This window comes from Streptomyces sp. 351MFTsu5.1, from assembly GCF_000383655.1.
Lineage (GTDB): Bacteria > Actinomycetota > Actinomycetes > Streptomycetales > Streptomycetaceae > Streptomyces > Streptomyces griseorubiginosus.
On sequence record NZ_KB911781.1, the window covers coordinates 340,067 to 397,598 of the forward strand.

At 70.4% G+C, this 57,532-nt stretch carries 50 protein-coding genes (2 of these 50 cut by a window edge); 21 read left to right on the top strand and 29 right to left on the bottom strand.

The features are described from left to right. From H295_RS0118360 to H295_RS0118395, 8 genes are all read right to left on the bottom strand, one after another. A protein-coding gene (locus tag H295_RS0118360) for a peptide ABC transporter substrate-binding protein (RefSeq protein WP_028809491.1) crosses the window boundary here: on the bottom strand, positions 1 to 312 show its 5' portion. Its footprint begins 1,329 nt before the window's first position; only the first 312 of its 1,641 coding nucleotides appear in the window; its start codon is at positions 310 to 312; the stop codon falls past the left edge of the window. 631 nt (positions 313 to 943) lie between these two features. Then, positions 944 to 2,080 carry an ABC transporter ATP-binding protein gene (locus H295_RS0118365; RefSeq protein ID WP_020136796.1) on the bottom strand — a complete coding sequence of 379 codons (1,137 nt, stop codon included), beginning with the start codon at positions 2,078 to 2,080 and terminating at the stop codon, positions 944 to 946. 13 nt (positions 2,081 to 2,093) lie between these two features. After that, positions 2,094 to 3,155: an ABC transporter ATP-binding protein gene (locus H295_RS0118370; RefSeq protein WP_020136797.1), complete on the bottom strand. Its 1,062-nt coding sequence runs from the start codon at positions 3,153 to 3,155 to the stop codon at positions 2,094 to 2,096. A 15-nt stretch (positions 3,156 to 3,170) separates the two neighbouring features. Then, the gene (locus H295_RS0118375; protein WP_020136798.1) at positions 3,171 to 4,148 is read right to left on the bottom strand and encodes an ABC transporter permease; all 978 of its coding nucleotides are present in this window, start codon (positions 4,146 to 4,148) and stop codon (positions 3,171 to 3,173) included. A gap of 98 nt (positions 4,149 to 4,246) precedes the next feature. Continuing rightward, positions 4,247 to 6,040 (bottom strand): ABC transporter substrate-binding protein, encoded by a 1,794-nt coding sequence (locus H295_RS0118380; protein WP_020136799.1) that lies wholly within the window; start codon positions 6,038 to 6,040, stop codon positions 4,247 to 4,249. A 99-nt stretch (positions 6,041 to 6,139) separates the two neighbouring features. Next, positions 6,140 to 7,159, bottom strand: coding sequence for an ABC transporter permease (locus tag H295_RS0118385; RefSeq protein WP_020136800.1), 1,020 nt, complete (start codon positions 7,157 to 7,159; stop codon positions 6,140 to 6,142). Positions 7,160 to 7,546: 387 nt separating this feature from the next. Next, positions 7,547 to 9,454, bottom strand: a complete 1,908-nt coding sequence (typA, locus tag H295_RS0118390) for a translational GTPase TypA (protein WP_020136801.1) — start codon at positions 9,452 to 9,454, stop codon at positions 7,547 to 7,549. Between the two features lie 126 nt (positions 9,455 to 9,580). Then, positions 9,581 to 11,836, bottom strand: coding sequence for an ABC transporter family substrate-binding protein (locus H295_RS0118395; protein WP_020136802.1), 2,256 nt, complete (start codon positions 11,834 to 11,836; stop codon positions 9,581 to 9,583). Positions 11,837 to 12,134: 298 nt separating this feature from the next. Between H295_RS0118395 and H295_RS0118400 the strand changes: the two genes are divergently transcribed. The 4 genes from H295_RS0118400 to H295_RS0118415 are packed head-to-tail and all read left to right on the top strand — an operon-like array spanning position 12,135 to position 15,995. Beyond that, positions 12,135 to 12,425, top strand: coding sequence for a hypothetical protein (locus tag H295_RS0118400; protein WP_020136803.1), 291 nt, complete (start codon positions 12,135 to 12,137; stop codon positions 12,423 to 12,425). 17 nt (positions 12,426 to 12,442) lie between these two features. After that, positions 12,443 to 13,279 carry a hypothetical protein gene (locus H295_RS0118405; RefSeq protein WP_028809492.1) on the top strand — a complete coding sequence of 279 codons (837 nt, stop codon included), beginning with the start codon at positions 12,443 to 12,445 and terminating at the stop codon, positions 13,277 to 13,279. A 17-nt stretch (positions 13,280 to 13,296) separates the two neighbouring features. Next, on the top strand, positions 13,297 to 15,231 hold the full coding sequence (locus tag H295_RS0118410) for a fumarate reductase/succinate dehydrogenase flavoprotein subunit (protein ID WP_020136805.1): 1,935 nt from the start codon (positions 13,297 to 13,299) through the stop codon (positions 15,229 to 15,231). Beyond that, positions 15,228 to 15,995, top strand: coding sequence for a succinate dehydrogenase/fumarate reductase iron-sulfur subunit (locus H295_RS0118415; RefSeq protein WP_020136806.1), 768 nt, complete (start codon positions 15,228 to 15,230; stop codon positions 15,993 to 15,995). Before H295_RS0118410 ends, H295_RS0118415 begins: the two co-directional genes overlap by 4 nt. Here the strand turns inward: H295_RS0118415 and H295_RS0118420 are convergent. Continuing rightward, positions 15,979 to 16,299, bottom strand: coding sequence for a hypothetical protein (locus tag H295_RS0118420; RefSeq protein ID WP_020136807.1), 321 nt, complete (start codon positions 16,297 to 16,299; stop codon positions 15,979 to 15,981). The genes H295_RS0118415 and H295_RS0118420 overlap by 17 nt on opposite strands. A gap of 105 nt (positions 16,300 to 16,404) precedes the next feature. Between H295_RS0118420 and H295_RS43335 the strand changes: the two genes are divergently transcribed. Next, entirely contained in the window at positions 16,405 to 17,802 is a 1,398-nt protein-coding gene (locus H295_RS43335) for a hypothetical protein (RefSeq protein WP_043217622.1), read from the top strand. On the opposite strand, the gene H295_RS0118430 is transcribed toward H295_RS43335, so the two are convergent. The 6 genes from H295_RS0118430 to H295_RS0118455 all read right to left on the bottom strand — a co-directional run bounded on the left by H295_RS0118430 (position 17,799) and on the right by H295_RS0118455 (position 24,405). Then, entirely contained in the window at positions 17,799 to 20,420 is a 2,622-nt protein-coding gene (locus H295_RS0118430) for a SpoIIE family protein phosphatase (protein ID WP_020136809.1), read from the bottom strand. The two genes, H295_RS43335 and H295_RS0118430, sit on opposite strands and share 4 nt — an antisense overlap. A gap of 264 nt (positions 20,421 to 20,684) precedes the next feature. After that, positions 20,685 to 21,089, bottom strand: coding sequence for an ATP-binding protein (locus tag H295_RS0118435; protein ID WP_020136810.1), 405 nt, complete (start codon positions 21,087 to 21,089; stop codon positions 20,685 to 20,687). A 96-nt stretch (positions 21,090 to 21,185) separates the two neighbouring features. Beyond that, the gene (locus H295_RS0118440) at positions 21,186 to 21,674 is read right to left on the bottom strand and encodes a (deoxy)nucleoside triphosphate pyrophosphohydrolase (protein WP_020136811.1); all 489 of its coding nucleotides are present in this window, start codon (positions 21,672 to 21,674) and stop codon (positions 21,186 to 21,188) included. A 24-nt stretch (positions 21,675 to 21,698) separates the two neighbouring features. Further along, entirely contained in the window at positions 21,699 to 21,890 is a 192-nt protein-coding gene (locus tag H295_RS0118445; protein WP_020136812.1) for an SPOR domain-containing protein, read from the bottom strand. A gap of 325 nt (positions 21,891 to 22,215) precedes the next feature. Continuing rightward, positions 22,216 to 22,968, bottom strand: a complete 753-nt coding sequence (locus H295_RS0118450) for a GntR family transcriptional regulator (RefSeq protein WP_020136813.1) — start codon at positions 22,966 to 22,968, stop codon at positions 22,216 to 22,218. 147 nt (positions 22,969 to 23,115) lie between these two features. After that, entirely contained in the window at positions 23,116 to 24,405 is a 1,290-nt protein-coding gene (locus H295_RS0118455; protein ID WP_028809493.1) for a DUF4190 domain-containing protein, read from the bottom strand. Positions 24,406 to 24,489: 84 nt separating this feature from the next. On the opposite strand from H295_RS0118455, the gene H295_RS0118460 reads away from it, so the two are divergent. Further along, positions 24,490 to 25,716 carry a serpin family protein gene (locus H295_RS0118460; RefSeq protein ID WP_028809494.1) on the top strand — a complete coding sequence of 409 codons (1,227 nt, stop codon included), beginning with the start codon at positions 24,490 to 24,492 and terminating at the stop codon, positions 25,714 to 25,716. A gap of 57 nt (positions 25,717 to 25,773) precedes the next feature. On the opposite strand, the gene H295_RS0118465 is transcribed toward H295_RS0118460, so the two are convergent. Next, positions 25,774 to 27,969: a DEAD/DEAH box helicase gene (locus H295_RS0118465; RefSeq protein WP_020136816.1), complete on the bottom strand. Its 2,196-nt coding sequence runs from the start codon at positions 27,967 to 27,969 to the stop codon at positions 25,774 to 25,776. Between the two features lie 71 nt (positions 27,970 to 28,040). Beyond that, positions 28,041 to 29,129 (bottom strand): redox-regulated ATPase YchF, encoded by a 1,089-nt coding sequence (gene ychF / locus H295_RS0118470; protein WP_020136817.1) that lies wholly within the window; start codon positions 29,127 to 29,129, stop codon positions 28,041 to 28,043. A 178-nt stretch (positions 29,130 to 29,307) separates the two neighbouring features. Here ychF and H295_RS0118475 point away from each other — a divergent pair, with 178 nt between their 5' ends. Next, a complete protein-coding gene (locus tag H295_RS0118475) occupies positions 29,308 to 29,826 on the top strand; it encodes a DUF6542 domain-containing protein (RefSeq protein ID WP_199788598.1) in 519 nt (172 codons plus the stop codon). A 49-nt stretch (positions 29,827 to 29,875) separates the two neighbouring features. Here H295_RS0118475 and ppgK read toward each other — a convergent pair whose 3' ends face one another. Together ppgK and H295_RS0118485 are read right to left on the bottom strand one after the other, a co-directional pair. Then, positions 29,876 to 30,619 (bottom strand): polyphosphate--glucose phosphotransferase, encoded by a 744-nt coding sequence (gene ppgK, locus H295_RS0118480; RefSeq protein WP_020136819.1) that lies wholly within the window; start codon positions 30,617 to 30,619, stop codon positions 29,876 to 29,878. A gap of 29 nt (positions 30,620 to 30,648) precedes the next feature. Further along, positions 30,649 to 31,695 carry a 4-hydroxy-3-methylbut-2-enyl diphosphate reductase gene (locus H295_RS0118485; protein WP_028809496.1) on the bottom strand — a complete coding sequence of 349 codons (1,047 nt, stop codon included), beginning with the start codon at positions 31,693 to 31,695 and terminating at the stop codon, positions 30,649 to 30,651. A gap of 106 nt (positions 31,696 to 31,801) precedes the next feature. Between H295_RS0118485 and H295_RS0118490 the strand changes: the two genes are divergently transcribed. The 4 genes from H295_RS0118490 to H295_RS0118505 all read left to right on the top strand — a co-directional run bounded on the left by H295_RS0118490 (position 31,802) and on the right by H295_RS0118505 (position 35,489). Continuing rightward, positions 31,802 to 33,190: an APC family permease gene (locus tag H295_RS0118490; RefSeq protein ID WP_020136821.1), complete on the top strand. Its 1,389-nt coding sequence runs from the start codon at positions 31,802 to 31,804 to the stop codon at positions 33,188 to 33,190. A gap of 102 nt (positions 33,191 to 33,292) precedes the next feature. Next, positions 33,293 to 34,501 (top strand): exodeoxyribonuclease VII large subunit, encoded by a 1,209-nt coding sequence (gene xseA / locus H295_RS0118495; RefSeq protein ID WP_028809497.1) that lies wholly within the window; start codon positions 33,293 to 33,295, stop codon positions 34,499 to 34,501. Positions 34,502 to 34,510: 9 nt separating this feature from the next. Further along, positions 34,511 to 34,744: an exodeoxyribonuclease VII small subunit gene (locus H295_RS0118500; RefSeq protein WP_020136823.1), complete on the top strand. Its 234-nt coding sequence runs from the start codon at positions 34,511 to 34,513 to the stop codon at positions 34,742 to 34,744. Positions 34,745 to 34,898: 154 nt separating this feature from the next. Further along, entirely contained in the window at positions 34,899 to 35,489 is a 591-nt protein-coding gene (locus H295_RS0118505; RefSeq protein WP_020136824.1) for a malonic semialdehyde reductase, read from the top strand. Between the two features lie 90 nt (positions 35,490 to 35,579). On the opposite strand, the gene H295_RS0118510 is transcribed toward H295_RS0118505, so the two are convergent. Beyond that, entirely contained in the window at positions 35,580 to 36,101 is a 522-nt protein-coding gene (locus H295_RS0118510) for a DUF4245 domain-containing protein (protein ID WP_020136825.1), read from the bottom strand. Positions 36,102 to 36,228: 127 nt separating this feature from the next. On the opposite strand from H295_RS0118510, the gene glpX reads away from it, so the two are divergent. Further along, positions 36,229 to 37,263, top strand: coding sequence for a class II fructose-bisphosphatase (gene glpX / locus H295_RS0118515; protein WP_020136826.1), 1,035 nt, complete (start codon positions 36,229 to 36,231; stop codon positions 37,261 to 37,263). Between the two features lie 179 nt (positions 37,264 to 37,442). Here glpX and H295_RS0118520 read toward each other — a convergent pair whose 3' ends face one another. After that, positions 37,443 to 37,817 carry a WhiB family transcriptional regulator gene (locus tag H295_RS0118520; RefSeq protein ID WP_078616681.1) on the bottom strand — a complete coding sequence of 125 codons (375 nt, stop codon included), beginning with the start codon at positions 37,815 to 37,817 and terminating at the stop codon, positions 37,443 to 37,445. Positions 37,818 to 37,991: 174 nt separating this feature from the next. Next, positions 37,992 to 38,696 carry a DUF1707 SHOCT-like domain-containing protein gene (locus tag H295_RS0118525; protein ID WP_020136828.1) on the bottom strand — a complete coding sequence of 235 codons (705 nt, stop codon included), beginning with the start codon at positions 38,694 to 38,696 and terminating at the stop codon, positions 37,992 to 37,994. Between the two features lie 166 nt (positions 38,697 to 38,862). Between H295_RS0118525 and H295_RS0118530 the strand changes: the two genes are divergently transcribed. From H295_RS0118530 to H295_RS0118545, 4 genes are all read left to right on the top strand, one after another. Continuing rightward, complete coding sequence (locus H295_RS0118530; RefSeq protein WP_020136829.1) at positions 38,863 to 40,527, top strand: fumarate hydratase; 1,665 nt, start codon at positions 38,863 to 38,865, stop codon at positions 40,525 to 40,527. A 468-nt stretch (positions 40,528 to 40,995) separates the two neighbouring features. After that, a complete protein-coding gene (locus H295_RS0118535) occupies positions 40,996 to 42,387 on the top strand; it encodes a class II fumarate hydratase (protein ID WP_020136830.1) in 1,392 nt (463 codons plus the stop codon). A gap of 72 nt (positions 42,388 to 42,459) precedes the next feature. Further along, positions 42,460 to 43,152, top strand: coding sequence for a DUF402 domain-containing protein (locus H295_RS0118540; RefSeq protein WP_199788599.1), 693 nt, complete (start codon positions 42,460 to 42,462; stop codon positions 43,150 to 43,152). A gap of 292 nt (positions 43,153 to 43,444) precedes the next feature. Beyond that, positions 43,445 to 45,574: a SpoIIE family protein phosphatase gene (locus tag H295_RS0118545; RefSeq protein ID WP_020136832.1), complete on the top strand. Its 2,130-nt coding sequence runs from the start codon at positions 43,445 to 43,447 to the stop codon at positions 45,572 to 45,574. 68 nt (positions 45,575 to 45,642) lie between these two features. Here H295_RS0118545 and H295_RS0118550 read toward each other — a convergent pair whose 3' ends face one another. Then, complete coding sequence (locus H295_RS0118550) at positions 45,643 to 47,997, bottom strand: transglycosylase domain-containing protein (protein WP_028809498.1); 2,355 nt, start codon at positions 47,995 to 47,997, stop codon at positions 45,643 to 45,645. A gap of 238 nt (positions 47,998 to 48,235) precedes the next feature. Between H295_RS0118550 and H295_RS0118555 the strand changes: the two genes are divergently transcribed. From H295_RS0118555 to H295_RS0118575, 5 genes are all read left to right on the top strand, one after another. Beyond that, a complete protein-coding gene (locus H295_RS0118555) occupies positions 48,236 to 49,153 on the top strand; it encodes an SPFH domain-containing protein (RefSeq protein ID WP_020136835.1) in 918 nt (305 codons plus the stop codon). Then, a complete protein-coding gene (locus H295_RS0118560; protein WP_199788604.1) occupies positions 49,099 to 49,395 on the top strand; it encodes a hypothetical protein in 297 nt (98 codons plus the stop codon). Before H295_RS0118555 ends, H295_RS0118560 begins: the two co-directional genes overlap by 55 nt. 117 nt (positions 49,396 to 49,512) lie before the next feature. Then, complete coding sequence (locus tag H295_RS0118565; protein WP_020136837.1) at positions 49,513 to 50,037, top strand: PadR family transcriptional regulator; 525 nt, start codon at positions 49,513 to 49,515, stop codon at positions 50,035 to 50,037. Then, entirely contained in the window at positions 50,034 to 50,720 is a 687-nt protein-coding gene (locus H295_RS0118570; protein ID WP_020136838.1) for an ABC transporter ATP-binding protein, read from the top strand. Before H295_RS0118565 ends, H295_RS0118570 begins: the two co-directional genes overlap by 4 nt. Continuing rightward, on the top strand, positions 50,717 to 53,071 hold the full coding sequence (locus tag H295_RS0118575) for an ABC transporter permease (RefSeq protein WP_020136839.1): 2,355 nt from the start codon (positions 50,717 to 50,719) through the stop codon (positions 53,069 to 53,071). Before H295_RS0118570 ends, H295_RS0118575 begins: the two co-directional genes overlap by 4 nt. A gap of 23 nt (positions 53,072 to 53,094) precedes the next feature. On the opposite strand, the gene H295_RS0118580 is transcribed toward H295_RS0118575, so the two are convergent. The 6 genes from H295_RS0118580 to H295_RS0118605 all read right to left on the bottom strand — a co-directional run. Next, entirely contained in the window at positions 53,095 to 53,523 is a 429-nt protein-coding gene (locus H295_RS0118580) for a hypothetical protein (RefSeq protein WP_028809499.1), read from the bottom strand. Positions 53,524 to 53,527: 4 nt separating this feature from the next. Next, the gene (locus tag H295_RS0118585) at positions 53,528 to 53,926 is read right to left on the bottom strand and encodes a roadblock/LC7 domain-containing protein (RefSeq protein ID WP_020136841.1); all 399 of its coding nucleotides are present in this window, start codon (positions 53,924 to 53,926) and stop codon (positions 53,528 to 53,530) included. Between the two features lie 42 nt (positions 53,927 to 53,968). Beyond that, positions 53,969 to 54,787 (bottom strand): MarR family transcriptional regulator, encoded by an 819-nt coding sequence (locus H295_RS0118590; RefSeq protein WP_234021632.1) that lies wholly within the window; start codon positions 54,785 to 54,787, stop codon positions 53,969 to 53,971. 155 nt (positions 54,788 to 54,942) lie between these two features. After that, a complete protein-coding gene (locus tag H295_RS0118595) occupies positions 54,943 to 56,355 on the bottom strand; it encodes an AI-2E family transporter (RefSeq protein WP_043217603.1) in 1,413 nt (470 codons plus the stop codon). A gap of 133 nt (positions 56,356 to 56,488) precedes the next feature. Further along, a complete protein-coding gene (locus tag H295_RS0118600) occupies positions 56,489 to 57,145 on the bottom strand; it encodes a transglycosylase SLT domain-containing protein (protein WP_028809500.1) in 657 nt (218 codons plus the stop codon). A gap of 9 nt (positions 57,146 to 57,154) precedes the next feature. Continuing rightward, positions 57,155 to 57,532 carry the 3' portion of a transglycosylase SLT domain-containing protein gene (locus H295_RS0118605; protein WP_028809501.1) on the bottom strand. Its footprint extends 309 nt past the window's final position, so 378 of the gene's 687 nt are visible here — the last part of the coding sequence; its start codon lies off the right edge, out of view; it ends in the stop codon at positions 57,155 to 57,157.

Genomic DNA, 57,532 nt, shown 5'->3' on the forward strand with positions numbered 1-57,532 from the left:
CTTGACGGTGATGGTGAAGTTCTGCGAGTCGCTCGTGTCGATCTTCTCGGCGAGCATGTCCTCGGCCTTGCCCGTCTCCGGGTTGTACTTCTTCAGGCTGCGGAAGATCATGTCGAGGACCTTGCCGCCCTGCACCTCGTTGGTGTTGGCCGGCTCCAGCGGGTTCTGCGGGTCGCCCCAGGAGGAGCTGAGCACCGCGCCGCCGTCACTGCTGCCGCTGCCGCCGCCGCTGTCCCCGCCCCCACAGGCCGTCGCCGCGAGCGCTACCACCGCCGCGCATGCGGCCCATTTGGCGTGCGTGCCTCCACGCATGGAGTGCCTCCTCAAGATGATCCGTTACCGGCCAATATCGGATCATGAACGACATTTCGCACGCCTGAGTAGGCCTTTGGGGGTGGGGCGGCGGATCCGGGACCGCGGGGAGAGGGAGGAGACGGTGCGTCAGAGGGCCGGTATCACCCGGGCACTGGGGATGTTGGCGCCTACGCGGGGCGTGCACGGCATGGCTGGGTGCCGCCGGGGCAACGCGTCGAGCGGACCAGGCAGGGGGCGCGAGGTCGGCGTACCGGGATGCCCGAACACCACGCGGCGACCGGCCCGATCACGCCCAGGCCGAGATCCGAACGGTCGGGCTGCCAGGCGGGGTGGCGCCACAAGTCGGGGCGGCCCGCGCACTGCCTCCACCCGCTCAGTCCGGGACGCCTATCAGAGCCTCGCCACTCGCCACGACGCCTGCCGTGCCTCACCCGCACTGCCCCGCGCCCGTCGGCAGCCCCGGCCGGAACGCCCGTCGGCCCAAGCACCGCCCAGCCACCGTGACCGTCCCCTCCCCCGCCGCCCCGATCGGCACAGCCCACCAGCTCATCGCACACGCCGACGGCCGGGGACGGAGGTGGTGTCTCCGTCCCCGGCCGTGGGGTCGTACCGGGATGTCCCGGCCGCGTCAGTCCTTCGTCTGCACCGCGTCGGACTCCGCCGCGTCCTCCAGGGCGATCAGCGCCGGGTCCATCACGACGTCCTCGTCACGGGCCTCGGTCGTCGGGTCCTCCGGGAAGTGGCAGGCCGTGAGGTGGCCGGCCTTGTTGCCGGAGATCTGGACCAGCGGCGGCTCGTCCGTGGCGCACTTGTCCTGCGCCTTCCAGCACCGCGTGCGGAAGCGGCAGCCGGACGGCGGCAGGATCGGCGAGGGCACGTCACCGGAGAGCCGGATCCGCTCCCGGCTCGCACCCGTGCCGTCGATGTCGACCTCCGGCACCGCGGACAGCAGGGCGTGCGTGTACGGGTGCCGCGGACCGTTGTAGATCGACTCCCGGTCGCCGACCTCGACCACCTTGCCGAGGTACATGACCGCGACGCGCTGCGAGAAGTGCCGTACGACGGCCAGGTCGTGGGCGATGAACAGGAACGCGATGCCCAGCTCGTCCTGGACCTTCTTCAGCAGGTTGACGACCTGCGCCTGGATCGACACGTCCAGCGCGGAGACCGGCTCGTCCGCCACGATCAGCTTCGGCTGGAGGGCCAGCGCGCGGGCCACGCCGATGCGCTGGCGCTGACCGCCGGAGAACTCGTGCGGGAAGCGGTTGTAGTGCTCGGGGTTGAGGCCGACCAGCTCGAGGAGCTCGCGGACCTTCTTCTCCTGGCCGCCCTCCGGCTCGATCCCGTTGACCTCCATCGGCGACTTGATGATCGAGCCGACGGTCTGCCGCGGGTTCAGCGAGGAGTACGGGTCCTGGAAGATCATCTGGATCTCGGACCGCACCGGCGCCAGCTGGCGGCGCGAGGCGTGCGTGATGTCCTGACCGGCGTACGTGATCTTGCCGGCGGTGGGCTCCAGGAGCCGGGTGATCAGCCGGCCCGTCGTCGACTTGCCGCAGCCGGACTCGCCGACCAGGCCGACGCTCTCGCCGGCGCCGACCGTCAGGTCGACCCCGTCGACGGCCTGCACGGCGCCGACCTTGCGTTTGATGGGGAAGCCGCCGTAGATCGGGAAGTGCTTCGTCAGGCCCTCGACCTTGAGGAGTGGCTCGGTCGAGGTGCCGGCGGAACCCTGCTGGGCGGGGAGGGTGAGGTTGTCGCTCATGTCTCGGATCTCCCTAGCGCAGCCGGGGCTGGATCTTGTCGATGAAGATGGTCTGCTTCTGCTCGGCCGTCAGGTGGCACGCGGAGGCGCGCCCCTCGCCCAGCGGCGGACGGGAGTCGGTGCACAGCGTGCCCGGCACCTCGTCCGTGAAGGCGCACCGCGGGTGGAACGGGCAGCCGGAGGGCGGGTTGAGCAGCGAGGGCGGCGAGCCGGGGATCGGCTCCAGCGCCTCGTTGATGTCGCCGTCCAGGCGGGGCATCGAACTCAGCAGGCCCCAGGTGTAGGGGTGCTTGGGCGCGCCCAGGACCTCCCGGACGGAACCCCGCTCGACGGCCCGGCCGGCGTACATCACCAGCAGGTCGTCGGCCATGTTGGAGATGACGCCGAGGTCGTGCGTGATGAAGATGATCGCGGAGCCGAACTCCTGCTGGAGGTCCTTGAGCAGGTCCAGGATCTGCGCCTGCACGGTGACGTCCAGCGCGGTGGTCGGCTCGTCGGCGATCAGCAGCTCGGGGTCGCACATCAGCGCCATGGCGATCATCGCGCGCTGGCGCATACCGCCGGAGAACTGGTGCGGGTAGTCGTCGAAGCGCGCCTTGGGCTGCGGGATGCCGACCTTCTCCAGCAGCTGGATGGCCCGGTCCTTGGCTTCCTTCTTGGAGGCGCCGCGGTGCTTCATGAACGGCTCGGACAGCTGGCGGCCCACCGTGTAGAACGGCGACAGCGCGGTCAGCGGGTCCTGGAAGATCATCGCCATCTTGTTGCCGCGGAGCTGCTCCAGCTCCCGCTCGTTGGCGGTGACGAGTTCCTTGCCGTCGAGGACGATCTCGCCGTCGACGGTGCTGGTGCGGGGGTTGTGCAGGCCCAGGATCGTCAGGTTGGTGACGGACTTCCCGGAGCCGGACTCGCCGACGATGCCCAGGGTCTTGCCGCGCTCGACGTCGAAGGAGAGGCCGTCGACCGCCTTGACGATGCCGTCCTCGGTGGAGAACTGCACCTTCAGATCACGCACCGAGAGGAAGCTCTCCGGACCGGTCGGGGCCGGCGCGTCCTCGGTCTTGGTCAGTGTGGTCACGGTGGTTCGTTCTTCCTAGGAGAGCCGGACGCGCGGGTCGATGTAGGCGTACGCGATGTCGGTGAGGATGTTGACGATCAGGATGAAGAAGGCACCGAACAGCATGACGCCCATGGTGAGCGGCAGGTCCTTGTGGACCGCGCCGTCCACGGCGAGACGGCCGATCCCCTGGAGCGAGAAGGTCAGCTCCGTGACCACGGCGCCGCCGAGCATCGAGCTGATGTCGATGCCGAGGACGGTGACGATCGGGATCATCGAGCCGCGCCAGGCGTAGCGGAAGAACACGTACTTGTTCGACATGCCCTTGGCGCGCGCGGTGCGGACGTGCTCCTCGGCGAGCTGCTCGATCATCGAGGAGCGGGCCATACGCGTGTACTGGGCGGTGAAGATGGTGGACATCACCAGCACCGGCAGCAGCAGGCCGGTGAACCACTTCCACGGGTCGTCGGTGATCGGGTGGTAGGCCGGGTTGTCCATCCAGCCCGTGCTGTAGACGAAGATCAGCAGGACGATCGGGCCGAGCACGTAGATCTGGAACGAGCTGAGCACCATGGAGACACTGGTGGCGACCTTGTCGACCATGGTGCCGCGCCGGTAGGCGGCGATCATGCCGGCGCCGATGCCGACGATGACGAAGACGACCGCACCGCCGACAGTGAGCGTGAGGGTCGTCGGGAAGCGGTCCATGATCGTGGACCAGACCATGTCGCCCGAGTAGAACGACTGGCCGAGGCAGGGCGCGCTGCAGTGTCCGGTCGGGAAGTCACGGCCCATGACGATGCCGGACATGAAGTCCCAGAACTGCTGGTGGATCGGCAGGTTGAGGCCGAGCGCCTGACGGATGTCCTCGAGTCTCGCGGGCGAGCAGTCCTTGCCACAGGCCAGTGAGGCGTAGTCGGAGGGCGCTGCGACGAACAGGAAGAACGTGGCGGCGCCGATGAGGATCAAGGTGACGAGGGCACCGACTGTGCGCCGGATGATGAACTGAAACATGGCGGGAGGGCTGCTCTCTGCGGAGACGGTGGGAGTTTTCACGGAGGTGCGGGGGTGCGCTCCGCCTGGTGCGCACCCCCGCGTTCAGCCGTAGAGAGTTACGACTTCACGTAGAGGCGGGTGATGTCGATGAGGCTGGACACCGAGCCGTAGCGGGCACCGCCGATGTTCGAACCGGAGAGCTGGAACTGCTTGGTGTACCAGAGCGGGGCGGCCGGGAGGACCTTCTCCAGCAGGTAGTGCTGGGCTTCCTTCCAGGTCGCGGCAGCGGCGGTCGGGTCCTGGGTCAGAGCCTTCTTGATCAGCTCGTCGACCTTCGGGTCCTTGACGTGCGAGTAGTTCGAGGAACCGTCGGCGACCTGGGTGCCGTCGTAGATGGGCGTGATCACCGTGGCCGCGGACGGCCAGTCCTGGCCCCAACCCGTGATGTACAGGTCGTACGGGTTGTTGAGCTTGCCGATCTGCTCGTAGTAGCTCGCGGAGTCGACCTCCTTGGACACCACGTTGAAGCCGACCTTGGTCAGGGCGTCCTCGATGGCGACCTTGCGCTTCTGGCCGGCCTCGCTGTTGGAGTAGGCGAAGACGACCTTCTTCTCGGCGGCCGGGACACCCTTGAGGATCTCCTTGGCCTTCGCGATGTTGCCCTGCGGCATCTTCAGACGGCCGTACGGGTCGTAGGTCGCCTCGTAGCCCGGCAGGGTCGGGGCGAAGTAGTTCGGCGCCACGTCGCCGCCGTAGGCACCGCCCTCACCGGCGATGAGCGACTTGGAGTTGACCGCGTAGGTGATGGCCTGGCGGACCTTGAGGTCCTTGACGCGGTCCAGGTTGAAGGTCAGCTGCATGACGTAGGGCTGGTAGCCCTTGACCGTGCGCTTGCTGACGGCCGCGTTGCCGATGACGTCCTGGATCTGCGTGGCCTCGACGCCGCCGGTGAGCTGGATGGCGTTCTTGTCCTCGCCCTGGTCGGCGATCAGACGCTTGGTCTGGGTCGACTCGGTGATGCCGAACTGGAAGTCGAAGCCGTTCGCGTACTGGTGACGGACCGAGTCGGTCTTCGCGTCCCAGTTGGTGTTCTTCGCGAGGACGAGTTCCTTGCCGACCTTGTTGGAGACGATCTTGTACGGGCCCGTGGCGACCGGGGCCTTGTCGTACTTCTCCTTGGTGTCGCCCTTGGCCGGGACGACGGCGTAGCCGGCCATGGCCAGGGTCTGCGGCAGGTCCGGGCGCGCGGTGTCGAAGTGGAAGACCACCGTCTTGTCGTCCGGGGTGGCCAGCACGCTGTCCGGCAGGTGCTTGCCGTCGAAGCCGCCGTTCGGCAGGGCCTTGCGGTAGTCCGCGCCGCTCAGCCAGGTCTGCAGGTAGGTCGGGCCGTCGAAGATGAACTTCGCGTACTGGCGCTCGACGGTGTGACGGATGTCGGCGGACGTGATGGCGTTGCCGTTCTGGTCCTTGACGCCGTCCTTCAGCGTGAAGGTCCAGGTCTTACCGCCGTCCGAGGCCTTGCCGGAGTCGGTGGCGAGGTCGCCGACGACCGAGACGTTGCCCTTGTCGTCCTCCTTGAACTGCGTCAGACGACGGAAGAGCAGGTTCGCGACCTGGCCCGCGTCGGAGACGTAGATCTGGCCCGGGTCCAGGTGCGAGAGGCCCGCCTCCTGGTACACGTTGATCGTGCCGCCGGGCTTGGCGCCCGGAACCTCGGCAGCCGGACCCGTCGAGCCCGCGGCGTCGGCGTAGGTGACCGCCTTCGACTGGACGGAGGCCTCCTTCTGGTCCTTCTTCGAGTCGGCGCCGGAGCCACCGCCATCGTTCTTGGAGCAGGCCGTGAGAGCCAGGGAACCGGCCGCGAGGGCGACGACGATTGCACGCGCTCTGCGCGAGCTGATGGGCTTCATGAGGCGATTACCTACCTGTCGGTTGTTATCCATGAGTACTGCCTGACGCGGCTGGTAGGCCGACGCGGGGGCGGCAGTCACCCCCCACCAATGGACGAGTTACCGCCCGGACTTGGGGTCGAAAGCGTCCCGGACCGAGTCTCCGAGGAGGTTGAAGGCCAGAACGAAGATCACCAGCGCCAGGCCGGGGAAGAAGAGGAACGCCGGGTCCTGCTCGGTGTAGTTGGCAGCGGCGGCGAACAGTCGTCCCCAGTCCGGAGTCGGCTCGACGAACCCGACACCGGCGAACGAGAGGAAGGCGATGGTGAGGATGGTGCTGGGCAGCTGGAACGTGAACTGCACCAGGATCGGCGTCACCACGTTCGGCAGGATCTCCTTGCGGACGATCCGCCACGGGGAGGCGCCGGAGACCTTGGCGGCCTCGACGAACTCCCGCTCACGCAGGGACAGCACGGTCGAGCGGACCAGACGCGCCATACCCATCCAGCCCAGCAGCCACAGCACGATCAGCATCGCCAGTGCGCGGAAGTACGTGGGGGTTGCCTCCCGCGGGTCGACGAAGAACGCGGTGACCACGGGCATGAAGGCGATGAAGAACAGCTGCTGGGGGAAGGACAGGAAGAAGTCGGTGACCCGGCCGATCCAGTAGTCCGTGCGGCCGCCGAAGTAGCCGCCGATGAGGCCGATGATGACACCGGTGGCCATCAGCAGGACCGTCACACCGAGAGCCATGAAGAGCGACGTCCGCATGCCGTACACGAGCATGGCGAACAGGTCACGGCCGTACTGCGGCTCCACACCGAACCAGTGCGAGCCCGAGACGCCGCCGAAGTAGCCGAGCGGCAGACCGAACTGGTCCAGGATCGGCTTGTCGGCGTAGGTCGGGTCCTGGCCGTACAGCGTGTACGGGTCGGTCCCGCTGAGCTTGGTCAGCAGGGGCGCGGCCAGCGAGACCACGAAGTACAAAATCACTACCACGGCGCAGACGACACCGGTACGGTCACGCTTGAAGCGCTGCCACATCAACTGGCCGGGAGAACGACCCTCGAGCTTCTGCTCGGCCTTGACAGGCTCGGCGTTCGACTCGAGCTCGGGGTCCAAGGCGACTGGACTGGTCATGTGTGTACTTCCCCCGGGGGGTTGGAGAGTTGAGCGCAGCACAGATACCGGCAGGTTCTGTGGTTTGGGGGAACTTTCGCCAAAGTGTTCAACGCGCGTCAAGGGCGGAAGGCATAGGGATCTCCCTACCGGCCATATTTTGAGGAAAAATTGCAAAGATTGACACCTGGTCGCGCTTGACACGTGAACCGACAGACCGTCAAAACGGACATATCGCAATGGATTTCTGTTCACATGTCCGAAACACGATGGGCGGCTTACCGATTACCGGACGGTATCGCACAGGTCACGGACAGGCCTCTTACCTGCGTTCCGGCACCCGTTCCGACGGCACGCCGAAGGCCCGGTTCCCCGTCACTCGGAGAACCGGGCTCAGCTGTGTTCGGATCAGCCGTGCTTGGCGCGGCTCGCGGCGCGGGCGCGCTCGCGGGCGTCCAGGTTGACCTTGCGGATACGGACCGCCTCCGGGGTCACCTCGACGCACTCGTCGTCGCGGCAGAACTCCAGGGACTGCTCCAGGGAGAGCTTGCGCGGCGGGACGATCGCCTCGAACGAGTCGGCCGAGGAGGACCGCATGTTCGTGAGCTTCTTCTCCTTGGTGATGTTCACGTCCATGTCGTCGGAGCGCGAGTTCTCACCGACGATCATGCCCTCGTACACCTCGGTGCCGGGCTCCGTGAACAGCACACCGCGCTCCTGGAGGTTCGTCATCGCGAAGGCGGTGACGGCGCCGGCGCGGTCGGCGACCAGGGAGCCGTTGTTGCGGGTCTGGAGCGTGCCGAACCAGGGCTCGAAGCCCTCGTGGATGGAGTGCCCGATGCCGGTGCCGCGGGTCTGCGTCAGGAACTCGGTCCGGAAGCCGATGAGACCGCGGGACGGCACCACGAACTCCATGCGCACCCAGCCGGAGCCGTGGTTCGACATGTTGTCCATGCGGCCCTTGCGGACGCCCATGAGCTGCGTGACCGCGCCCATGTGCTCCTCGGGCACGTCGATCGTCATGCGCTCGACGGGCTCGTAGACCTTGCCGTCGACGTCCTTGGTGACGACCTGGGGCTTGCCGATGGTCAGCTCGAAGCCCTCGCGGCGCATCTGCTCGACCAGGATGGCGAGCGCGAGCTCACCACGGCCCTGGACCTCCCAGGCATCGGGACGCTCGGTGTCGAGGACACGCAGCGAGACGTTACCGATCAGCTCGCGGTCGAGGCGGTCCTTGACCTGACGGGCGGTCACCTTGCGGTCCTTGACGGCCGCCTTGTTGTCGGCGCCCTTGCCGGTGCCGCCCCGGCCGACCAGCGGCGAGGTGTTGGTGCCGATGGTCATGGAGATCGCGGGCTCGTCGACCGTGATCAGCGGAAGCGGGATCGGGTTCTCGGGGTCCGCGAGGGTCTCGCCGATCATGATGTCCGAGATACCGGCCACGGCACAGATGTCACCCGGGCCGGCCACCTCGGCGGGCTTGCGGGTGAGCGCCTCGGTCATCAGCAGCTCGGTGATGCGCACGTTGGACATGGAGCCGTCGCGCTTGATCCATGTGACGGTCTGGCCCTTGCGCAGCTCGCCCTGCTCGACGCGGAGCAGCGCGATACGGCCGAGGAAGTTGTCGGCGTCCAGGTTGGTGACGTGCGCCTGGAGCGGGGCGTCCTCGTCGTACGTGGGGGCCGGGATGTGCTGGAGGATCGTGGAGAAGAACGGCTCCAGGCTGGTGGAGTCCGCCGGGACCGTGCCGTTCTCCGGCTTGGTCAGCGAGGCGATGCCGTCACGGCCGCAGGCGTAGACGATCGGGAACTCGATCTGCTCCTCGTCCGCGTCCAGGTCGAGGAAGAGGTCGTAGGTCTCGTTGACGACCTCGTCGATACGGGAGTCCGGGCGGTCCGTCTTGTTGATGCACAGGATGACGGGCAGCCGCTGCTGGAGGGCCTTGCGCAGCACGAAGCGGGTCTGCGGGAGCGGGCCCTCGGAGGCGTCGACGAGGAGGACGACACCGTCCACCATCGACAGACCGCGCTCGACCTCGCCGCCGAAGTCGGCGTGACCGGGGGTGTCGATGATGTTGATGGTGATGACGTCCCCCCCGTCCTTGGGGTGGTACTTCACCGCCGTGTTCTTGGCGAGGATCGTGATGCCCTTCTCACGCTCCAGGTCGTTCGAGTCCATCATGCGGTCGTCGACGCCTTCGAGCTGGTGGGCGGCGAAGGCACCGGCCTGCTTCAGCATTCCGTCGACGATGGTCGTCTTGCCGTGGTCGACGTGGGCGACGATGGCTACGTTGCGGATGTCGTGGCGCGTGGCCATGAAGGCGTACTCCTGGAGTGTGAGGAAGGCCGACGCGTACGTCTGTGTTACGCGGACCCTGCCGGGCTGAACACGCCACGGCCTCACCCCATCGTACGGTGCCCGCCGGGTCGGGGCTCGCCGGGCTCAGTTCGCGGACGGTCCGGACGCGGGCTTCGCACCCTTCTTCAGGAAGCCCATGTCCTCGTAGACCGGCGTCTGGAACCCGAAGGCACCCGCGTTCACCAGGCTCTTCTTCGCGGCGGTCAGCTGCGGCCGCTGGTAGAGCGGGATGGACCCCGCGGCCGCCCAGATCCGGGAGTCGGCCTTGCGGATCAGGCTCCGGCTCTCCGAGGCGTCCAGGGTGGTGACGGCCTGGTCGAAGAGCTGGTCGACCTGGTCGGTCCCGACCCGGGTGTAGTTCTGCTCCACGTTCAGCGACCCGTCGGCGGCCGGCACCGGCTTGGCGAAGATGGGCCGGGCGTCGGTCGCGGGGAACGCGGAGGCGGGCCACGAGTACAGCGCCAGGTCGTACTGCCCGGACGCGATGTGGTCCTTGAAGTAGCTCTCGTCGGACACCTTGGAGATCTCGGTGCGGATGCCGACCTTCGCGAGCATCGAGGAGATCCGGCCGGCCACGGTCCGCAGGGTCTCGGAGCCCGGGCCCGACGGCAGCACGAACCGCAGCGCCAGCGCCTTGCCGTTCTTGGCCAGCACCTTCGTCGCCGCGCCCGCCGGGGCGGGGGTGCCCTTGGGGGCGTAGGCCCCGGCCGGTGCGCCGCCCTGCGCGAGCTTGTTCGCGTACTGCTTGTCGTCCCCCTTGTCGCCCTTGTCGCCCTTGCCGTCCTCGGAATCCGCCGAGTCCTCCTGGTCGGACTTCTCGCGGGACTCCTTCTTCGACTTCTCCGACTTCTCCGACTCCTTGTCGGACTTCTTGCGGGACTCCTTGTCGGACTTCTCGCCCTCGGCCCCGGCGGCCTTCTCCCCCTTCTCCGCCTTGTCCCCGTTCTCCTTCTTCACCGGTCCGCCGTGCACCCAGCCGGCGTCGGCCAGCAGCGCCTCCGCCCCCTCGGTGTCCTGGCCGCCGAGCGCGCCGCTGTTGTCGGCGTACGCGTCCTGGCCGGAGAGCGCGAGGTGGCTGCCGACGGGCTCGGCGGGCAGTCCTAGCGGGGTGAGGACGGCCTTGGCGAGCGCCTTGCGGTCGAGGGCGCGGGCCACGGCCCGGCGGACCCGCTCGTCGGCGAGCGGACCCGAGGCGCCGTTGAGGGCGAGCTGGGTGTAAGCGGGTTCCAGGGACCTGCGGACCTCGAAGCCCTTGAGGGCGGCTTGCTGCCGCTCGTACGCGAGAGCCGCCTCACGCTTCTTCCTGCGGGAGCCGGCCTCGTCGTCGGCGGCCCCCTCGTCGTCCTCGTGGGCCACGGCCCAGGAGCGCAGGGCGTCCGCGGCCCCGAGGTTGCTGCCGGAGCCGTGGCCGGACAGACCGCCCGGACCGGCCAGCGGGGTGCTGCCGGTCCTGGCGCCGGCGCGGGCGGCGAGGGTGATGCGGCCGAGGGACTCGGGGTCGATCTCGGCGAGGTCCACGTCGCCGGCGGCCAGTGCCCCGGTCCGCTCGTCGCGCGGGACGGCCGTCAGCACGATCTCGTCCAGCTTGGCGGGGTGCCCCCACCAGCGCTCGCTGCGGGCGAGGGTGACCTCACCGTCCTTGCGGTCGACCTTCTTCAGCCGGAACGGACCGGCGGTGACCTTGAGCTTCTTGCGGGCGGAGTCGTTGAAGGAGTCCGGGGTGCCCATGACGTCCTTCGGGTACAGCGGCGAGAACAGCGAGCGCCAGTCGGCGTAAGGCCGCGCGAAGGTGACCCGGACCTCCAGGTCGTTGGCGCCGCGCTCGATCTTCTCGATGCGCTCGTAGCCGGCGTTGCGGGCGGTCCAGTACGCGGAGTCCTTGCCGGACAGGGCGCGCCACTGGGCGGCGAAGTCGGCGGCGCCGATCTCGCGGCCGTCGCTCCACACGGCCTGCTGGTTCAGCTTGTACAGCACGACCTGCCTGGGCTCGGTCTCGACGACCTTCGCGGACTCCAGGTAGTCGGGGTTGACCTGCGGCTGCCCGTTCGCGTCGAGCCGGTACATCGACGGCAGGACCGCCTGGGCGACGGTGGTGGTGGTCGCGTTCGCGTCCGCCTGGAAGGTGTTCAGGGTCTCCGGCAGTGCGTCCACGGCCCAGTGCAGGGTGCCGCCGTCGGCGACCTGGTCGCGGGCCGCGGGCGCGATGTCCTGCTCCGCGAGCGGCTTGCTCGCCGTGTCCTCGGAACTGCACCCGGCGAGGGCGGGCACCGCGAGGGCTCCCGCGGTGAGGAAGGCGACCGAGCGCATGACCGCGCGCAGTCCGACGCCGTCGTTGGACATCTCTGCTTACCTCCGGGAGCCGCGGGCGTTATGATCACTTTTGGCGGTATATGGAGCTGATCACATCTATGCGGCCACTGAAGAGGAAAGGGTTCGGCAACGGACGGCGACACGGCGACAAGGACCGGGAAGCCCACCCGTGCGGCGCAATCGACGGCGCACGAGGGGCGCGCACCCAGGCGCACGATCCGCCAATCGGTGCACGTCCCTTCACACCGGTAGGTGTGACGCGCAACACTCGCAGGCGCATGACCGTTCCCGTGCAGGGCAACCCCGCCCACGGAAGTGAGGTCACGTCATGTCCGTGAACGACGAACTGGCATCGGCCCAGCGCGCTCTCGACGAAGTGCTCCGGTATGTCAAGCGCCTGGAGCAGCAGCTGGGCAGCGGCGGTCTGGAGATGCGCCGCGTCCGGATCGACGCCGACCGTCTGCGCGAGAGCCTCGCGCTGCTGAGGGAGACCGACCCGGCGCTCGCCAAGGCGCGCCGCCCGGATCTCGTCTCCATCTCCGACACCCCCTACGACAACGCCCTGTGGACGGACTCGGACGACGAGGGCCTCGGTGCCCGCGACCGCAGGGCCCCCTGAACCGACCGGAGTCAGCGTTGGCCACTGGTACGGAACCCCCCGACACCGAATCCCATCCCGTGCGCGGCGGCGTGCACACCGGCACGCGCGCCGCGATCGACGCCCCGCACCTGCGCACCGACCGCTGGTGGCTGGCGCCGGCGGCCACCGCGGCCGGGCTGCTGGCCTTCATCGTCTACTCGACGTGGCGGGCCTTCGCGGACACGGACTACTACGCGGCCCCGTACGTCTCGCCGTTCTACTCCCCCTGTCTCGCCGAGCGCTGCGAGCCCATGCGGCACGGCCCCAACTGGGAGCTGTTCGGCAGCTGGTGGGGCATCTCCCCCGCGATCATCATCCTGATCTTCCCGCTCGGCTTCCGCCTGACCTGCTACTACTACCGCAAGGCCTACTACCGGGGCTTCTGGGCGTCCCCGCCGGCCTGCGCGGTGGCCGAGCCGCACAAGAAGTACACCGGTGAGACCCGCTTCCCGCTGATCCTGCAGAACATCCACCGGTACTTCTTCTACGCCGCGATCGTGGTCGCCGGGATCCTGACCTACGACACCGTGCTCTCGTTCCGCGACGAGAACTACGAGTGGGGCCACATGGGCCTCGGGACCGTGGTCTTCCTGGTCAACATCGTGCTGATCTGGGCGTACACCGCCTCCTGCCACTCCTGCCGGCACATCGTGGGCGGCAAGCTCAGGCACTTCTCCAAGCATCCCGTGCGCTACCGGGCCTGGCAGTTCGTCGGGAAGCTGAACGCCCGCCACATGCAGCTCGCCTGGGCGTCGCTGGTGAGCGTGGCGCTCGCCGACTTCTACGTCTACCTGGTCGCCTCCGGGGCTTTCGACGATCCGCGCTTCTTCTAGATTGAGGGTGCCTTCTGATGTCCGTGGTCGACCGGCAGGAGTGGGACGTCGTCGTGGTGGGCGCCGGGGGTGCCGGTCTCCGCGCCGCCATCGAGGCCCGCGAGCGCGGTGCCCGTACGGCCGTGATCTGCAAGTCGCTGTTCGGCAAGGCGCACACGGTGATGGCCGAGGGCGGCATCGCGGCCAGCATGGGCAACGCCAACTCGCACGACAACTGGCAGGTCCACTTCCGCGACACCATGCGCGGCGGCAAGTTCCTCAACCAGTGGCGGATGGCCGAACTGCACGCCCAGGAGGCCCCGGACCGGGTCTGGGAGCTGGAGACCTGGGGCGCGCTGTTCGACCGTACCAAGGACGGCCGGATCTCCCAGCGCAACTTCGGCGGCCACGAGTACCCGCGCCTCGCGCACGTCGGCGACCGCACCGGCCTCGAACTGATCCGCACGCTCCAGCAGAAGATCGTGTCCCTCCAGCAGGAGGACAAGAAGGAGACCGGGGACTACGAGTCACGCCTGAAGGTCTATCAGGAGTGCACGGTCACACGGGTGTTGAAGGACGGCAGCCGGGTCTCCGGTGTCTTCGCCTACGACCGTGAGACGGGCCGTTTCTTCGTCCTGGAAGCCCCGTCCGTGGTGATCGCCACCGGTGGAATCGGCAAGTCCTTCAAGGTGACGTCGAACTCGTGGGAGTACACGGGCGACGGGCACGCGCTGGCCCTGCTGGCCGGAGCGCCCCTGTTGAACATGGAGTTCGTGCAGTTCCATCCGACCGGCATGGTCTGGCCGCCGTCGGTGAAGGGCATCCTCGTCACCGAGTCGGTCCGCGGTGACGGCGGGGTGCTCAGGAACTCCGAGGGCAAGCGGTTCATGTTCGAGTACATCCCCGACGTCTTCAAGGAGAAGTACGCCCAGTCGGAGGAGGAGGGCGACCGCTGGTACGAGGACCCGGACAACAACCGCCGCCCGCCTGAGCTGTTGCCGCGCGACGAGGTGGCGAGGGCCATCAACGCCGAGGTCAAGGCGGGCCGGGGCTCTCCGCACGGCGGGGTCTTCCTGGACGTGTCCACGCGTATGCCCGCGGAGGTCATCCGCCGCCGGCTCCCCTCGATGTACCACCAGTTCAAGGAGCTGGCGGACGTCGACATCACCGCCGAGCCGATGGAGGTCGGGCCGACCTGTCACTACGTGATGGGCGGCATCGCGGTCGACTCGGACACGGCGGCGGCGCGCGGGGTGCCGGGGCTGTTCGCGGCCGGTGAGGTGGCCGGCGGGATGCACGGCTCGAACCGGCTCGGCGGCAACTCCCTCTCCGACCTGCTGGTGTTCGGGCGCCGGGCGGGCTGGCACGCGGCGGAGTACGCGACCGCCCTCGCGGCGGACCGGCCCCCGGTGGACGAGGTGCAGGTCGACGCGGCGGCCGCGGAGGCGCTGCGGCCGTTCTCGGCGGAGGGCGTCGAACCCGACACGGGCCCGCCGGAGAACCCCTACACCCTGCACCAGGAGCTCCAGCAGGCGATGAACGACCTGGTCGGCATCATCCGCCGGGAGGGCGAGATGGAGCAGGCCCTGGAGAAGCTCGGGGAGCTTCGGGTGCGGGCCCGGCGGGCCGGGGTCGAGGGGCACCGGCAGTTCAACCCGGGCTGGCACCTCGCGCTGGACCTGCGCAACATGCTGCTGGTCAGCGAGTGCGTGGCGCGGGCGGCGCTGGAGCGGACCGAGTCGCGGGGCGGCCACACCCGCGAGGACCATCCGACGATGGAGCGCACGTGGCGCCGGGTGAATCTGATCTGCCAATTGGCCGACCCGACGGGCGGGTTGGCGGCCACGGACCCGGTCCGCGGCCAGATCGACCTGACCCGTGAGACCACCGACCCCATCCGCGCCGACCTGCTCGCCCTCTTCGAGAAGGAGGAGCTGGTCAAGTACCTCGCCGAAGAGGAGCTGTACGAATGAGCGGCTACACGGCCCACTTCAAGGTGTGGCGGGGTGATGTGCAGGGCGGCGGCCTGGAGGACTTCAAGGTCGACGTCAACGACGGCGAGGTGGTCCTGGACATCATCCACCGGCTCCAGGCCACCCAGGCACCCGATCTCGCCGTCCGCTGGAACTGCAAGGCGGGCAAGTGCGGTTCGTGCTCGGCGGAGATCAACGGGCGGCCGAGGCTGATGTGCATGACCCGCATGTCGGTCTTCACCCAGGAGGAGACGATCACCGTCACTCCCCTGCGCGCCTTCCCGGTCGTGCGGGACCTGGTCACCGACGTCGGCTTCAACTACCAGAAGGCGCGCGAGGTACCCGCGTTCGTCCCGCCGCCGGACCTCGGTCCCGGTGAGTACCGGATGATGCAGGAGGACGTGGACCGCTCGCAGGAGTTCCGCAAGTGCATCGAGTGCTTCCTGTGCCAGGACACCTGCCATGTCGTCCGCGACCACGAGGAGAACAAGCCGGCGTTCGCGGGGCCCCGGTTCCTGATGCGGGTGGCGGAGCTGGACATGCACCCGCTGGACGCGGCCGAGGAGTCGGGCCTGGACCGCAAGAAGACGGCCCAGGACGAACACGGCCTCGGCTACTGCAACATCACCAAGTGCTGCACGGAGGTCTGCCCCGAGGGCATCAAGATCACGGACAACGCGCTGATCCCCTTGAAGGAACGCGCGGTCGACCGCAAGTACGACCCGCTGGTGTGGCTGGGGTCGAAGATCAGGAGGAGGTCGTAGGAGGAACAACTGCGCGAGAGGGGCGCCGGGCCAGCCTCCGAAGCCCGGCGCCCACGATGTTTCCCGCCGCCAGGCCGAGCAACGGGATCGCGGGCTGCCGCGGGACCGCGCTGCCCAGCGGACCGAGGAAGAGGAACACCGCCAGACCGACCCCGTGCGCCAAGGTGGCGGCCCCCGACAGACGCGGTCGCGGCGTATCGTCCCGGACCCAACGCGGCGCCCAGCCGGTCGCGACCTGAACGGCGCCCAGCACGAGCAGTGCCCCCACCACCACGGCCCCCAGGACCGTCAACACCGAGATCACGCGCTCACTGTCCCACGAGCCCCAACACCCTGACCAGGCTCGTGGCACCCCCCTCGGGGCCCACCCCGCTCGCGCCCCCGCTTTCCGGCCCATACGCTCCCAAATGTGACGCCCTCCCTGATACGCGGCCGTCCCCGGCGCAGCCGCTCGCACATATCCGTGCGGGTGGCGCACGCCCTGCTGGGGGTGGTGGCCGGAGTGCTGTGGCTGGTGTTGCCGTGGATGACCGTCGACGACGAGCCTGCGGTCGCGGGCGCGCGGACGAGTGCCGCGGCGGCCGAGGAGGGCTCATCCGCCGGCGACCTCGTCCTGCCGGTGGCCGTCCTCGCCGTGGTGGCGGCGCTCGCCGCCTACGGTGCCGTGCGCCGGATACGCCGCACCCGCAGTCGTACGACACCGGCGGCCCCCGGCACGACCCACGTCGGCGCGTACCCCTCCCCCGCGGTCCCGCCCGCGCCGGCCGGCCTGGACGACCGCTCCCGCGCCGCGCTGGTCGAGGCCGACAACCACCTGTACGCGTTCCGCGAGGAACTCTCCTTCGCCGAGACCGGGTTCGGGCGCGAGGCACTGGTCCCGTACGTCCGGGCGGCCGAGGCCGCGGAGGCCGAACTCGGGGCCGCGTGCGCGATCCGGCGACGCTACGACGAGGGCGTACCCGAGGAGGCGGCCGCGCTCGCCGGAGTCGTGGGCCGGTGCGAGGAGGCCGAGCGGCGGCTGGCCACCGGGACGGAGAGCCTGCGCACGCTACGGGCGCTGGACCGTGACCCGCACGCGGCCCTGGCCCTGGCCGAGACCCGGTTCCGCGAACTGACCGCACGCACGGCCAGGGCGGACACCGCCCCCGTGGACGGCTCCGTCACCGGATACGTAGAGCTGGCCAAGGACAGCCTGGTCACCGCCACCGCCCACCTGGGCGAGACCCACCAGGCCATCGCCGCCGACCGGCTCGACGAGGCGGTCCACCGGCTCCGCGCGGCGGAGACCGCGATCGGCCGGGCGGACGTGCTGGTGTCGGCCGTGGCCCGGCTGCGCTCGGCGCGCACCGAGGCCGCCCGGCTGATCCCGCCCGCTCTCACGGGCGCGGAGGCGGAACTGGCCCCCGTCCGCGACCGTGCCCGGCGCGAGGGGGCGACGGACGCCCGGCTCGTGCACGCCGACGCGGTCCTGGCCGCCGTACGGCAGGAGACGACGTCGGGACGGCCGTACGACCCGCTGGGCGTGCTGCGTCGGATCGTGCACGCGACCGGGCCCCTCACGGACGGCCGGTCCGGGGTGCTCGCGGTGGCCGCGCTGCTGGTGGCCGGGGAGTCCGTGGCCTCGGCGCGGGACTATGTGGCCGTGCACCGGAAGGCGGTCGGTGCCCGGCCCCGCGTCCTCCTGGCGGAGGCACGCCGGACCGAGGACCTGCCGCGCGCCGACGCCCTCGCCCGCGAGGCCCGTGACCTCGCGGAACAGGACGTGCGACTGCGCGGACACGCCGAGCAGGACGGCGACACCGCCTAGAACAGGCTCAGCAGGGCCTCCGCCGGATCCACCATGCCGTTCTCCCCGTCGGGCAGCGGGAGTTCGAACCACACCGTCTTGCCCCGCGGGGTCCGGCGGGAGCCCCAGGCCGCGCTGAGCAGGCCGACCAGTTGCAGACCGCGGCCGCCCTCGTCGGTGTCGCGGGCTCGTCGGCGGCGGGGCTGGACGAGCCCGGAGTCCCAGACCTCGCAGACCAGGGTCCGGTCGAGGAGGAGACGCAGCCGGATCTCGCCCTCGCCGTACCGCAGGGCGTTGGTGACGAGTTCGCTGACCAGGAGTTCCGTGGTGTCGACCAGGGGCTCCAGATCCCAGCTGAGCAGCCGGGCGCGGGCGTACTCGCGGGCCCGGCCCACGCTGCGCGGCTCGCGCGGCAGCGTCCAGTCGCCGACCGAGTCGGCGGGCAGGCCCTGGACACGTGCCATCAGGAGCGCGATGTCGTCCTCGCCGTGGTGGCTGTCGAGGGTGGCGAGGACGTGGTCGCAGACGTCCTCCAGGGGCGCGGAGGGGTCGGTCAGCGCCCCGACGAACGCCTGGAGGCCCTCGTCGAGGGGGTGATCGCGGCTTTCGACCAGTCCATCCGTGTAGAGCGCGAGCAGGGCGCCTTCGGGTAGTTCGACCTCGACCTCCTCGAACGGCTCGCCGCCGACGCCGAGCGGCATCCCGGGCGGCACGTCGAGCATCAGCGCGTCCTCGCCGGGTTCGACCAGCACCGGGGGCAGATGGCCCGCGTTGGCGAAGGTGCAGCGCCTGGTCACCGAGTCGTAGACGGCGTAGACGCAGGTCGCGAGGTACACCTCGGACAGGTCCGCCTCACGGGGGCGGCGGGCCGCGCGGGTGGCCTGCTGGACACCGCCGGGTGCGCCGAGGCCGCGGGCGATCTCGTCCAACGCGGAGAGGACTTCGGCCGGTTCGAGGTCCAGCAGGGCCAGCGTGCGCACCGCGGACCGCAGTTCGCCCATCGCCACCGCCGCGCGCAGACCGCGGCCCATCACGTCGCCGACCACCAACGCGGTGCGGTGACCCGGCAGTTCTATGACGTCGAACCAGTCGCCGCCGACCTCGCTGGGCCGGTCCGCGGAGGAGTTGCCGGGCAGATAGCGGCAGGCGATGTCGAGGCCGGAGGCGACCGGGTCGCCGGGCGGCAGCAGGGACCGTTGCAGTATCAGCGCCCGTTCGTGCTCCCGCCGGTACAGCCGCGCGTTGTCGATACAGACCGCGGCCCGCGCGGCCAGCTCCACCGCCAGGTCCCGGTCCCGGTCCCCGAACGGCTCGCTGCCCTTCGTCCGCGCGAACTGCGCGAGACCTACGACGGTGTCGTGGGCGACCATCGGCACGGCGAGCGTGGACTGCACGAGGCCGCCCTCCTCGGCCGGGACGTACAGCGGGCGGGCGGTGCGCAGGGCGTCCGCGCACGGCGAGTTGAACGGGTAGTGGTGGACCGCGCCGACCGAGACGGGGGCGCCGGAGCCGAGGAAGGGGGCGTCGGACACCGCGCTGGCGAAGGCGACCCGGCGCAGTTCGGCGCTGCCGTCGGCGAGGCCGGGCGGGGTCTCGTCGCCGGCCAGGAGGCCCTGGTAGAGGTCGACGGTGGCCAGGTCGCAGAAGCCGGGGACGACGACGTCGAGGAGTTCGCGGGCCGTGGTCTCCAGGTCGAGGGAGTTGCCTATGCGGGCGCCCGCCTCGTTCAGAAGGGCGAGATTGCGCCGCGCGGCGGCGGCCTCACGGGCGGCGGCGCGGCGGGCCGTGATGTCGGTTCCCAGCCAGGCGATGCCGATGGGCCGGCCGGATCCGCTGCGCACCCGGTAGAGGTTGATGGACCAGTGCCGGCGCTCGTCGGACCCCGGCAGGAAGCCGGTGACGTGCATGTCCGTGATGGAGTCGCCGGTCTCCAGGACCCGGCGCAGGGTCGCGGAGACCCGCTCGGCCTCGGGGCGGGGCAGGTAGTCGTGGACGCCCTTGCCGCGGTGGTCGTCCGGGGTGCCGCCGAACAGGGAGGCGAACCGGTAGTTGACGCGGCGAACCCGCAGGTCGGGGTCGATCAGCACGAAGCCGAACGGAGATTGACCGAAAATCGCCTGCGACGCGGCCAGGTCGGTCTCGATGCTCCGGAGCGTGCGCACGTCGACGACGATGCAGACGGCGGCCCGCTCGCCCTCCTCGGTCCGCGTCGGCATCACATAGACCTCGGCGAGACCCTCGCGGGCCTGCTCGGTGTCGGCCGTGGGAGGGGTGCGGAAGGGGACCACTCCGGTCCACTCGCGTCCGTCCAGGATCTCGGCCATCTTGCGCTGGCCCTGCTCGTGCAGGTCCGGGTCGATGAACGCCTCGATGGGGTCCATGCCGACCGCGCGCCCGGCGGGGATGCCGAAGAGCTGCTCGGCGCGCAGGCTCCACTGGTCCACCAGCCCGTCGGGGCCTATGGAGAAGGACGCCACCTTGATGTAGTCGTAGATCGAACCGGGCGGGCTGCTCTGCCACATGGCGTCACCGGACAGCACCTCGCCGGGACGGACCTGCACGGCATCCTCCGCGGCCTCCGTCCTCGCGCCGTCCGACGGGTCCTTCGACTCCGTGGCCTTCGCTGGTATCTCGCTCACGCGAACCGTCCCCTCCAGCTCACCGCGTCCGGTACCGGTCACCGGGGGCGGCTGCCCGCAGTATCCAGCACTACGGCGCCGCACAACACGGTGTTCACGATCACAGCACGATCCCGACGGTTTTCGGTCCGGGCTGCGACAACACTTCCAGTCTTCTAACCAGCGGACACGGCATCGAATCACGTCCGCCGACAACTGCCACCGGCCTGAACCCGTCGCTGGACAGGGGACGGGGTGTCGTCCATGTGTACGTACATGTGTTCCTCATGGCAGCGAGAGCTCGAACCAGACCGTCTTGCCGCTCGCGCCGGGTCGGGTGCCCCAGCGGTGGGCGGCGTGGGCGACCAGCTGGAGGCCGCGGCCGCTCTCGTCGTCCAGTTCGGCGACGCGTTCGCGGGGCGGGTCGGGGAGGGGGTCGGAGACCTCCACCAGGAGGACGCCGTCGACCGCGCCGGGGCGGACCAGACGGACACCGATGGGGCCGGTGGCGTGCCGAAGGGAGTTCGTCACCAGCTCGCTGACCAGCAGGGCGGCAACATCCGCGAGGACGTCGAGGCCCCAGTGCCGCAGCCTCTCGCGGACCGCGGCACGGGCGGCACGTACGGCACCGGGGTCCGCTGGGAAGATCCACTCGGCGCAGTCGCCTTCGGTGTCGATCACGCCGATCACATCCCGGGCCAGCCCATGTCCGCTTTCGTGGGGTTAAGGGGCACATACCCGATTCTGCGGGGGCGGTACCGTGCGAATGGCTGAAGACCGGGGCGCCTAAGAACTCGGGGGGTTCTGTTGTGGGGCGGGTGCGGGTGCGTTGGGGCTGGTCGCGCCCCGCGGCGGAGCCGCATATCGACGCAGCCCCGCGCCCCTGAGGAGCTTCAGTGCTCCGACCGCTTCTACGTCCTGGTCGAGCCAGTCGACGTCCCAGAGCTCGTCCGGTGTCAGCCAGCGGAGCTCGTCGTGGTCCTGGAGGGGCTTAGGGGCGGGGGAACCCGGGAGCAGGCGGGCCGTCCACGCCTGGAGGACGTACGGGGGCTTCAGGGGCCACTCGCCGGGGACGCGCTCCCGCACCTCCACCTCTGCGCCGAGTTCCTCCCGGAGTTCGCGGACGAGTGCCTCCTCCGGCGTCTCACCGCTCTCCACCTTGCCGCCCGGCAGCTCCCACCGGCCGGCGAGGGCCGGGGGTGCGCTGCGGCGGGCCGCGAGGAGGCGGTCACCGTCGTAGAGGGCGGCCGCCACCACCACGATCCGTTCCGTCATGCGCCGGAGCCTACGGGAGGGCGGTCAGTCGGCCGAACTGACGCCGTTCTGGCCGATGCGCTCGACCCAGTAGAGCTGCTTGTGTCCGCGGGCGTCGAGACTGTCGGCGATCTTCTGGGCCTCCGCCCTGGTCGCGTACCTGCCCACGCGGTAGCGATTGCCGTTGTCGTCCTGCCGTATGACGAGCCAGGGAAGAGTGATCGTGCCGTCGTTCATTGCGCCCCACCGCTCCTTCCCGACCTGCGTCGAGCCCCACCCGATAAGGAAACCGCACTCCGCATATGCCCGAGCCTACGCCCAACCTTTACGCAGCGAACACGCGTTTTCACAAAGAGGTACGCAACCAGCCAGGACGGACTCCTCGGACCCGGGGCGCGCGACAGCGAACGCGCCCCCGGTGGGCGGCGGTGCCTCCGGTCAGGGGTGCCGTCGGGACTGCGGTGTCGACCTGCGAGAACGGCCGAATTCGAACGGCGTTCGCCCGTGGGCCCGTTGAGCGCCTGCCGAGCACCCGCACGGGGCAACCGCCCCGGGGCGCGCGCTACTTCACCGGAAGGTGGTACGCGACCTGGTAGCGGTCGGCCGGAATGACCACGTCTGCCGTCTCCACGGGGCGCCCCGAGGCGTAGTAGGTGCGGTGGACCACCAGGACGACATGGCCGGGGACACCGCCCAGGGCGAGCAGTTCCTCGGCGAGGCCGGGGCGGGCACCGACCTCCTCGGTGACGTTGTCCACGACGACGTCGATGGCGGCCATCCGCTCGACGACGCCCATGCCGCCGAGGGGGCCCTCCTCGGGCAGCATCACGGGGGTGCGCCCGGTCACCGCGAGGGGCTCCCAGGAGGTGGAGAGCATGATGGGCTCGCCGGCCTCGCGGAAGACGTACTTGGTGCACATCACGCGGTCGCCGGGCCGGATGGCGAGCCGCTCGGCGATGAGGGCGGAGGCCTCGGTCTGGCGGCTGCTGGACTCCCAGGTGCCGCGCCCCTCCCCGTCCGCCTGCTCCTGCCGGAAGGGGGTGGCCCCCGAGGCCGGGCGGTAGCCGGAGCGGGCGATACGGCGGGGCACGGGCTGCTCCCGGACATAGGTCCCGGACCCGGAGCGGCCCTCGACCAGACCCTCCGCCATCAGCACCTTGCGCGCCTCGAGGGCGACGGTGTCCGAGACGCCGTACTCCTCGCGGATCCTCGCCTGGGACGGCAGGCGGGTATGCGGTGGCAGCGAACCGTCGACGATCTTCTTGCGGAGATCACCCGCGACGCGCAGGTACGCCGGCTGCTCACCGAATGTCACTGGCCGCTCCCATCAGGTTGTACAGACAGCAACAGCCTGGCAACCGTGGGTTGGCCCATGCAAGCAAAGGCCAGAGAATCACTCGATGTGATGACATGTTCCGGTGGTGGGCTTTACGCAGGCACTTTCTCCCCGCTATGGCCGGGTTCACACATTGAGCTCGGAGCTCCCTGAGTCGCCGCCCTCGCCGCTTGAATCATCGTCGTCGTACGGCGGGTCGGTGGCGAGCCCCAGAGCCTTGCGGGCGGTGACGGTCGTGGAGCCGTCGACGAAGGCGTAGCCCGCGTCGTAGTGCGTGTAGAAGGTGTCCACGTCATCGGAGGCGGCGGCCTTCGCCCACTCGCCGCGGGACTTCTCCATGTCCCTGATCAGGGCTTCCACCGGTTTGGCCGGGGCGCCCGTCCAGGTGTGCGCCCGCAGGTGGCGGACCTCGTCGTCGAGCGTGTCATGGACGTCCCGCGCCCAGTCCCGGTAGCCCGACAGGTCGTCCTCCGGCTGCTCCTCGGGCTCCTCCCAGAACGTCTTGTCGACGGCGTTGGCCGCCATGAGGAAGGTGAGCTGGTCGTCGTCGAGGGTGGTCGCGTCGACGCGCAGCGAGCCGGTCAGGGTGCCCTTCTCGTCGGTGTTGCCGAAGATGCAGCTGACCTCGCGGTCGCCGAGGCGCCAGCTCTGCCGGGTCGGGCCGAAGTAGTACACGTCCACGTCGTCGGGGAGCGACCAGGTGTCCATGACGTAGGCGTCCTGGAGGGGGTAGCACCGCTCGTCGGCCGCGTCGGAGACGGCGGCGTCGCCGGGGAAGACCGACCCGCTCATCTCGAACTCGCCGAACACCTCGCCGTCGTGCTCACCCGCGCAGGGCACCTCGTCGACGTCGTACGTGAGGCCGTCGAGGGACTCCCCCGGCGCATCGAAGCACTGTCCCTTCACCACGGAGAGGGCCGCGCCCTCCGTCGCGCCCTTCTTGAACCCCTCCCACGCCCCGGAGAGCCCGCCGGTGGCGAGCGCCGCCACCCACAGGGCGAGTCCGAGCCCCGACAGGATCGAACCGGCGATCGCCATCCCCTTGCCGGACTGCCCCTTCTTCTTGATCTGCACCAGCGCGATCACGCCCAGCACGAGCCCGGCGGCCGGAACACAGCACAGCACCCCGAGCACCAGTGAGGCGATGGCGAGCCCGTTCACGGGGGAGGGCCGGGCGTAGGGGCTGTAGCCCTGGCCCCAGGTCTGGTAGGGGGCGGGGGTGCCGGGGGGTGGGCCGTAGGGCTGGTACGGCTGGGGCGGGGGGCCGTACGGGGGCTGACCGTAAGGCTGCTGTCCGTAGGGCTGGTGCTGGTGCCCCTCCGGCGGGGGCCTGTACGGGTCGGGCGCGGGGGACGGTCCCTGGGGCCCCTGGGCGGGGTCGGGCTGGTGCGGCCCAGGGGGCGGGGGTATGGACACGGGTACCGTGCTCCTGGTTCAGACAGCGGCGGGGAACTGACGTACGACTGGGCGCATCGTATGCGTGGGGCGGGCGGGGGCGGAATGGCGATCACGAGGACGACGACCAGGGCGGTGAACGGCCTCGCGGCGCGGTGGGCCGAGGCGTGGGAGGAACGGACCGCGGGCGGGGCGGCCTCACCCGACGAAGGGACCGTGTTCTCACCCGTCGGGGTGTGGCCGCTGCTGGCCCTGCTGGCCGACGGGGCACACGGGGCGGCGCGTGCCGAGTTGGCGGGGGCCGTGGGTCTCCCGGCGGAGGAATGCGCCTCCGCGGCACGGGAGTTGCTGCGCGGGCCGGCGACCGTACGGGGGCTGGAGTCCGCCCTCGGCCTGTGGACCGCGCCGACGGTGGAGCTGCGGGAGCCGTGGGGGGCAGGGCTGCCGGCCGACGCGCACGGGAGGCTCAGCGGGGATCCGGCGGTCGATCAGCTTGAGTTGGACACATGGGCCGCGAAGCGGACGGGTGGGCTGATCGAGCGGATGCCCGTCGAGGTCCGGGAGGACACGCAGTTGGTGCTGGCGAGCGCGCTGGCACTGCGGACCACGTGGCTGCGGCCCTTCCGGGAAGGGCCGTGGGCCCCGGGGACAGGTCCCTGGGCTGATCGTGTGCTGCGGGGCCTGTCCCGCACGAGCGCACTTCTGGACCGGGTCGGCGTGGCCGAGACACCCGACGGCCATGTCACCGAGCTGAGGGTGCTGGGTGACACGGCCGTTGATGTTCATCTCCTGCTGGGCGAGGAGCAGATGACGGCAGGGCAGGTGCTGAGGGCGGGCGTCGGTCTCCTGGACGACCGCCGGCGAGTGGTGTCGGGTTTCCGACTGCCCTACGGGGAGCCGGGGCCGGGGCTGCACGTGTTCAGAAGTCCCAGTACACGGCCGCTGCCACCGCTGCTGACCGCGGAGACCGTGGCCTTCGACCTCCAGGCCCAGCACGATCTCCTCGGACTGCACCGGCTGTTCGGCCTCACCACGGCACGGGACACGCGGGAGGGCCACTTCCCCGGCATCAGCGCCGCGCCCCTGGCCATCGGCTCCGCCCAGCAGTCCACGATGGCGAAGTTCGCCGCCAGGGGCTTCCGTTCCGCCGCGGTGACCGCGTTGGGGGCCGTCGGATCGGCGCCGCCCGAGCCGCGCTGGATCACCACCGAGGTGCGGGCTGTCTTCGACCGCCCCTTCGCCTTCCTCGCCGTCCACCGCCACTCACGCCTCGTCCTCACGGCGGGCTGGGTCACGGACCCGGAGCTCTACCCGGACGACGACGAGGGGTGAGGCTCAGTCGTCCCCGGCCGGAGTGACGGCGGTCCTGGAACCGCCGCCCCGGCCGCTTCACTCGGCGGCCGTGAGCTTCTCGTCCGTGAGCCTCTCGTCCGTGAGGCCCAGACGGGCCTGTTCCTCCTCGACGATCCGCCGGGCCAGTTCGGTGTCGGACACGTCGATCGCGTCCGGGGACGCCTCGGCCACGGCGCTGCGGCGGGCGTAGGCGTCGAAGAGGCGGGTCTTGGTCTCCAGCAGTCTCACCAGGCGTTCGTCCACGCCCCCGGTGGCGAGGAGCCGGTACACGCGCACTGGTCTGACCTGGCCCATACGGTGGGCGCGGGCCACCGCCTGGTGCTCGATGGTCGGCTTGATCTGGGGTTCGCAGATGACGACGACGGAGGCGGCCTGGAGGTTGAGGCCGATGCCCGCGGCCTGGATCTGCGCCAGCAGGACCGCGGGGCCCGGGACAGCGGCGAACTCGTCGACGATCCGCTGCCGTCGCCCGGCCGGGACACTGCCGGTGAACGGGCCGAACAGCGGGACGCCGCCGGAGTCCGCCGGCGCGAGTGCTTCCCGCACCACGCCCAGTACGTCCTTGAAGTGCGAGAAGACCACCGTCTTCTGCCCGTTCTCCCCGGCCTCCTGCACGATCTCCCGGAGCCGGTCCAGCTTGGCCGACTTCTCGGGGACCATGTACGCGGCCCTGCGCATCGCCATGAAGTTGCCGGCGGCCACGGCTTCCCGGTAGGCCTCCGCGTCCGACGCGCTCAGTTCCTCCCACTGGTCGGTGTGCTGGAGACTCGGGAGTTCCGTCAGCACGTCCTCCTGGTTGCGTCGCAGGTAGACCGGGGCGACGGCCTTGCGGAAGCCGACCGACCCGGCCCGGGCATCTCCTTCGCCGAGGGAGTCCGCGAGGTCGCCGTCGAGCATCCGGACCAGGTGGTGGAACTCCACGACCCTGTTCTCCATCGGGGTCCCGGTCATCAGGAGGGCTCGCTCGCAGTGCTCCGCCCACCCGGCGACCGCCTGGGACCGCTTGGCCTTCGGGTTCTTCACGGAGTGCGCCTCGTCCACCACGAGCAGGGCGACCTCCCCGCGGCCTGGGGCGGGGAAGCCGCGCAGCGCATCGAAAGTGGTCACCCCGACCCCGCCCCGCGCCTTCCAGTCGCCGAACGCGAGGTGCCGGTCGGGTCCGTGGAGCACGGTGACCGGCAGGGCGCTGCGGGCCTCGATCTCCCGGGTCCAGTTCACGAGGACGCTCGCCGGGCAGACGACCATGAAGTGGCTCTGTCCCCCGGCAGCGAGGTGTGCCAGCACGGCGATCGCCTGGATGGTCTTGCCGAGGCCCATCTCGTCGCCGAGTATCACCTTGCGCTGCGCGAGCGCGAACCGCGCGCCGAACGCCTGGTAGCCGCGCAGGGAGACCCGCCGGTGGGTGTCGTCGAGGTGCTGGGTCCGCACCCGCTCGGCGATCTCGTCCGGCAGGAATCCCTCGGCGGCGGCCACGTCCGGCTGCCGCCCGGAGATCTCGGCGAGCAGGCTGTAGTACTCCGCGGAGCGGAGTTCGAAGTCGACCCAGGCCGCGATGTCGGTCGCGGGCCCCCGGAGCAGGTCCACCGAGGCCTGGGCGAAGAGCCCGGGCAGGCCCGCCCGCTCCGCCTCGTCCACCAGCGACCGGATCCCGGCGACGGCGGCCCATGCGCGCGCCTTCTTCTCCTGGCCCGCCAGGAGCATCCGGATCCGCCCGACGGCGAGCCTGGCGTCGGCGAGCAGCGGATCGAGCCGCTTCGACAGGACGGCGGCCTTGTCGACGGCACGCCGGGCGTCCGGGCCGGCCTCCACCAGTACGTGCAGGGCGATGACCAGCGCGGTGGTACCCGGTTCCGGCCGCTCGACGTCGATGTGGACGGCCACGGTCTCGTGCGCCGCCTCGGAGAGCCGCCGGGCGGCCGCGAGCATCTGGTCGACGGTGCGCTGTCCGACACCGGGAATCTGCCGGAGCCGGTAGGGGCCCGCTTCGAGAACGTCACCGACGGTGCGCAGGCCGCTCTTCTCGACACTCCCGAGCCGCAGCCGCCCCTCGGTGACGTCCTGGAGCCGGGCGACGGGGATCGCGTCGAGCTCCCGCTTCACCGCCGTGTCGTGCAGCGGCTTCAGCGCGGCCCGTACGGCCTCCGCCGCCCTGCCGTGGTCGACGACCACGGCCTGGGCCGCCTCGAACAGCCGCGCTCCCCTCGCGACGGTCTCCCGCTCGTCACGCCCCACGGTCCCCCCTCCATGGACAGAAACCTGTGCCCGCCCGCCGGGAGGCGGGGAACACAGGTCTCTGATTGTGGTCAGACGTTGAAGCGGAACTCCACCACGTCCCCGTCCTGCATCACGTACTCCTTGCCCTCCATCCGCGCCTTCCCCTTCGCGCGGGCCTCGGCCACGGAGCCCGTCTCCACCAGGTCGTCGAAGGAGATGACCTCCGCCTTGATGAAGCCCTTCTGGAAGTCCGTGTGGATCACGCCGGCCGCCTCGGGGGCCGTGGCGCCCTTCTTGATGGTCCAGGCGCGGGATTCCTTGGGGCCGGCCGTGAGGTAGGTCTGGAGGCCGAGGGTGTTGAAGCCGACGCGGGCGAGGGTGGCCAGGCCGGGCTCCTCGGCGCCGACCGACTCCAGGAGCTCCAGGGCGTCCTCCTCGTCGAGCTCGGCGAGGTCCGCCTCCAGCTTGGCGTTCAGGAAGATCGCCTCGGCCGGGGCGACCAGGGCACGCTGCTCGTTCTTGAAGTCGTCGTCGACCAGTTCGTCCTCGTCGACGTTGAAGACGTAGAGGAAGGGCTTGGTGGTGAGCAGGTGCAGGTCGTGCAGGAGCTCCTCGTTGCCGGAGCCCTGGACGATGCCCGCGGAGAAGAGGGTGTCGCCCCGCTCCAGGATCTCCTTGGCCTCCTCGACGGCCTTGACCTTCGGGGCGACGTCCTTCTTGATCCGCGACTCCTTCTGGAGGCGGGGCAGGACCTTCTCGATGGTCTGGAGGTCGGCCAGGATCAGCTCGGTGTTGATCGTCTCGATGTCGTCCTTCGGCGAGACCTTGCCGTCGACGTGCACGACGTTCTCGTCCTTGAAGGCGCGGATGACCTGGCAGATCGCGTCCGACTCACGGATGTTCGCGAGGAACTTGTTGCCCAGGCCCTCGCCCTCGGAGGCGCCCTTCACGATGCCCGCGATGTCGACGAAGTCCACGGTCGCCGGGAGGATCTTCTGGGAGGAGAAGATCTCGGCCAGTTTCGCAAGGCGCGGGTCCGGGACGCCGACCACACCGACATTGGGCTCGATCGTGGCGAACGGGTAGTTGGCCGCCAGCACGTCGTTCTTGGTCAGGGCGTTGAACAGGGTCGACTTGCCGACATTCGGCAGGCCGACGATTCCGATCGTGAGCGACACGTTGCGACTTCCCGTACGTGAGAGGAGACGTGAGGAGACTGGGCGGCCAGGGGGCCGATCCACCAGTCTACGGCGTGCCGCACCCCGCCCCGGCGGGCCTCTCGAACGCATGGCCAAGGTCTTTCCCCCGGCGTGTCTGAAGGGCGATCGGGCACATAAGCAGACCTAGGTTGGTCCAGTGGAGCACTACAGGACCCGCCCCCCGCACAACGGAACGCGACGCGCGAATCCGGGAGCGCCGCTGCCCGCGCAGGCCCGGGGCGGGCGCCGGCCGCCGGTGGCCCGCCGCCCGCCGCCCCCGGTGGTCCGGACGCTGCGGCGGCTGCCGAACCCCCGGCTCACCGGGCTGGGCGCCGGCCTGTTCTGCATGGCGCTGATGTTCCTGCTCGGCTGTCTCGACGCGCTGCTGTTCGGAGCGTCGCTGACGGCGTACGGGGTGCTGTTCCTGCCGGCGTGCGTGCTGACGGCGGTCTGGCTGCGCCGGGGCGATCTGCTGACCGCCCCGATCATCGCGCCGATCGCCTTCGCCACCGGCCTCCTCCCCGTCGCCGACGGCGGCGGCGGTGCCTCGGGCCGGCTGATGGGCCTGTTCACCGCGCTGGCGACACAGGCCGGCTGGCTCTACGCCGGCACCCTGGCCGCCGGCCTGGTCGCCCTGGTCCGCCGGATCATGCTGGTACGCAGCCGCTCACGCTGACCGGGGGTCGCCGCCCCACCACGCCGGCCCTGAGCGGCACAGCGCCGCGCTACTCGTGGGCCGCGTGCATCGCCGCCCCCACGATCCCCGCGTTGTTCTGCAACTGCGCAGGGACGATCTCCGCCTCGATGCCCTCGATGTGCGGCAGGAACTTCTCGGACTTGCGGCTGACGCCACCGCCGATGATGAACAGCTCGGGCGAGAAGAGCATCTCGACATGGGCGAGGTACTTCTGCACACGGCGGGCCCAGTGCTCCCAGCTGAGCTCCTCGTCCTCCCGGGCCTTGCTAGACGCCTTCTTCTCCGCGTCGTGGCCGTGCAGCTCCAGGTGGCCCAGCTCGCTGTTGGGGACGAGGACGCCGTCGACGAAGACCGCGCTGCCGATGCCGGTGCCGAAGGTGAGCAGGATGACGGTGCCCTTGCGGTCCTTGCCCGCGCCGAAGTTCATCTCGGCGACGCCGGCCGCGTCCGCGTCGTTGACCACGGTCACCGGGAGCCCGCCGAGCCGCTCGCCGAACAACGCGCGCGCGTCGGTGTCGATCCAGCTCTTGTCGACATTGGCGGCCGTACGGATGTGGGAGCCGCCGGTGACCACGCCCGGGAAGGTCAGCCCGACCGGGCCGGTCCAGCCGAAGTGGTCCACGACCTGCTTCACCCCGTCGGCGACGCCCTCGGGCGTCGCCGGGTGCGGGGTGAGCACTTTGTGGCGCTCCTGGGCGAGGTCGCCCTTGTCGAGGTCCACCGGGGCGCCCTTGATCCCGGATCCGCCGATGTCCAAGCCGAAGATCTGCATGGCCCTACGTTACGACGGACGACGGACAGTCACGCCCCGGAGGTCCCCGTAGCGCCGGTGCTGCCCGTGGTCCCGGCAGCGCCCTTGCGCTCGGCGACCAGCGCGGCCGCCTCCTCGCGCAGGTCGCGGCGAAGCTCCTTGGGCAGCGAGAAGGTGATGGACTCCTCGGCCGCCTTCACCAGCTCCACGTCGCCGTAGCCGCGCACGGCCAGCCACTCCAGGACCTCCTCGACGAGGACCTCGGGGACGGAGGCGCCGGAGGTGACACCCACCGTCGTCACGCCCTCCAGCCAGGCCTCGTCGATCTCGCTCGCGAAGTCCACGAGGTAGGCCTCGCGGGAGCCGGCCAGCTTGGCGACCTCGACGAGGCGCTTGGAGTTGGAGGAGTTGCGGGAGCCGACCACGATGACCAGTTCGGCCTCGGCGCCCATCTGCTTCACCGCGAGCTGACGGTTCTGCGTGGCGTAGCAGATGTCGTCGCTGGGCGGGGAGATGAGCTGCGGGAACTTCTCCTTGAGGGCGTCGACGGTCTCCATGGTCTCGTCGACGCTGAGGGTGGTCTGGGAGAGCCAGACGATCTTCGACGGGTCGCGGACCTCGACCTTGGCGACGTCGGCCGGGCCGTCGACGAGCTGGATGTGGTCGGGGGCCTCGCCGGAGGTGCCGATGACCTCCTCGTGGCCCTCGTGCCCGATCAGGAGGATGTCGTAGTCCTCGTTGGCGAACCGGACGGCTTCCTTGTGGACCTTGGTGACCAGCGGGCAGGTCGCGTCGATGGTGGCGAGCTTGCCGCGGGCCGCCTCCTCGTGGACGACGGGGGCGACGCCGTGCGCCGAGAACATGACGATGTTGCCCGGCGGGACCTCCTCCGTCCGCTCGACGAAGATGGCGCCCTTCTTCTCCAGGGTCTGCACGACGTACTTGTTGTGGACGATCTCGTGCCGGACGTACACCGGAGCCCCGTACTGCTCCAGGGCTTTCTCCACGGCGATCACGGCGCGGTCCACCCCCGCGCAGTAGCCACGGGGGGCGGCGAGCAGGACACGGCGGCCAGGCGAAGCGGTCATGCGTCCCATCGTAAGGCCGCGTTCGGCCGGTCAAAGATCGCGTGCCCTCGACCTCCCTGGGGAAACTGACCAGGAGAGTGAGGAGCGGGGCGGACGAGCACCAGGCGGAGGCACGATGTCCGGTACCGGTACGGCGGACCGTACGGCCGAGGAGGAACACGGCGACCTGCGGCGCAGCCTGGGATTCCGGGACCTCGTGGTCTACGGGCTGCTGTTCATCGCGCCGATGGCGCCCGTCGGCGTCTACGGCACCCTGGACGCGAAGTCGCACGGGGCGGTCGCTCTGGTCTATGTGGCCGCGACGGTGGCGATGGCGTTCACCGCGTTCAGTTACGCGCAGATGGTGCGCGTCGTCCCCCAGGCGGGGTCGGTGTTCGCCTACGCGCGCGCGGGGCTCGGCAGGGAGGCCGGGTTCGTCGCGGGCTGGATGGCGATGCTGGACTATCTCCTCATCCCGGCGGTCGCGTACCTGTTCTCGGGCATCGCGCTGAACTCCCTGGTCCCGGAGGTCTCCCGCTGGGTGTGGACGGCGCTCGCGGTGGTCGTGACGACCCTGCTGAACCTGTGGGGCGTGCGGACGGCGGCCCGGGTGGGCTTCCTGGTGCTGGCGATGGAGATCGTGGTCCTGCTGGTCTTCGCGGTCTCGGCGGTCGTCGTCCTCGCGCGGGACGGTGCCGAACGGGGCTGGCTGTCGCCGCTGTCCGGGGACGGCACCCAGGGGGCGTTCGCGCTGTCGGCGGTGATCGGCGCGGTCTCGGTCGCGGTTCTGTCGTACCTGGGCTTCGACGCGATCGCCTCCTTCGCGGAGGAGGTCACCGGCGGTTCGGCGAAGGTCGCGCGCGCGGTGCTGTTCTGCCTGGCCCTGGCGGGCGTGCTGTTCGTGGCGCAGACGTACCTGGTGGCGCTCCTGGACCCGACGACGTCGGCGCAGTACGCGCAGGATCCGGGCAGGCAGGGTTCGGCCTTCTACGACGCGGTCGACTCCGCGGCCGGCACCTGGCTGCACGATCTGGTGGCCGTCAGCAAGGCGATCGGCGCGGCCTTCGCGGCGCTGGCCGGGCAGGCGGCAGCGGGGCGGCTGCTGTTCGCGATGGGCCGCGACCGGCGTCTGCCGCGGGCGCTGGCCCGGACGGACTCGGGCGTCCCGCGTGTGGCCCTGCTGTGTGCGGCCGGGATCACCCTGGTCGCCGCGGTGTGGGCGGCCCGCCGGGACGACGGCATGGACCACCTGGTCTCCGTGGTCGACATCGGCGCCCTGACGGCGTTCACGCTGCTGCACGCGAGCGTGGTCGGCTGGTTCGCGGTCAGGCGGCGCGGCGGCCTGGTGATCTGGTGGCGGCATGTGCTGCTGCCGGTGGCGGGGGCGGCGATCACGGTGGCGGTGATCGTGGAGGCGTCGGGGGCGGCGCAGGTGGTGGGCGCGCTCTGGCTCGTGGCGGGCCTCGCGGTCCTGACGGTCCAACGCGCCCGGCGTTCCCCCACGGAGGAGACGCCACGCCGGTGACCTGACCGGGAAGGTGGGCGGCGGCCACCCGCGTGGGGAGCCCGGCCGACAGGACCCCCTCGCTGACGGCTCGTTGTCCGAGTCGGCCGTTACGCTCGCGGCATGGCTGTGAACTCGACTCCCGAAACGCCCTTGCCCGTCGGTGAGGTGTCGCGGCTCATCGGCGGGTGGATCGACCGTCTCGGCGCCGTGTGGGTCGAGGGGCAGATCACCCAGCTGAGCCGGCGCCCGGGCGCGGGCGTGGTGTTCCTCACGCTGCGCGATCCGTCGTACGACATCTCGGTGAGCGTGACCTGCTTCCGCCAGGTCTACGACGACGTCGCCGAGGTCGTCAGCGAGGGCGCCCGGGTCGTCGTACTGGCGAAGCCGGAGTGGTACGCGCCGCGGGGGCAGCTGTCGCTGCGGGCCACCGAGATAAGGCCGGTCGGGGTCGGTGAGCTGCTCGCGCGGCTGGAGCAGTTGAAGAAGTCCCTGGCCGCCGAGGGGCTGTTCGCGGCGGAGCGGAAGAAGCCGCTGCCGTTCCTGCCGCAGCTGATCGGGCTGGTGTGCGGGCGCGCCTCGGCCGCCGAGCGGGACGTCCTGGAGAACGCCCGGCACCGCTGGCCCGCCGTCCGCTTCGAGGTGCGCAATGTCCCGGTGCAGGGCGTGCACGCGGTCCCGCAGGTCGTGCAGGCGGTCAAGGAACTGGACGCGCTCGACGACGTGGACGTGATCATCGTGGCGCGCGGCGGCGGCAGTGTGGAGGACCTGCTGCCGTTCTCCGACGAGCAGTTGGTGCGGGCGGTCGCGGCCTGCCGAACCCCCGTCGTCTCCGCGATCGGGCACGAGCCGGACACCCCGCTGCTGGACTACGTCGCCGACCTGCGGGCCTCGACGCCGACGGACGCGGCGAAGAAGGTCGTCCCGGACGTGGGCGAGGAGTACGAGCGGGTGCGGGCGCTCAGGGACCGCGCGCGGCGGTGTGTCGAGTCGTTCCTCCAGCGGGAGGAGCGGGGGCTCGCGCACGCGTTGGCGCGGCCGTCCATAGAGGACCCGCACCGGATGATCGACGAGCGCGCCGACCATGTGGCCGCCCTGGCCGACCGCGGCCGTCGCACGCTCGGTCACCTCCTCGACCGCGCCGACTCCGAGCTGGCGCACACGCACGCGCGCGTGGTGGCCCTCTCCCCCGCCGCGACCCTCCAGCGCGGGTACGCCGTGCTCCAGAAGGCGGACGGGCACGTGGTGCGGGCGCCGGACGAGGTGGCGGCCGAGGAGACCCTGCGGGCGCGGGTCGCCGAGGGTGAGTTCGTTGTCCGAGTCGATGCATAGGGTGGGCGGATGACCAGCAAGGTGGCGGAAGAGGCGCTCGGGTACGAGCAGGCGCGGGACGAACTGATCGAGGTCGTACGACGCCTGGAGGCGGGCGGCACGACTCTGGAGGAGTCCCTCGCGCTCTGGGAGCGGGGCGAGGAGCTGGCCAAGGTGTGCCGGCGCTGGCTGGACGGTGCGCGGGCGCGGCTGGACGCGGCGCTGGCCGAGGAGGAGACCGGGGCCGGGGGCGACTCGGAGTAGCGGTAAAGCCCGGGTGATCTGTGAAGCGGATCACCACGCCCCGCCTTTCGTTGAACATTGAACTTCAATCGCGTACGGTCGGGAACGTCAAACGGTCCCCGGTCCGCTTCCGGGTGTCCTGCACATCCCCGCACCACCCGAGAAGGTTTCCCTCATGTCTCTCGTTCTTGACCCCGCCGCCCAGGACCTGCTGTTCCGCGAGGCCCGCACCGCGAACACCTTCACCGACGAGCCGGTGACCGACGAGCAGGTCCAGGCCATCTACGACCTGGTCAAGTACGGCCCCACCGCCTTCAACCAGAGCCCGCTGCGCATCACCCTGGTCCGCTCCGCCGAGGCCCGCGAGCGCCTGGTCCAGCACATGGCCGAGGGCAACCAGCCGAAGACCGCCACCGCCCCGCTGGTCGCGATCCTCTCCGCGGACAACGAGTTCCACGAGGAGCTGCCGCAGCTCTTCCCGCACTTCCCCCAGGCCAAGGACCTCTTCTTCGCCGAGCGCCCCGCCCGTGAGGGTGCCGCCGGGCTGAACGCCGCCCTCCAGGCCGCGTACTTCATCATCGGCGTCCGCGCCGCGGGTCTGGCCGCCGGTCCGATGACCGGCCTGGACTTCGAAGGCGTCCGCAAGGAGTTCCTGGACGACGACCACACCCCGCTGATGGTCGTCAACATCGGCAAGCCGGGCGACGACGCCTGGTTCCCGCGCTCCCCGCGGCTGACCTACGACGAGGTCGTCACCACCGTCTGAGACATCGGCCGTCGCCTGAGACACCAGCCATGAGAAAGGGCCCCCGCGCTGCCGCGGGGGCCCTTCCCCATGCCGTCGGGTTCTCCGTCGTCACGCCATCTTCAGCGACTTCGCCATCTCGGTCAGCTGGGCCGGCGAACCCGTGCCCGCGACCACCGTCGTCGCCCCGTCGCCCTGGTGCACGAGGGCGTCGTAGCGGCCACCGGTGTACCGGGTCCAGGTGCGGCCCGCGATCTCCTCGGTCTGCTTGGTCGCCTCGCCGCCCTGGCTCGCCTCGTCGATGAACTCCGACGGCTTCTGAGTGGACTGCTCGATCTGCACGTACTCACCACCGGGGGCCTGGAAGCCCAGGTGCCAGGCGTCGGACTCGTCGGCCCGGAAGCGCACCGAGGTCGCTTTCCAGCCCGCCGGCAGCCCCTCGGGAGCGGCCACCGGATAGGAGGCCGCGCGACGGGCCGTCAGCAGCTCGACGCGGTAGTCGACCGTCTTGATGTCCGGAGCGGAGTCGTCGTGCGGGATGAACACGTAGATGACCGCCGCCGCGATCCCGATCAGGCCCAGGGAGAGAATCATGTCCCGGACCGTCTTCTGCTTGCCGTTCGAACCTGCCACGCCCCCTATCGTCGCAGGTGCCCGGTCCGCTCATCCGTGGGGTCCCCTGCTCATTTTGTCGGACTGGCGATAGAGTCGACGGTCGAACCCTCATCCGGCCGTCGTCGTATCAGAAAGGTGCGCTCCGATGACCGAGCATCATCATCTGCCGTCCGAACTCGAAGTCCCCTCCGAGGCCCCCGACCGCAACCTCGCCCTGGAACTCGTCCGGGTGACCGAAGCCGCCGCGATGGCCGCGGGCCGCTGGGTCGGCCGGGGCGACAAGAACGGCGCCGACGGTGCCGCGGTGCGCGCCATGCGGACCCTCGTCTCCACCGTGTCGATGAACGGCGTGGTCGTCATCGGCGAGGGCGAGAAGGACGAGGCGCCGATGCTCTTCAACGGCGAGCGCGTCGGCGACGGCACCGGACCCGAGTGCGACATCGCCGTGGACCCGATCGACGGGACCACGCTCAACGCCAAGGGCATGCCGAACGCGATCGCGGTGCTGGCCGCGGCGGACCGGGGGTCGATGTTCGACCCGTCCGCCGTGTTCTACATGGACAAACTGGTCACCGGGCCCGAGGCCGCGGACTTCGTCGACATCGACGCGCCGGTGTCGGTGAACATCCGGCGGGTCGCCAAGGCGAAGCGGGTCACCCCGGAGGACGTGACCGTGGTCATCCTGGACCGGCCCCGGCACGAAGGGATCATCAAGGAGATCCGGGAGGCGGGCGCGCGGATCAAGCTGATCTCCGACGGTGACGTGGCGGGCTCGATCTACGCGCTGCGCGAGGGCACCGGCGTCGACATGCTGCTGGGCATCGGCGGTACGCCGGAGGGGATCATCTCCGCCTGTGCCGTGAAGTGCCTCGGAGGCACGATCCAGGGCAAGCTGTGGCCGAAGGACGACGAGGAGCGGGCGCGGGCTGTCGACGCCGGGCACGATCTGGACCGGGTGCTGACCACGGACGACCTGGTGTCCGGGGAGAACGTGTTCTTCGTGGCGACCGGGATCACCGACGGTGAGCTGCTGCGAGGTGTGCGGTACCGGTCGGAGACCGCGACGACCGACTCGATCGTGATGCGGTCGAAGTCGGGGACGGTGCGGCGGATCGACTCGGAGCACCGGCTCAGCAAGCTGCGGGCCTACAGTGCGATCGATTTCGACCGGGCCAAGTAGCGCGTGACAGCTCGGGGGCTTCGGAGCGTTGGCGGGTGCGGGTGCGTCGAGGCTTGTCGCGCCCACGCGGCGGAGCCGCACATTGATACAGCCCCGCGCCCCTAGGTAGGTTCCCGCTCAGCCCAGTTCGAAAGGCGCCCCCGGTGCGGTGGGGGCGCCTTTTCGCGTGATGCGGCGGGTCAGCCCGCCTGGGCTATGCGGGCCGCCCTCGCCGCCTTGGTGAGTTCCAGGTCGCGGCGCCTGCGGCGGGCCAGGACCACTCGGCGTTCCGCCGCGGTCAGGCCGCCCCAGACGCCGTAGGGCTCGGGCTGCAGCAGGGCGTGTTCGCGGCACTCGACCATGACCGGGCAGCGGGCGCAGACGCGCTTCGCGGCCTCCTCGCGGGAGAGCCTCGCGGCGGTGGGTTCCTTGGACGGGGCGAAGAACAGGCCGGCCTCGTCGCGCCGGCACACCGCCTCGGTGTGCCATGGAGCGTCTTGGTCCCTGTCCCGCACCGGCCCCCGCTGGGCCGGCACGGGAGCTACCTGCAGGGACGAATGCGGCGGTTGCAGCACGGTCTACTCCTGACGACGGCTTCGCGAGCGAGAGACGATGCAGCAAGCCCTACCCGCTGTGCGCGCGCCTATGCACTGAGTTCCCGACCGCCGGATTCCGCGTGCTCGTACGCCCTTCGGGGACTCGGTCGAGGCGGGACCGCTTCGCTCCGAAACCGTGCGCATTCACAGCCGTTAATGGCCCAGATGCTTGCGCAAACTCCTGTCGACCTTGTGATGGACCCGGTCGAGGATGTCCGCCACGAGCCTGCCGCGCTTGGGCCGCCCCTCGATGTTGCCGAGGATCGCCCAGCCGTCGATGTAGACCACCGGGGCGTCGGCGTCGGGCGAGTCCAGGGTGTCCACCTCGAAGTTCCCGAGAACGCCACCGCCGGTGCCGCGCAGCGAGACGTTCTCCGGGACGCGCACCTCCACGTTTCCGAAGACCGAGAACGCCTTGATGACGACCTGGCGGTACTCGAAGACCGCCTCGCTCAGGTCTATCTCGACACTGCCGAAGATCGCGTAGGCGTGGATGCGGCGGCCCGCGCGCCAGCGGCCCTTGCGGACGGCGGAGCTGAAGACCGCCACCACGTTGTCGTCCGGGTCGTGCGGGATCGCGTCGGTCGGGCGGTTGGCGGCCGGGGTCCAGGCCGGGGCGGCCCGGCGCTCATGAGCGGCGGGCAGGTCCCGGATGAAGATCTCCAGCTCACCGACCGTCTTGGCGCTCAGCACCCCCTCGACCCGCTCGGCGTGCTCGTCGGAGGTCAGCCGGCCCTCCGCGAGGGCCTCGCGGAGGATGTCGGCGATGCGGTCACGGTCGGCGTCCGAGGCGCGCAGGTCGGCCACCGCCGGTGCGGGGCCCGCGTGCTTCTGAAGGTCGGGCTTCTGAAGGTCCACGGCAGCAGCGTACCCAAACGCGATAGATCGCGACTAGGCCTGTGGACAAGTCTTGGGGAAGCAACTGAGCCCTACCTCACAAGCTCTCGACCTTGGACAGGTTCTAGGCTGGTGAGGCCCGCCAACGGCGGCGGGCCGCCGTCTTTCGAGTGAGGAATGGGCTGAGATGCCTGAGTTCGCATACACCGATCTGCTCCCCATGGGAGAGGACACCACCCCCTACCGGCTGGTGACCTCCGAGGGTGTCTCCACCTTCGAGGCCGACGGGCGGACCTTCCTCAAGGTGGAGCCGGAGGCGCTGCGCAAGCTCGCCGAGGAGGCCATCCACGACATCCAGCACTACCTGCGCCCGGCCCACCTCGCCCAGCTGCGCCGCATCATCGACGACCCCGAGGCGTCCGCCAACGACAAGTTCGTCGCGCTGGACCTGCTGAAGAACGCGAACATCGCGGCCGCCGGCGTGCTCCCGATGTGCCAGGACACCGGTACGGCGATCGTCATGGGCAAGCGCGGGCAGAACGTCCTCACCGAGGGCGGTGACGAGGCCGCGCTGTCCAAGGGCATCTACGACGCGTACCTGAACCTCAACCTGCGCTACTCCCAGATGGCCCCGCTGACCATGTGGGACGAGAAGAACACCGGCTCCAACCTCCCCGCGCAGATCGAGCTGTACGCCACCGACGGCGGCGCGTACAAGTTCCTGTTCATGGCGAAGGGCGGCGGCTCGGCCAACAAGTCGTTCCTCTACCAGGAGACGAAGGCCGTCCTGAACGAGGCCTCCATGATGAAGTTCCTGGAGGAGAAGATCCGTTCGCTCGGCACGGCCGCCTGTCCGCCGTACCACCTGGCGATCGTCGTGGGCGGTACCAGTGCCGAGTACGCGCTGAAGACCGCCAAGTACGCCTCCGCGCACTACCTGGACGAGATCCCGGCCGAGGGCTCGGAGCTCGGGCACGGCTTCCGGGACAAGGAGCTGGAGGAGAAGGTCTTCGAGCTGACCCAGAAGATCGGGATCGGGGCGCAGTTCGGCGGCAAGTACTTCTGCCACGACGTGCGGGTCGTACGGCTGCCCCGGCACGGTGCGTCCTGCCCGGTGGCCATCGCGGTGTCCTGCTCGGCCGACCGGCAGGCCGTCGCGAAGATCACCGCGGAAGGTGTCTTCCTGGAGCAGCTGGAGACGGACCCCGCGCGGTTCCTGCCGGAGACGACGGACGAGCACCTGGACGAGTCCGACGTCGTGCGGATCGACCTGAACCAGCCGATGGAGTCGATCCTCGCCGAGCTCACCAAGTACCCGGTGAAGACGCGGCTGTCGCTCACCGGCCCGCTGGTCGTGGCGCGGGACATCGCCCACGCCAAGATCAAGGAACGCCTTGACGCGGGCGAGGAGATGCCGCAGTACCTCAAGGACCACCCGGTGTACTACGCAGGCCCGGCGAAGACCCCCGAGGGCTACGCGTCCGGTTCCTTCGGTCCGACCACGGCCGGCCGCATGGACTCCTACGTCGAGCAGTTCCAGGCGGCGGGCGGCTCCAAGGTGATGCTGGCGAAGGGCAACCGGTCGGCCCAGGTCACCAAGGCCTGCGACAGCCACGGCGGCTTCTACCTCGGCTCCATCGGCGGCCCGGCCGCCCGGCTCGCCCAGGACTGCATCAAGAAGGTCGAGGTCGTCGAGTACGAGGAGCTCGGCATGGAGGCCGTCTGGAAGATCGAGGTCGAGGACTTCCCCGCCTTCATCGTCGTCGACGACAAGGGCAACGACTTCTTCCAGGACCCGGCGCCCGCACCGACGTTCACGTCGATTCCGGTGCGGGGCCCCGGGCTGGCGTAGTGCCTCCGGGCGGCGGGTATGGATCTCGCCTCCGCCGCCCCTACCCGTCCCGTCCCCAGGGCCTGCCGCCCCTTCGACCCCGCTTCGGCCTGAACGGCCCCGTCCTCACGACGATTCCGGTGCGGGGCCCCGGGCCGGCGTAGTGCCTCGGGTGCGGCGGAGGGACGGATGTCTCGCCCCCGCCGCCCCTACCCGTCCCGTCCCCAGGGGCCGCGCCCCTTAGACCCCGCCGCAGAGAGCCTGTACCCGGCCCCAGCGGGCTGAGGATCCTCGTCCTCGAACGCCGGACGGGCTGACGGGTGCCGGCGCGATCTCTCGTACACGGGACGCGCCGACGGCGGCCGTTGCACCGCCAGGGTCTCGGACCAGTCACTGCCGCACACCCGCGCGAGGCCCGGCTCACCCCCGGCAGGCACCCGACCAGCCCACGGCCGGAACAACCCGCCCGCCCCGTTCGCTGTACCCGGTATGAGCGAATACCGCATCGAGCACGACTCCATGGGCGAGGTCCAGGTTCCCGTGGACGCCAAGTGGCGGGCCCAGACGCAGCGGGCCGTGGAGAACTTCCCGATCTCCGGGCAGCGGATCGAGCGGGCGCACATCGAGGCGCTCGCCCGGATCAAGGGCGCGGCCGCGAAGGTGAACGCGCGGCTGGGGGTGCTCGACAAGGACATCGCGGAGGCCGTCCAGGAGGCCGCCGAGGAGGTCGCGGAGGGCAAGTGGGACGAGCACTTCCCGATCGACGTCTTCCAGACCGGCTCCGGCACCTCGTCGAACATGAACGCCAACGAGGTCATCGCGACCCTGGCGACGGAGCGGCTCGGCGAGGGCCGCAGCGTACATCCCAACGACCATGTGAACGCCTCCCAGTCGTCCAACGACGTCTTCCCCTCCTCCATCCACATCGCCGCCACCGCCGCCGTCACCCAGGACCTGATCCCGGCGCTCGAGCACCTCGCCGCGGCCCTGACCCGCAAGTCCGAGGAGTTCGCCGACGTCGTGAAGTCGGGGCGGACCCATCTGATGGACGCCACCCCGGTGACGCTCGGCCAGGAGTTCGGGGGCTACGCCGCCCAGATCAGGTACGGCGTGGAGCGCCTCACCGCCTCGCTCCCCCGGCTCGCCGAACTCCCCCTGGGCGGCACCGCCGTCGGCACCGGCATCAACACCCCGCCCGGTTTCTCCGCCGCCGTCATCGAGGAGGTCGCCCGCACCACCGGGCTGCCCCTCACCGAGGCGCGGGACCACTTCGAGGCGCAGGGCGCCCGGGACGGGATCGTGGAGACCAGCGGGCAGCTCAGGACCATCGCGGTCGGGCTGACGAAGATCGCCAACGACCTGCGCTGGATGTCCTCCGGGCCGAGGACCGGCCTCGCGGAGATCTCGCTCCCCGACCTCCAGCCCGGTTCCTCGATCATGCCCGGCAAGGTCAACCCGGTGATCCCGGAGGCCGTGCTCATGGTCGCCGCCCAGGTGATCGGCAACGACGCGACCGTCGCCACCGCGGGCGCGGCCGGCAACTTCGAGCTCAACGTGATGCTTCCGGTCATCGCCAAGAACGTCCTGGAGTCGGTCCGGCTGCTCGCCAACGTCTCCCGGCTGCTCGCCGACCGCACCGTCGACGGCATCGTCGCCCACCGTGAACGCGCCCGGGAGTACGCCGAGTCCTCGCCCTCCGTGGTCACCCCGCTCAACAAGTACATCGGGTACGAGGAGGCCGCGAAGGTCGCCAAGAAGGCCCTGGCGGAACGGAAGACGATCCGGCAGGTCGTGCTGGAGAGCGGGTACGTGGAGCGCGGCGACCTGACGGAGCAGCAGCTCGACGAGGCCCTGGATGTCCTGCGGATGACACGGCCGTAACCTTTCCCCGCCCCGGCGTGAACCGTGACGCGTACCGCAGCGTCGTATGCCTATGGCACCTAATATCTGTTCATGGCAGACGGTGGAGCGGTGAGAGCGGTGGAAGCGGGTACGTCGGCGCACTTCTGGGAGCCCGGGAGTCAGATCCTGTGGCGCTACCGGCAGAACGCGGGCGCGAGCTTCCACATCGCCCGCCCCGTCACCGTCGTACGCGACGACGCGGAGCTGCTGGCCGTGTGGCTGGCACCGGGCACCGAGTGTGTGAAGCCGGTGCTGGCCGACGGCACCTCCGTGCACGCCGAGCCGCTGGAGTCCCGTTACACCAAGCCGCGGACCGTGCAGCGGGACCGCTGGTTCGGCACCGGGGTGCTGAAGCTGGCCCGGCCCGGCCTGCCGTGGTCGGTGTGGCTGTTCTGGGAGCCGGGCTGGCGGTTCAAGAACTGGTACGTGAACCTCGAGGAGCCGCTGGCCCGTTGGGCCGGGGGTGTGGACTCCGAGGACCACTTCCTGGACATCACGGTGGATCCGGACGGCAGTTGGCAGTGGCGGGACGAGGACGAGTTCGCGCAGGCCCAGCAGGACGGTCTGATGGATCCCGACCTGGCCGAACGGGTGCGGGACGCGGGGCGTTCCGCGGTGGAGGTGATCCGCGCCTGGGGCCCGCCGTTCTCCGGTGGCTGGCCCGACTGGCGGCCCGATCCGTCCTGGAGTGTCCCGCTCCTTCCGGAAGACTGGGACCGTACGCCCGCGCACTTGTCCTCATGAGACCCTTGATGCGCCCCCGGGCCGCAAACGTAGGATCGTCCTCCGCAAGTAAACGCAGCGGCAACTACCGGGGCGGGCACTGGGCTTGACCGATCGTCACCGAGGGGCGGCAGGACGTGAGCGTGGGGTACGAGGGCAACACCGGTACGGGCCGACGGTTCGCCGCCACTGCGGGAACAGCCCCTGACCACGCGGAAATTCCGTTCCTGGGACATGCATTCCGGGTATCGGGACTTCGGCGGGACCCACTGCGTGTACGGCGCGCAGCCCCGGACGGACGGATTCGACACGCGTGACGGACCACCCGACCTCCTTCGAACGCTCCCAGCCGGGCGTCGACCCCACGGACCCCGGTGGGGCGCTGCTGCGTTCCCCGGTGTCCTCTCCCGCCCCGGGCGTCGGGGCCCCGCCCGCTTTACCCGTACAGGCCCGCTCCGGTGACCCCGCCCCGGACGCGGCCCCCGTCCTCCAGAGCAGCAACAGCAGGACCGGCTCGACCGGCAAGACCGGCAACAACAAGGACAAGGGCATGAACCCGGCCGGTACCGGCCCCGAGCACTCCCAGCCGGCCACCGCCGAGCAGGACACGCACCGCCCGCGGCCCGTCTCCGAGTCCGTCCCGGTCCAGCCGGGCGGCGAGGACGACCGGACGCAGAGCGGCGACGAACGCCGTACCGGACAGGGGCTGCCCCCGGGCCGGCCCACTCCGATGCGGCGGGACGGCGACCGGCTGCGCTTCGTGGGCGCGGCCACGCGTCGGATCGCCCGGGGCATCGACCTGGACGAGATCGTGATGGGGCTGTGCCGGGCGACCGTGCCGACCTTCTCGGACGCGATCCTCGTCTATCTGCGCGACCCGCTGCCGGTGGGCGACGAGCGGCCCACGGGTCCTCTCGTGCTCCGGCTGCGGCGCAGCGACCGGATCCCGCAGCAGGAGCGGGACCTGGAGGACGGCATCCTGCCGGTCCCGGTGCCGGAGAACCCGTCCGAGCTGGACGGCCTCGGCACCGAGCTGTGCGAGGTCCAGCCGGGCAGCGCGCTCGCCGAGGTGCTGCGTGGGGTGCGTCCGGTCTTCACGGACACCCCGGCGGCCCATGCGGCGCTGCCGGAACTGCTCGGCGAGGGCTGTGAGTTCGCCGTGCCGTCGGGCCGTCGCGCGATCCTCGCGCCGTTGCGCGGCCGGCGCCGGGTCATCGGTGCCGCGCTGTTCCTGCGTCGCCCGGACCGCATCCCCTTCGACCCGGACGACCTCCTGGTCGCCGCCCAGCTCGCCACGCACAGCGCGCTGGGCATCGACAAGGCGGTGCTGTACGGCCGTGAGGCGTACATCGCCGACGAGCTCCAGCGCACCATGCTGCCGGAGACGCTCCCGCGCCCGACGGGCGTGCGGCTGGCCTCGCGTTATCTGCCGGCCGCCGAGACGGCCCGGGTGGGCGGCGACTGGTACGACGCGATCCCGCTGCCGGGCAGCCGGGTCGCGCTGGTGGTGGGTGACGTCATGGGGCACTCCATGACGTCGGCGGCGATCATGGGCCAGCTGCGGACCACCGCGCAGACGCTGGCCGGGCTCGACCTGCCCCCGCAGGAGGTGCTGCACCACCTCGACGAACAGGCCCAGCGGCTCGGTACGGACCGTATGGCGACCTGTCTCTACGCCGTCTACGACCCGGTCTCGCACCGGATCACCATCGCCAACGCCGGTCATCCGCCGCCGGTGCTGCTGCATCTGGGCGGCCGCGCGGAGGTGCTCCGGGTGCCGCCGGGCGCGCCGATCGGTGTCGGGGGCGTCGACTTCGAGGCCGTGGAGCTGGACGCGCCCGCCGGGGCCACGCTGCTGCTGTACACCGACGGGCTCGTGGAGTCGCGGTTGCGGGACGTGTGGACCGGCATAGAGCAGCTGCGGGAGAAGCTCGCCGCGACGGCGCAGCTGACCGGTCCTGACCATCCGCCGCCGCTGGAGGCGCTGTGCGACGAGGTGCTGGACATGCTCGGTCCCGGCGACCGGGACGACGACATCGCGCTGCTCGCGGCCCGCTTCGACGGGATCGCGCCGAGCGATGTGGCGTACTGGTTCCTGGAGCCGGAGGACGCGGCTCCCGGTCGGGCGCGGCGGCTGGCGCGGCGGGCGCTGTCCCGCTGGGGCATGGAGGATCTCACCGACTCGGTCGAGCTGTTGGTGAGTGAGGTCGTCACCAACGCGGTGCGGTACGCGACCCGCCCGGTGACGCTCCGGCTGCTGCGGACCGACGTGCTGCGGTGCGAGGTCGGCGACGACGTGCCCCAGCTGCCCCGGCTGCGGCAGGCCCGGGCGACGGACGAGGGCGGCCGGGGTCTCTACCTGGTGAACCGGCTCGCCCGGCGCTGGGGCGCCACCCGGCTGAGCACCGGCAAGGTGGTCTGGTTCGAGCTCAACCGGGGCTAGCCCCGGGAACGGAAACGACGAGAGGGGGCGCCCGGCCTGTGCCGGGCGCCCCCTCTTCGTGCCGGTCGCTACTGGTCGGCGTTCGGCTCGAACGGGTTCGCCGGTGGCGTGGTGCTGTTCTGCGGTGTCGACGGCGGTACCGAGACCGGCGGGGTCGTCGGCGGGGTGGTCTGCGGAGTGGTCGGCGGGGTCGTCGTCGGCGTCTGGGACGGGGTCTCAGACGGCTTCTGGGTGGTCGGGGTCGACGACGGGGTGCTGGACGGGGTGGCCGACGGGCTCGGCGTCCAGGTGGGCTGGACGGCGGCGCCCTGGTCGGTGTCCAGGTCGAACTTGGTGTTCTTGCCGGCGACGCCGAAGGTGTACTCGGCCCAGATCTCCGCCGGGAAGCCACCGCCGTTGACCCGGGGCTCGCCGCCCACGCCGTACATCTTGGCCTGTGCCTTGGTCTTGTCGTCCTCGCCGAAGAGACCGACCGAGGTGACGAGGTCCGGGGTGTAGCCGGTGAACCAGGCCGACTTGTTGTCGTCGGAGGTTCCGGTCTTGCCGGCGACCTTGCGGCCGTCGCGGGCCGTGTTCTGCTGCACGGACTGCTGAGCCGTACCGTCGTTGACCACGCCGGTCAGCACCGAGGTGACCGTGTCGGCGGCCTCCCGGCTGATGACCTGCTCGCCGATCGGGTCGGGCATCTGGAACTCGGTGCCGCCCTGCTCGGCCGACTTGATGATGGTCGGTGTGACCTGCCTGCCGTGGTTGTCGAGGGTGGCGTAGACGCCGGCCATCTGGATCGGGCTCGCGCCCATGGTGCCCAGGGTGTAAGCGGGCAGCGGCTTGAGATCGCCGGTGTCCATGCCGAGCTTCGTGGCCGTCGCGAGCACCTTGTCCATGCCGACGTCGACGCCCATCTGCGCGAAGACGGAGTTGATGGACTGGTTCATCGCCGTCTGGACGGTGACCTGCTTGCCGTAGTCGTGGTCGTCCTCGTTCTCGGGGGCGAATCCGACCTTGTCGCCGTTGCTGTCCACGACCTGGCGCTTGCTGGTGCCGTCGTAGAGCGTGTTGGCGCCGATGGTCTTGCCGCTCTGCGTCTGGGAGTTGTTCTCCAGGGCGGCGGCGAGGATCACCGGCTTGAAGGTCGAGGCAGGCTGGTAGTCGGTGCGGTTGGCGTTGTTGAAGAAGTGCTTGGTGTAGTCGGTGCCGCCGTACAGGGCGACGATCTTCCCCGTCTTCGGGTCGACGGAGGCCGCACCGGCCTGGACGTTTCTGTCCACCTTGCGCTTCTTCGGGTCCAGCTGCTTGGTCAGCTGGTCCTTGACCGCCTTCTCCAGCTGGGCCTGCTTCTTCTTGTCGATGTTCAGGGTGAAGGTCCACCCGGAGTTCTCGACGCGGGCCTCCGCCTCGTCCTGGGTGATGTTCTCCTTGGCCACCAGCTGCTTCTCGAGCTGCTGCTTGGCCAGCTTGATGAAGTAGCCCTTCTGCCCTTCGAGGCCCGGGTCGGCCTTGGGCTCCTTGGGCACCGGGAACGTCAGCTTGGCGCGCTCGCTCTGGCTCAGCCAGCCCTGCTTGACCATGTTGTTCAGGACGTAGTTCCAGCGCGCCTGTACGAGCTTCTTGCCGGTCGGAGTGGCGACCGCCCAGTCGTACTGGCTCGGCGCCTGGAGCAGTGCGGCAAGGTAGGCGCCCTGCGCGACGTTGAGCTTGCTCGCGTCGACGCGGTAGTAGTCCTGGGCCGCGGCCTGGATGCCGTAGGCGCCACGACCGTAGTAGCTGGTGTTGATGTAACCGGCGAGGATGTAGTCCTTGGACTTCTCCCGGTCCACCTTCAGCGAGATGACCAGTTCCTTCAGCTTCCGCGTGACGGTCTGGTCCTGGTCGAGGTAGTAGTTCTTGACGTACTGCTGGGTGATCGTGGAGCCACCCTGCTTGCCTTTGCCGGACAGCGTGTTGAGCAGACCTCGGGCGGTGCCCTTGAGGTCGATGCCGGCGTCCGTGTAGAAGGTCTTGTTCTCCGCGGCCACGAAGGTGCGCTGGACCGGCTTGGGCACTTCGGAGAGGTCGACGATCTCTCGGTTGGTGTCGCCCTCGCGGGCCATGACCGAGCCGTCGCTGTACTTGTAGATGTTGCTCTGTTCCTGCGCGGCCGCGTTGCCCTTGGGAATGTCGATCATGAGGTACATCACGACGAAGGCGCCGATGCCGAGCAGGCAGACGGCGAAGAACGTGCCGAGCATCTTCTTCCAGGTGAAGAGCCTGCGTATGCCGCTCTTACCGTTCTTCGCGCCCTTCTTACCGCGGGCGGCCGCCTTGCGGGCCGCGGCCCTGCCGCCGGTCGCGATGCCCTCGCTCGGCGTCCCGGACGAGCGCGTGGGCGGCGCCGCGCGGTGGCCACCGCGCTGACGTGCTCTTCTCTCTTCCGCTCGTCCCATGGGTCGACTCGCTCCGCTTCCTCATCGGCGGCCACACAGGTTCGTGGCTCAGGTCAGCTCAGAAAGCTAACACCGGTCTATATGACACAGCGCATTCGATCCGGTCTCGGAGGGGCGTGAGAATCAGCACCCGCCTCCTCGGAACCAGACCTCCGAAAGGGCTTCAAGGTTGCCGGGAGGGGGTAATCTGATATCATTTAGCTAGAAGTTGGCTAGTCCACGAAACGGGGGACCCTCCATGTCCGCACACGATTCCGCGCCCGCCGCGGACGCACCCGACATGCCCGCACCGCGCGTGCGGGAGGTCGCCGCGCACAGCATCGGCGGCGCGCTCGCGCTGCTGCTGGGCCTGCTCGGGCTGCTGCTCGCCGTCTTCCTGTTCGCCGCGAGCGGGGAGAGCCCCGGCTTCGCGGTCGGCGGGGTGATCGTCCTGATCGCCGCGCTGATCTCGCTGCGCGGCCTGAACACGGTCGCGCCGGGCGAGGCCCGGGTCGTCCAGCTCTTCGGCCGCTACAAGGGCACGATCCGCCAGGACGGCCTGCGCTGGGTGAACCCCTTCACCTCCCGCACCAAGATCTCCACCCGGGTCCGCAACCACGAGACCGCCGTCCTCAAGGTCAACGACGCCTACGGCAACCCGATCGAGCTCGCCGCGGTCGTGGTGTGGAAGGTCGAGGACACCGCGCAGGCAACCTTCGAGGTGGACAACTTCGTGAAGTTCGTCGCCACCCAGACCGAGACGGCCGTACGGCACATCGCGATCGAGTACCCCTACGACGCCCACGACGAGGAAGGGCTCTCGCTGCGCGGCAACGCCGACGAGATCACCCAGAAGCTCGCCACCGAGCTGCACGCGCGCGTGGAGACGGCCGGCGTCCAGATCATCGAGTCCCGCTTCACGCACCTCGCCTACGCGCCCGAGATCGCCTCGGCGATGCTCCAGCGGCAGCAGGCCGGGGCGGTCGTCGCGGCCCGGCGCCAGATCGTGGAGGGCGCGGTCGGCATGGTCGAGGAGGCGCTCGCCCGGATCACCGAGCGGGACATCGTCGAGCTGGACGAGGAGCGCAAGGCGGCGATGGTGTCCAACCTGATGGTGGTGCTCTGCGGCGACCGCGCGCCGCAGCCGGTCCTCAACACCGGGACCCTCTACCAGTGACGGCACCTTCCGAGGGGGGCTCCCCCGAGCGGCGGCCTCAGCAGCGCAAGCAGGTGCTGCTGAGGCTGGACCCGTCGGTGTACGAGGCGCTGGCGCGGTGGGCCGGGGACGAGCTGCGGTCGGCCAACGCGCAGATCGAGTTCCTGCTGCGCAGGGCCCTGAAGGAGGCGGGCCGGCTGCCCGGCGACACCGGGCCGCTGCCTCGCCGGGGACGGCCGCCCAAGCACCCCGAGGACACGTAGAGCGCGCGTAGCAGAACCGTGACAATCATCCCTCACCTGGGGCTGCTCACCCCCTGACCCTCCCCTACACACTCCGCGTATACATGCGGGGTATACACCGCATGTACAGTCCTCCCCATGTCCATCGGTCACACCCTCCTAGGGCTCCTGGAGTCGGGCCCCCGCCACGGTTACGACCTCAAGCGGGCCTTCGACGAGAAGTTCGGTCACGACCGGCCGCTGCACTACGGCCAGGTCTACTCGACGATGTCCCGCCTGCTGAAGAACGGGCTCGTCGAAGTCGACGGCATCGAGCCCGGCGGCGGCCCCGAACGCAAGCGGTACGCCATCACGGACGCCGGGATCACCGACGTACAGACGTGGCTGGCGACGCCCGAGAAGCCGGAGCCGTACCTCCAGTCCACGCTGTACACCAAGATCGTCCTCGCGCTGCTCACCCACCGCGACGCGGCCGACATCCTCGACACCCAGCGCGCCGAGCACCTGCGGATGATGCGCATCCTCACGGACCGCAAGCGCCGGGGCGACCTCGCGGACCAGCTGATCTGCGACCACGCCCTGTTCCACCTGGAAGCCGACCTGCGCTGGCTGGAGCTGACCGCCGCGCGTCTCGAGAAGCTCGCGGAGGTGGTGGTCAAGTGACCCCGGCCGGTTCCCTGCTCGTCGCCGACGCGCTGCACAAGGCGTACGGCCCGACCGTCGCGCTCGACGGCGCCGAGTTCTCCATCCACCCCGGCGAGGTCGTCGCCGTCATGGGCCCCTCCGGGTCCGGCAAGTCGACCCTGCTGCACTGTCTGGCCGGGATCGTCACACCCGACTCGGGCTCGATCCTCTACAACGGCCGCGAGATGGCCACCATGAACGACGCCGAGCGCAGTGCCCTCAGGCGCTCCGAGTTCGGCTTCGTCTTCCAGTTCGGGCAGCTGGTGCCCGAACTGACCTGTGTGGAGAACGTGGCGCTGCCGCTGCGGCTGAACGGCACCTCCCGCAAGGAGGCCGAGAAGGCCGCGCTCGGCTGGATGGAGCGCCTGGAGGTCGACGACCTCCGCAAGAAGCGTCCCGGTGAGGTGTCCGGCGGTCAGGGGCAGCGGGTGGCCGTGGCCCGGTCCCTGGTGACCAACCCGCGGGTGCTGTTCGCGGACGAGCCGACCGGCGCGCTGGACTCCCTCAACGGGGAGCGGGTCATGGAGCTGCTCACCGAGGCCGCGCGGTCCACCAACGCGGCCGTCGTCCTCGTCACGCACGAGGCTCGGGTCGCCGCCTACTCCGACCGCGAGATCGTCGTACGGGACGGGAAGTCCCGGGACATGGAGCGGGTCGTATGAACGTGCGGCAGTGGTCGAGAGACCTCTCCATGGGGGTTCGGTTCGCCTTCGCCGGCGGACGCGAAGGGTGGGTCCGGGCGCTGCTGACCGCGGTCGGCGTCGGACTGGGGGTGGCGCTGCTGCTGCTCACCACCGCGCTGCCGAACGCCCTGACGGTCCGGCACGAGCGGGGCGACGCCCGCGCGGACACCAACTACGGGCAACAGATGAAGAAGGCCGACAACACCCTGCTGTCGGCGAACGCGTCGACCACCTTCCGGGACACCGACGTCCGCGGCCGGGACCTGGAGCCCGAGGGGCCGAAGGCGCCCCTGCCGCCGGGGGTCGACAAGTTCCCCGCGGTCGGCGAGATGGTCGTCTCCCCCGCGCTGAAGAAACTGCTGGAGTCCTCCGACGGCAAGCTCCTGCGGGAGCGGCTGCCGAACCGGATCGCCGGGACGATCGCCGAGAGCGGGTTGATCGGCTCCCACGAACTCGCCTTCTACCGCGGGGCCGAGGGGCTCACCCCCGACGGCGCCGGGATCACCCGGATCGACGAGTACGGCAATCCGAACCCGACCGAGTCCGACTCCGACCCGGTGCTGGTGCTGCTGGTCCTGGTCGTCTTCGTGGTGCTGCTGACGCCGGTCGCCGTGTTCATCGCCGCGGCCGTCCGCTTCGGCGGCGAACGGCGCGACCGACGGCTCGCCGCCCTCAGGCTGGTGGGCGCCGACGGCCGCTCGACCCGGCGGATCGCCGCCGGCGAGGCGCTGGCGGGCGCGGTGCTCGGCCTGGTGCTCGGCACGGTGTTCTTCCTGATCGGCCGTGAAGTGGCGGGCTCCATGGAGGTGTTCGGGCAGAGCGTGTTCCCGAGCTACCTCAACCCCTCGCCGCTGCTGGCCCTGGTGGTCGCCCTCGCGGTGCCCGCGGCGGCCGTGCTGGTGACGCTGCTCGCCCTGCGGGGCGTGGTGATCGAGCCGCTCGGCGTGGTGCGTACCGCGAAGCCCGCGCGGCGCCGGCTGTGGTGGCGGCTGCTGCTGCCGCTGGCCGGGCTCGGGATGCTCTACCCGATGGTCGGACAGGGCCGCGACGGCGGCGACTTCAACCAGTACCTCGTCACCGGCGGGGTGATCTCGCTCCTGGTCGGCGTGACCGCGCTGCTGCCGTGGATCGTCGAGGCGGTCGTGGCCCGGCTGGGCGCGGGTGCGGTGTCCTGGCAACTGGCCGTGCGCAGGCTCCAGTTGAGCAGCGGCACGGCGGCCCGGATGGTCAACGGCATCGCGGTCGCGGTGGCCGGGGCGATCGCGCTCCAGATGCTGTTCGCGGGCACGTCGAGCGACTACACCAAGGACACCACGTACGACCTCTCGCGGGCGCAGATGCAGGTGAGCGTCCCGAAGGGGAAGTCGCTCGCGGCGACCGCGAAGGAACTGGCCGAGACCAAGGGAGTCCGGCACGCGTTCGCGTTCAACGAGGGCTTCACCAACGACGGGCCGGGCGAGAACGCGAACTGGGCCCGGGTGACCGTGGCCGACTGCGCGTCCCTGCGTCAGGTGGCCAAGCTGCCCTCCTGCCGCGACGGCGACGTCTTCGCCTCCCATGTCGCGCCGCGACAGGGCGACAGCGCCTCCGCTAGCGAGAACGCCGACGACGAGTCGACCGTGGCGGCCCGGCCCGGCCGGAAGCTCTGGTTCGACACCTCCGAGGACCCGGAGAAGCCCACCTCGGTGACCTGGAAGGTTCCGCAGGGCGTCAAGCAGGCGGAGGCCATCGACGACCCGACGGGCTACCGGCGCGGCGGCATCCTGGTCACCCCGTCCGCCTTCCCGGCGACGGCCGCGGCGGGTGTGCGCGGAGAGATCTATCTGCGGCTGGACGACTCGGTGCCGGACGCGCGCGAGTACGTCCGCAACACGGCCGCCCGGATCGACCCGCACGAGGAGCCCATGACCTGGGTGTCCGCCAAGCGCAACAACGAGTACGCCTCCATCCGCACCGGCCTGTTCGTGGGCGCCGTCTGTGTCCTCGCGCTGATCGGGGCGAGCCTGCTGGTCTCCCAGCTGGAGCAGCTGCGCGAGCGCAAGAAGCTGCTGTCGGCGCTGATCGCCTTCGGCACCAAGCGGCGCACCCTGAGCCTGTCGGTTCTGTGGCAGACGGCGATCCCGGTCGGGCTCGGTCTGCTGCTGGCCTCGGCGGTGGGGCTGACGCTGGGCGTGGTCCTGCTGAAGATGACGAGCACCGCGGTGCGGGTGGACTGGCCGAGCGTGCTGGCGTTGACCGGCGCGGGGGCCGCGGTGGTCGTCGTGGTGACCCTGCTGAGCCTGCCGCCGCTGCTCCGGCTGATGCGGCCGGACGGGCTGCGGACGGAGTAACCGCCCGCAGCCGGCTGTCCCGGTCAGAGGCTGTACTCCTTCACCACCCGCCGGACCTGGGCGAACAGCATGCCGACGTTGACCGACTTGCGGCACACCACCACGGCGACGACGTCCTGCTGTTCGACCAGCCGCACGAACAGGTGCGTGAGGTTCTCGCTGTTGACGAGGATCTCCTGGAAGAAGTGGTTGTCGCTGCTGATCCCGCGACGCTCCTTGAAGACGTCCTCGATCATCACGACCGTGCGGCCCTGGAACAGGTCGAGAGTCGCCCCCGCCAGGAGGTCCAGGACCTCCGGCGGGTGGTTCTCGACGGTCTCGTACGACAGCAGCATGCCGGTGGACATGTCGACCACGCCGGACGCGACGCAATCGGGGGCGTCCGTGCGCAGGGACTTGACCAGGCCCATCACCTGGTCGGAGAAACCCGAGGTCATACGCTTCGTCCCCATCCCTTCAGACTCCTTCTGGTGCTTTGTCGCTCGCCGTGCCGGTGAGGATCGAGCCGATCCGGTTGAGGGTCGGCTGGGTCGCCCGGTGCAGCTGCTCCAGGTCCATCCCCTCGTCGCCGAGCACGACCATCAGGGCGGTGTCGCCGACGGCGTAGAAGGCGGCACAGCCGTGGCTGCCGTAGGTCACCGTCCGGCGCAGCGCGCCGCGGTCGGTCGCCCCGGCGGTGCGCCGGGCGAGGCCGAGCCCGGCCGCGGCGAGTGCGGCGAGGCCCTCCGGGTCGATCGAGTCGGCGGTGTCGGCGGCGATGAGCAGCCCGTCCGCGGCGGCGACCGCGGTGTCGGTGATTCCGGTGACCTGTTCCCGCAGACCGCGCATTTCGAGCGCCAGGGCTTGGTGATCCATTGACTCAACTCCCCTGATTCTGTTCACATCTGATCGGCAGTTTCATTTCGCTGTTCCATTCCGGAGCCGGAAAAAGCTTCCTGGTTTTCGGCGGGGCAGATCGCCGTACGCCGGCGGCGGGGGCGGCTCTGCCTGTGAGGGCTTGCGGGGCTGCAGTGCATGGCCGTCGGGCAGCGTGCGGACCGGAAGGGGCGCAGGTGCCGCGGTGCACACCAGGAGCCCTTCGTCGAGCATCCGGGCGACCTCGACCGTGACGGTGTAGACCCCGCGCCCGACCCGGAAGGCGAGATCGCGGGCCGTGCAGCGGCCGTCGGCGTGGGTGAGCAGTTCGCGCTGGAGCGCCGTGGATCCGGCCCCGGCACCCGAGCGCACCGGCCGTTCCCGGTCGGGGTGCACGGGGTGCGGCAGACCGGCCAGGGCGGTGAGCCTGCGGGTCGCGTCCTGGAGCAGCCGCAGGGGCGGCTCACCCAGCGGGACCTGCGCGAACAGCTCGGCGGAGGCGACGCGTTCGCAGCCGTCCACCCGGCCCGCGGCCATCGCGAAGGCGGCGTCGTGCAGCGCCAGCGCGCACACCACCCTGAGCTGTGCGGCGCCCGCGTAGCCGTGCGCGATGAGCGCGGTCGCCGGCCAGCGTGAGCCGCCCGACTCCCGCACCAGCTCGGCCCACTGCTCGCCGCTGACCCGCCCGGAGCGCAGCAGCAGCGCCTCGGGGCCCGGCGCGCCGGGGGTCTCCACGGCGACCACCCGGCCGTCCCCGAAATGGAAGGTGCCGCCGGGTGTGCCGTGGACCCGCAGCTCTCCGGTGTAGCCGTCACGGCCGCACTCGGCCAGGGCCTGAGCCAGGTGTTCGTGGCCCGACATCACACCCCCCGCCGCCTCGCACATACGCCTGACGCGTAGCGCTGAGGAGGGAATGTGTATCAGTCCGGGCGCATATTCCGGGCGCGGGTTTCCAAGCTGCCGTTAGTTGACGGAAGTTGCATTCGACGGAGTGTTCAAATCGGCGCGTTCAGCGCTCATTTGACCGAATCCGAGGGAGGTTTTTCGGGACCCGGAGGCGGATCCGCGGGACCCTCCCCGTCTGCTACGGCAGCGGGCTCGCCGTCGTCGCGCTGCCCGCCCTCGTCCTCGTGCCCGTCGGCCCGACCGTCCTCGTCCTCGGCGTCGAGGTCGTCCGGCGGCGGGGACTGGTCCTCGGCGTACGCCTTGAGGTAGCTCACCACCGTGTTCGTCACCGCCACCAGCGGTACGGCCACCACGGCGCCGCCGATTCCGGCCACCATGCCGCCCGTGGCGACCGTGAGGACGACCGCGAGGGGGTGCACGCGGACCGCGCGGCCGAGGATGAACGGCTGGAGGATGTGGCCCTCGATCTGCTGGACGGCGAGGACCACCGCGAGCGTCATCACCGCGGTGAACACGCCTTGGGTGACCAGCGCGACGAGCACCGCCAGCGCGCCGGAGGCGACCGCGCCGACCAGCGGGATGAAGGAGAACAGGAAGATGAAGACGGCCAGCGGCACCGCCATGGGCACCTTGAGGAAGTAGATGCCGATGCCGATGAAGACGGCGTCGATGAGCGCCACCAGGACCGTGCCGCGGACGTAGGCGGTCAGTGTGCGCCAGGCGCGCGGGCCGGCGCCGGCCACGGCGGGACGGGCGGCCGCGGGGACCAGCTTCAGCGTCCACTCCCAGATGCGGCGGCCGTCGTAGAGCAGGAAGAGGGTGGAGAAGAAGGTCAGCAGGATGCCGGTGAGCGCCTCGACGACGACCTGGACGCCTTCGAGGCCCGCGGAGGTGATCTGGTCGGTGTTGGCGCCGACCGCCTCCCGCAGGTTCTTGGCGATCTGGTTGATCTGCTTGTCGGTGACGTGGAAGGGGCTCTTCAGCAGCCAGTTGCGCAGGTCGTCGATGCCGCTCTGGATCTGGTCGGAGAGGTTGTCGATGTTCTCCATGACCTGCCAGGTCACGAACCAGCCCATCAGGCCGATGACGACGAACCCGAGGATCGCGGTGAGCGCGGTGGCGGGGCCGCGCGGCACGCCGTGGCGCCTGAGCCGGGCCACCGTCGGCTGGAGCAGCGCGGTGATGAGCAGGGCGACGACGAAGGCGAAGACGACGAGCTGGACGGAGCTGATGATCCGCATCAGCACCCACACGGTGCCCGCGAGGATCAGGAGCCGCCAGCCGGCCTCGGCGGCGACCCGGACGCCCCACGGCACGGCCTGCGCGGGATCGGGGCGCGGGACCAGCACGACCGGCTCACGGGACGCTGCGCCCACGGGTCTCTTCGGCTTGCGCACGGGCGGCACGGCCGAGCGGTCCTCGGCCTCCTCCCGGGCGACCTCGGCGCGGCGCTCGTCCAACCGCTCACCCACATCGGTCAACCGGGCACCGAGCCGGCCGATCCACCCTGGCACTCGCGACATGATCCGTCCTCTTCCCCCGTCTCTCCCCACCACTCCTCCCAGGAGTCGTCCGGTCCGACCGTACAGGGCAGCAGCCCCTCCCCCTAGGACGGGGAGGGGCTGCACGGGGTTGAGCGGCGGACGCGGTCCGCGATCAGTAGTTGCCGTGGGCCTGCCAGTACGACCAGGCGCCGCAGGGGCTGCCGTACCGGCCGTTCATGTAGCCGAGGCCCCACTTGATCTGGGTGGCCGGGTTGGTCTGCCAGTCGGCGCCCGCGGAGGCCATCTTGTTGCCGGGCAGGGCCTGGACGAGGCCGTAGGCCCCGGAGGCGGCGTTGACGGCCAGGTAGTTCCAGGTGGACTCGTGGTTCACGATGTTGCTGAAGCACTGGAACTGTCCGCTGGGCACGATCTGGCGGGCGATGGCCTGGACCTCGGCGACGGTGTACGAGGACTGCTGGGGGAAGATGCCCTTGGCTTCCCGCTCCTTCTTCGCCTTCTCCTCGGCGGCCGCGCGCTTGGCCCGCGCGTCCTTCGCCGCCTGCTTGCGGGCGGATTCCTCCGCCGACGTCCTGGCGACGGCGTCCGCGGCGACGGCCTGGGTCTCGGCCTGCCGGGCCAGCGGGGCCGCCTGGACCGGGGCCTGTTCGCCTACGGGTATGTCCGCGAGCAGCGTGGCGTCACCGGCCGACGCCTGCGCGTCGTCGGTGGGGTGTGCGGTGCCGGCCTGGGCGACCCCCATGACGGCACCGACAGTGGTGACCGCCGTGGCCGAGACCACGGCGAATCCACGCGCGGAGTTCCGGCTCACGGCTGGGGCCTAGTACCAGTGGTTGGCCTGCCAGAACGACCAGGCCTCGCAGGGGCTGCCGTACCGGCTGTCCATGTAGTTGAGGCCCCACTTGATCTGGGTGGCCGGGTTGGTCTGCCAGTCGGCACCGACCGACGACATCTTGGAGCCCGGCAGGGCCTGGAAGAGACCGTAGGCGCCGGAGGAGGCGTTGACGGCCCGGTAGTTCCAGCTGGACTCGTGGTCCACGATGTTGCTGAAGCACTGGAACTGCCCGCTCGGCACCATCGAGGCAGCCATCGACTGGATCTGCGCGACGGTGTACGAGCTCTGCACCGGGAAGCTGGAGGCGCTGCGGCTGGCCTTCTCCTTGGCCTCGGCGCGCTCCTTGGCTTCCTTGGCCGCCTG

Excerpts from the sequence above, each read along its gene's own strand:
- H295_RS0118375 (WP_020136798.1), bottom strand. The coding sequence starts at position 4,148 with ATGTTTCAGTTCATCATCCGGCGCACAGTCGGTGCCCTCGTCACCTTG.
- H295_RS0118410 (WP_020136805.1), top strand. The coding sequence starts at position 13,297 with ATGTCCGTGGTCGACCGGCAGGAGTGGGACGTCGTCGTGGTGGGCGCC.
- H295_RS0118575 (WP_020136839.1), top strand. The coding sequence starts at position 50,717 with ATGAACGTGCGGCAGTGGTCGAGAGACCTCTCCATGGGGGTTCGGTTC.
- H295_RS0118445 (WP_020136812.1), bottom strand. The coding sequence starts at position 21,890 with ATGAACGACGGCACGATCACTCTTCCCTGGCTCGTCATACGGCAGGAC.
- H295_RS0118565 (WP_020136837.1), top strand. The coding sequence starts at position 49,513 with ATGTCCATCGGTCACACCCTCCTAGGGCTCCTGGAGTCGGGCCCCCGC.
- H295_RS0118585 (WP_020136841.1), bottom strand. The coding sequence starts at position 53,926 with ATGGATCACCAAGCCCTGGCGCTCGAAATGCGCGGTCTGCGGGAACAG.
- H295_RS0118500 (WP_020136823.1), top strand. The coding sequence starts at position 34,511 with ATGACCAGCAAGGTGGCGGAAGAGGCGCTCGGGTACGAGCAGGCGCGG.
- H295_RS0118485 (WP_028809496.1), bottom strand. The coding sequence starts at position 31,695 with ATGGGACGCATGACCGCTTCGCCTGGCCGCCGTGTCCTGCTCGCCGCC.
- H295_RS0118490 (WP_020136821.1), top strand. The coding sequence starts at position 31,802 with ATGTCCGGTACCGGTACGGCGGACCGTACGGCCGAGGAGGAACACGGC.
- H295_RS0118555 (WP_020136835.1), top strand. The coding sequence starts at position 48,236 with ATGTCCGCACACGATTCCGCGCCCGCCGCGGACGCACCCGACATGCCC.
- H295_RS0118530 (WP_020136829.1), top strand. The coding sequence starts at position 38,863 with ATGCCTGAGTTCGCATACACCGATCTGCTCCCCATGGGAGAGGACACC.
- ppgK (WP_020136819.1), bottom strand. The coding sequence starts at position 30,619 with ATGCAGATCTTCGGCTTGGACATCGGCGGATCCGGGATCAAGGGCGCC.
- H295_RS0118590 (WP_234021632.1), bottom strand. The coding sequence starts at position 54,787 with ATGTCGGGCCACGAACACCTGGCTCAGGCCCTGGCCGAGTGCGGCCGT.
- H295_RS0118550 (WP_028809498.1), bottom strand. The coding sequence starts at position 47,997 with ATGGGACGAGCGGAAGAGAGAAGAGCACGTCAGCGCGGTGGCCACCGC.
- H295_RS0118460 (WP_028809494.1), top strand. The coding sequence starts at position 24,490 with ATGGCGATCACGAGGACGACGACCAGGGCGGTGAACGGCCTCGCGGCG.
- glpX (WP_020136826.1), top strand. The coding sequence starts at position 36,229 with ATGACCGAGCATCATCATCTGCCGTCCGAACTCGAAGTCCCCTCCGAG.
- H295_RS0118380 (WP_020136799.1), bottom strand. The coding sequence starts at position 6,040 with ATGAAGCCCATCAGCTCGCGCAGAGCGCGTGCAATCGTCGTCGCCCTC.
- H295_RS0118385 (WP_020136800.1), bottom strand. The coding sequence starts at position 7,159 with ATGACCAGTCCAGTCGCCTTGGACCCCGAGCTCGAGTCGAACGCCGAG.
- H295_RS0118440 (WP_020136811.1), bottom strand. The coding sequence starts at position 21,674 with ATGACGGAACGGATCGTGGTGGTGGCGGCCGCCCTCTACGACGGTGAC.
- H295_RS0118400 (WP_020136803.1), top strand. The coding sequence starts at position 12,135 with ATGTCCGTGAACGACGAACTGGCATCGGCCCAGCGCGCTCTCGACGAA.
- xseA (WP_028809497.1), top strand. The coding sequence starts at position 33,293 with ATGGCTGTGAACTCGACTCCCGAAACGCCCTTGCCCGTCGGTGAGGTG.
- H295_RS0118365 (WP_020136796.1), bottom strand. The coding sequence starts at position 2,080 with ATGAGCGACAACCTCACCCTCCCCGCCCAGCAGGGTTCCGCCGGCACC.
- H295_RS0118415 (WP_020136806.1), top strand. The coding sequence starts at position 15,228 with ATGAGCGGCTACACGGCCCACTTCAAGGTGTGGCGGGGTGATGTGCAG.
- H295_RS0118535 (WP_020136830.1), top strand. The coding sequence starts at position 40,996 with ATGAGCGAATACCGCATCGAGCACGACTCCATGGGCGAGGTCCAGGTT.
- H295_RS0118505 (WP_020136824.1), top strand. The coding sequence starts at position 34,899 with ATGTCTCTCGTTCTTGACCCCGCCGCCCAGGACCTGCTGTTCCGCGAG.
- H295_RS0118395 (WP_020136802.1), bottom strand. The coding sequence starts at position 11,836 with ATGTCCAACGACGGCGTCGGACTGCGCGCGGTCATGCGCTCGGTCGCC.
- H295_RS0118540 (WP_199788599.1), top strand. The coding sequence starts at position 42,460 with ATGGCAGACGGTGGAGCGGTGAGAGCGGTGGAAGCGGGTACGTCGGCG.
- H295_RS0118595 (WP_043217603.1), bottom strand. The coding sequence starts at position 56,355 with ATGTCGCGAGTGCCAGGGTGGATCGGCCGGCTCGGTGCCCGGTTGACC.
- H295_RS0118580 (WP_028809499.1), bottom strand. The coding sequence starts at position 53,523 with ATGGGGACGAAGCGTATGACCTCGGGTTTCTCCGACCAGGTGATGGGC.
- typA (WP_020136801.1), bottom strand. The coding sequence starts at position 9,454 with ATGGCCACGCGCCACGACATCCGCAACGTAGCCATCGTCGCCCACGTC.